Source organism: Acidovorax sp. ACV02, from assembly GCF_014851475.1.
Classification (GTDB): Bacteria; Pseudomonadota; Gammaproteobacteria; order Burkholderiales; family Burkholderiaceae_C; genus Acidovorax; species Acidovorax delafieldii.
The window spans coordinates 1-57,671 of sequence record NZ_JACUZU010000004.1 but is presented as its reverse complement, the minus strand read 5'-3'; the positions used below and the strand labels follow the sequence as shown (position 1 = coordinate 57,671).

The following is a 57,671-nucleotide window of genomic DNA, read 5'->3' as shown; positions in this document are numbered from 1 at the left end:
GCCCTGCCCACGGTGGGCAGCGTGCTGGTCAAGGGATCGCGATTCATGAAGATGGAACAGGTGGTCGAGGCGATCAGCGCCGCCGCACTGCCCCCAGAACAACAACAAAAGCCGATCAATCCACGGGAGGGACACCATGGCGCAACGCATTGATATTGCCCCTACGGTGTCAGCCCATGCCGGAGGTGCCACATGCTGCTGATGCTGTCGCAATGGCTGCAGGGCCTGTCGCCCGAGTTCGGCTTCTTTCGGGTGTTCCAGTACCTCACGTTCCGTGCGGTGATGGCCGCCATGACGGCGCTGCTCATCGGGCTGGTGGCCGGCCCCAAGGTGATTCGCATCCTCACCTCGCTCAAGATCGGCCAGCCCATCCGCGGCTATGCGATGCAGTCGCACCTGTCCAAGAGCGGCACGCCCACCATGGGCGGTGTGTTGATCCTGTTGTCGATCGCCATTTCCACCCTGCTGTGGTTTGACCTGTCTAACCGCTTTGTGTGGATCGTGCTCATCGTCACGCTGGGTTTTGGCGCCATCGGCTGGGTGGACGACTGGCGCAAGGTGGTCAACAAGGACCCCGAGGGCATGCGTTCGCGCGAGAAGTACTTCTGGCAGTCGGTGATCGGCCTCATGGCCGCGCTGTACCTGGTGTTCAGCATTTCTGAAAGCTCCAACGCCAAAGTGTGGGAACTGTTCGTGGGCTGGGTGCAGTCGGGCTTTTCGCTGGACCTGCCCCCCAAGGCGGGGCTGCAGTTGCCCTTCTTCAAGGAAGTGAGCTACCCGCTGGGCGTGCTCGGCTTCGTGATCCTCACCTATCTCGTCATCGTGGGCTCCAGCAATGCGGTGAACCTGACCGACGGTCTGGACGGCCTGGCCATCATGCCCGTTGTGATGGTGGGCTCGGCGCTGGGCGTGTTTGCTTATGTCACCGGCAGCTCGGTGTATTCCAAGTACCTGTTCTTCCCACACATTCCGGGTTCGGGCGAGTTGCTGATCTTCTGCGCTGCCATGGCGGGCGCGGGCCTGGCTTTCCTCTGGTTCAACGCGCACCCCGCCCAGGTTTTCATGGGCGACGTGGGGGCACTGGCGCTGGGCGGAGCCCTGGGCACCATCGCCATCATCGTGCGCCAGGAGATCGTGCTGGCCATCATGGGCGGCATCTTTGTGGTCGAGGCCCTGTCTGTGATGCTGCAGGTCACCTGGTTCAAGTTCACCAAGAAGCGCTATGGCGAAGGCCGCCGCCTGCTCAAGATGGCGCCTCTGCACCACCACTTTGAAAAGAGCGGCTGGAAAGAAACGCAGGTGGTCGTGCGCTTCTGGATCATCACCATGCTGCTGTGCCTGATTGGCCTGTCCACGCTGAAACTGCGATGAACCCGAACGATCCTCTTGTCCCTGACCCCCTCGGCACGTCCGAGGCCATGCCCCCGTTGGCAGGGGCTGGGGTGGATGCTGCCGGTGCTCCAGAGGTCGACCCTGACAGGCAGGATGCTGCTCCCGCGGTGCCCGATGTGAATCCAGGGCAGGACACTGCGGCATCGGGCAGCGAAGTGCCAGACGGCATGCCTCCCGCAGAGGTCACTGAGGCGGCCCCAGGTGCGCCGGCAGGAAAGAGCACCAGCACTGCCTGGAACCCCGAGGCCGTGCCTGCTGTCTCCGCCGCGAAGGCCGCAGCGGATTTTGTGGCGCAGATCTTTGCCGAGGTGGCGGCTCCTGAGTCGGTAGCCGCTGACAGTGCGGGCGCCGCAGACACCGCAGAGGTCGACGAGCCTGCGACGCCGGACGTGCCTGCAGGCCCGGCGCGCGAGGGCGTTGCGAACCTGCTGCAAGGCCAGCACATCCTGATCCTGGGCCTGGGCGCCTCGGGCATGGCGATGGCACGCTGGTGCGTGCGTTGCGGCGCGCAAGTCACTGTGGCCGACACGCGCGCTGCCCCGCCGCAACTGCCCGCGTTGCAGCAAGAGCTGCCCCAGGTCCGTTTTGTGTCGGGCGCATTCGATACCAGCCTGGTGCAAGGGCAGAACCTGCATGCGGTCTATCGTTCGCCAGGGTTGAGCCCCGAGGCAGTTGCTCCTGTTTTCGAAGCGGCTCGTGCAAACAACATCGGCGCTGGCGGTGAGCTGAGTCTTTATGCCATGGCCCTGGCAGCGCTGCGCGAATCGCACGCGTATGCCCCCGCCGTGCTGGCTATCACCGGGACCAACGGCAAGACCACCGTGACCTCGCTCACCGGACAGTTGGTGGAGCGCTCTGGCAAACGCGTGGCCGTGGCCGGCAACATCGGTCCGACCCTGCTCGACACACTGGCAGAACACCTGGATGCAGACACCTTGCCCGACGTGTGGGTGCTGGAACTGTCGAGCTTTCAGCTCTATGGCGTGAATGGGGGTGAAGAGGGCTTCGAGCCCACGGCCGCCACGGTGCTCAACATCACGCAGGACCACCTGGACTGGCACGGCAGCATCGAGGCTTACGCTGCGGCCAAGGCGCGCATCTTTGGCCAGACGGGCTTGATGATCCTGAACCGCGAAGACGCTGTGGTGATGGCCATGCTGCCGCCACCCGTCAAGGTCAAGCTGCAAAAGCCGCAGGTGCGCGCGCACCTCACTTTTGGTGGCGACATGCCCCGGCGTCCGGGTGACTTTGGCATTGAGGTGGTGAGCGGCATGCCCTGGCTGGTGCGCGCCATGGACGCGGACGAAACCCGCAAGCGTGGCCGCAACGAGGTCGAAGAGGACCTGCACATCCAGCGGCTCATGCCGGCGGATGCGCTGCGCATCCGGGGCCGCCACAACGCCACCAACGCATTGGCCGCGTTGGCGCTGGCCACGGCGGCGGGTTGCCCGCTGGCGCCCATGCTCTACGGCCTGCGCGAGTACCGGGGCGAGCCGCATCGTGTGGAGCCCGTGGCCATCATTCACGGCGTGGAATATTTTGACGACAGCAAGGGCACCAACGTGGGCGCCACGGCGGCTGCGCTGGTGGGGCTGGGCGCGGAGCGGCGTTTGGTGGTCATTCTGGGCGGAGAAGGCAAGGGGCAGGACTTTGCGCCCCTGGCAGCCCCCGTCGCACGTTATGCACGTGCGGTGGTGCTGATTGGCCGCGACGCACCGCTGATCCGCGCTGCGCTCCAGGACGCTGGCGTGCCGTTGCTCGATGCGGACACCTTGCCTGAGGCTGTTGCACTGGCCGCGCAGCGCGCCCATTCTGGCGATGCGGTGCTGATGTCGCCCGCCTGCGCCAGTTTCGACATGTTCAAGGACTACGAGCACCGCGCCCAGGTCTTTTGCGAGACCGTGCGGGCGATGGCTGACGATGCGGGCCAGTCGGCGGAGGGCATGCAATGACGGCACCCGCCAGCACCCTGTTGCAACGCGTGACCGGCTGGTTCGGTGGCCTGCCCGGCAAGGCGGCCGACGTGTTGCCCGTGCGCGTCGGCGGCACCGAGTACCGGCAGTCGTCCAGCACGCCCGCGAGCGTGCTGGGCTTTGACCAGGCCTTGCTCTGGGTGGTGGTGGCACTGCTGGCGTGGGGGTTGGTGATGGTGTATTCAGCGTCGATTGCCATGCCGGACAACCCGCGCTTTGCCAACTATGCGTCCACCCATTTCCTGACCCGCCACATGATGTACCTGGTGGTGGGGTTTGTGGCGGCGCTGCTGGCGTTCCAGGTGCCCATGGCGCTGTGGGAGCGGGTGGCGCCCTGGTTGTTCATCGTGGCCTTGCTCATGCTGGTGGCGGTCCTGATCCCCGGCGTGGGCAAGGTGGTCAATGGCGCGCGCCGCTGGCTGTCCATCGGCCCCGTGGGCTTCCAGCCCTCCGAGGTGGCCAAGTTTGCGGTGCTGATCTACGCCGCCGACTACATGGTGCGCAAGATGGAGGTGAAGGAGCGCTTCTTCCGCGCCGTGCTTCCCATGGGCGCTGCGGTGGCCATCGTCGGCGTGCTGCTGCTGGCCGAGCCCGACATGGGGGCCTTCATGGTGGTGGCCGTGATTGCCATGGGCATCCTGTTCCTCGGCGGTGTGAACGCCCGCATGTTCTTCCTGATCGCAGGGGTGCTGGTGGGTGCCTTTGCGTTGATGATCGCCAGTTCGCCCTGGCGCCGCGAGCGCGTGTTTGCGTACCTGGATCCCTTCAGCGAACAGCATGCACTCGGCAAGGGCTACCAGCTATCGCACTCGTTGATCGCCATCGGGCGCGGCGAGGTGTTTGGCGTGGGGCTGGGGGGCAGTGTGGAGAAGCTGCACTGGCTGCCCGAGGCGCACACCGACTTCCTGATGGCCGTGATCGGCGAAGAGTTTGGCCTGGTGGGCGTGGTTGCGCTCATCGTGCTGTTCCTGTGGATGACCCGCCGCATCATGCACATCGGCCGACAGGCCATTGCGCTGGACCGCGTGTTCGCGGGGTTGGTGGCGCAGGGCGTGGCGATCTGGATCGGTTTTCAGGCCTTCATCAACATGGGCGTGAATTTGGGCGCGCTGCCGACCAAGGGGCTCACGCTGCCACTGATGAGTTTTGGCGGGTCGGCGATTTTGATGAATCTGGTGGCGCTGGCGGTGGTGCTGCGGGTCGATTACGAGAACAAGCTCCTCATGCGGGGAGGTCGCGTATGAGCACGCAGAAGACCGCCCTCATCATGGCGGGTGGAACCGGCGGCCACATCTTCCCCGGCTTGGCCGTGGCCGAGGAACTGCGCGTACGCGGCTGGCGTGTGCACTGGCTGGGCGCGCCCGGCAGCATGGAGTCGCGCATCGTGCCGCAGCACGGCTTTGCGCTGGAACTCATCGATTTTTCGGGCGTGCGCGGCAAGGGACTCGTCACGCTGGCCCTGTTGCCGCTGCGCCTGCTGCGTGCGTTCTGGCAGGCGCTGCAGGTCGTGCGCCGTGTGAAGCCCGACGTGGTGGTGGGCCTGGGTGGCTACATCACCTTTCCGGGCGGGATGATGGGCGTGCTCGCGGGCAAGCCCCTGGTGCTGCATGAGCAGAATTCGGTGGCGGGCATGGCGAACAAGGTCCTGGCAGGTGTGGCCGACCGGGTGTTCACGGCCTTCCCCAACGTGTTCAAACAGGGGCAGTGGGTGGGCAACCCGCTGCGCACTGCCTTCACGCAGCAGCCCGGCCCCTCGGAGCGGTTTGCGGGCCGCAGTGGCCCGCTGCGCCTGCTGGTGGTGGGCGGCAGCCTGGGCGCACGTGCGCTCAACGAGATCGTGCCCCAGGCCATCGCGCTGATGCCTGCCGACCAGCGTCCCACCGTGGTCCACCAAAGCGGTGCGGCGCAGATCGATGCGCTGCGCGCCAATTACGCCGCCGCCGGGGTCGAGGCAGAGCTGACGCCTTTCATCGACGACACCGCCAGCGCGTTTGCAGCGGCCGACATCATCGTTTGCCGGGCGGGGGCGAGCACCGTCACCGAGATCGCGGCCGTGGGCGCCGCGTCCATCTTTGTCCCCTTCCCGTCGGCCGTGGACGACCACCAGACCACCAACGCGCAGTTCCTCGTGAACGCAGGAGGCGGCTGGCTGGTGCAGCAGCGCGACCTGACGCCGCAAGGGCTGTCTGAAATGCTATTGAAATTAGAGCGTCCCACACTTGTGGATGTGGCGCTCAAGGCCAAAAACATGCAAAAAATCAACGCCACCCGCGAGGTGGTGACTGCCTGCGAGGAGTTGGCCCAACCATGAAACATGCGATCCGCCACATCCATTTCGTAGGCCTGGGCGGCGCCGGCATGAGTGGCATTGCCGAAGTGCTGTTCAACCTGGGTTACCGCATCTCGGGCTCGGACCTGGCCGACAGTGCCACGCTGCGCCGCCTGGCAGACCTCGGCATCAAGACCTGTCTCGGCCACGCGGCAGCGCACATCGATGGTGCCGATGCGGTGGTCACGTCCACAGCCGTCACTTCGGACAACCCTGAAGTGCTGGCCGCACGCGAAAAGAAGATCCCCGTGGTGCCGCGCGCACTGATGCTGGCCGAGCTGATGCGCCTGAAGCAGGGCATTGCCATCGCGGGCACGCACGGAAAGACCACCACCACCAGCCTCGTGACCAGCGTGCTGGCCGAGGCGGGGCTGGATCCGACGTTCGTCATCGGCGGCAGGCTCAACAGCGCGGGCGCCAATGCCAAGCTGGGCAGCGGCGACTACATCGTGGTCGAGGCCGATGAGTCCGACGCGTCGTTCCTGAACCTGCTGCCCGTGATGGCGGTGGTGACCAACATCGACGCCGACCACATGGAGACCTATGGCCACGACTTCGGTCGGCTCAAGGGCGCGTTTGTCGATTTCCTGCACCGCATGCCGTTCTACGGCACGGCCATCCTGTGTGTGGACAGTCCCGCCGTGCGCGACATCCTGCAGAGCGTGACCTGCCCTATCACCAGCTACGGCTTCTCGGAAGACGCGCAGGTGCGCGCCATCAACGTGCGCGCCGAGGCGGGTCAGATGCGCTTCACCGTGCAGCGGCGCAACGGCGTCACGCTGCCCGACATGGAAATCGTGCTCAACCTCGCGGGCGAGCACAACGTGCTCAACGCGCTGTCGGCCATTGCCGTGGCGGTGGAGCTGAACATCCCCGACGACGCCGTGCAGCGCGCGCTGGCGGGCTTCAAGGGCGTGGGCCGGCGCTTCCAGCGCTATGGCGATCTGCCCGCGAAGGACGGCGGCACCTTCACCGTCATCGACGACTACGGCCACCACCCTGTGGAGATGGCTGCCACGCTGGCGGCCGCACGCGGCGCGTTCCCCGGGCGGCGCCTGGTGCTGGCCTTCCAGCCGCACCGCTACACCCGCACGCGCGATTGCTTTGAAGATTTCGTCAAGGTGATCGGACATGCCGATGCGGTGCTGCTCACCGAGGTGTATGCCGCAGGCGAGGCGCCGGTCGTGGCCGCCGATGGACGCTCGCTGGCCCGTGCCCTGCGTGTGGCAGGGCGCGTGGAGCCGGTGTTTGTGGACAACGTGGCCGATCTGCCCCAGGCCATTGCCGACAACGCACGCGCGGGCGACGTGGTGATGTGCATGGGAGCCGGCTCCATTGGCGCAGTGCCCGGCAAGGTGGTTGAGATGCTACAAAATAATGAGCTGAAAGCGCATGGAGGGAGCGCACTATGACCCTTCCTGAATCGAATATCGATGTGAAGTCGCTGGGCAAGGTCGCCGTCCTGATGGGCGGGGACTCGGCCGAGCGCGAGGTGTCGCTGATGTCGGGCAGCGGCGTGCTGCAGGCGCTGCGCTCGCGTGGGGTGGATGCCCATGCGTTTGACCCCGCACAGAACGCGCTGGGTGATTTGAAGCGCGACGGCTATGCGCGCTGCTTCATCGCGCTGCACGGCCGACATGGCGAAGACGGCACGGTGCAGGGCGCGCTGGAGCTGCTGCGCATCCCCTACACCGGCCCCGGCGTGATGGCCTCGGCCATCGCCATGGACAAGGTCATGACCAAGCGGGTATGGCTGGCCGAGGGCCTGCCCACGCCCCGCTATGTGTGGCTGGCTCCGGACCGGCAGCAGCGCGAGGTGGTGCGCACCGTGCCCGACGAGCTGGGCCTGCCGCTCATCGTCAAGCCGCCGCGCGAAGGCTCGTCCATCGGCGTTACCAAGGTGCGCGGCTATTCGGACATGCAGGAGGCCGTGCAGCTGTCTGCCCAGTACGACCCCGATGTGTTGTGCGAAGAGTTCATCGAAGGCGAAGAAGTGACCTGCCCCGTGCTGGGCCAGGGCGCCAGTGCCCGTGCGCTGCCAGTGATCCGCATCGTGGCGCCCGATGGCGCCTACGACTACCAGAACAAGTACTTCACCGACGACGTGAAGTACCAGTGCCCAAGCGGCCTGCCCGATGCCGAAGAGCGCGAGATCCAGCGCATCGTGCTGGAGGCTTACCGCACCCTGGGCTGCCGGGGCTGGGGCCGTGCCGACCTGATGATCCGCGCGAGCGACCGCAAGCCCTTCCTGCTGGAGATGAATACATCCCCCGGCATGACGGGGCATTCGCTGGTGCCCATGTCGGCCCGCGCCTCTGGCATCAGCTACGAAGAGCTGTGCCTGCGCATCCTCGCCGATGCGGCCCTCGACACGCCCGCAAAGCCAAAGGCCGCCTGATGACCCAGACGCTGCCCGCACCCCTGGACGTCAAGCTCATGAACCTGACCGCGTCGGTCCTGTTCGTGGGCTGCGCCCTGGCCGTGCTGGCGGCGGGGGTGGGGTGGGTGCTGCGCTACCCCGGCTTTGCCATCGCACGCATCGTGGTGCAGGGTGAGCTGGTGCACAACAACGCGGTGACCCTGCGGGCCAACGTGGCGCCACATCTGGTGGGCAACTTCTTCACCGTGGACCTGCGTGCCGCCCGCGAGGCCTTCGAACAGGTGCCCTGGGTACGCCGCGCGCAAGTGCGTCGGGTGTACCCCGGCAGCTTGCGTGTGGAGCTGCAGGAGCATGACGCGGTGGCGTACTGGGGGCCGGACACCGGCTCAGCGCTGGTCAACAGCCAGGGCGAAGTCTTCGAGGCCAATGTGGGCGATGTGGAGCAGGAGGGCCTGCCGCGCCTGCAGGGGCCTACAGGCAGCTCGGCCGAGGTGCTGCAGATGTATGGACTGCTGGAGCCCGTGTTCAAACCTCTGGGCCTGGACGTGGAAGAGCTGCAGCTGACCGGGCGAGGCGGCTGGCGCGCGACCCTCGACAGCGAGGCCGTGGTGGAGCTGGGAGGCGGTACGCCGCAGGAAGTGGTGCAGCGCACGCAGCGTTTTGTACGCACCCTGACCCAGGTGGCCGCGCAGTATGGCCGCCGCGTGGACGCGCTGGAGTCTGCGGACCTGCGCCACGCTGGGGGCTACGCTCTGCGCCTGCGGGGTGTGACCACAGTGACTGCAGACGCAACCGGCGCGACGGCCGTGCGCAAGAGGTAATGGCATGAGGCAAGACAGAGCAAAACGCAGCACTCTGCGGGCCCCGAGAGGGCGGTGCGAGGGGTTGGTGGGACAGCGGGACAGAACCGAGAAGGGCAGAGACTGATATGGCAAGAGAATACAAAGACGTCGTCGTGGGGCTGGACATTGGCACCGCCAAGGTCATGGCTGTGGTGGCCGAGGTTCTGCCCAATGGCGAGCTCAAGCTCGCAGGCTTGGGCGTGGCCCCAAGCAATGGTCTCAAGCGTGGGGTGGTGGTCAACATCGATGCCACCGTGCAGAGCATCCAGCAGGCGCTGAAAGAGGCCGAGCTGATGGCGGACTGCAAGATCCAGCGCGTCTACACCGGCATCACGGGCAGCCACATTCGCGGTCTCAACTCCAGCGGCATGGTGGCGGTGAAGGACAAGGAAGTCACTTCGGCCGACGTGGCCCGCGTGGTGGAGACGGCCAAGGCCATCAACATCAGCAGCGACCAGCGCCTGTTGCTGGTGGAGCCGCAGGAATTCGTGATCGACGGGCAGGATGTGAAGGAGCCCATCGGCATGAGCGGCATCCGCCTGGAGGCCAAGATCCACATCGTGACCGGCGCGCAGAGCGCGGCCGAGAACATCATCAAGTGTGTGCGCCGCTGCGGCCTGGAAGTGGAGCAGCTCATGCTCAATCCGCTGGCCAGCAGCCAGGCGGTGCTGACCGACGACGAGCGCGAGCTGGGCGTGGTGGTGGTGGACATCGGCGCGGGCACGACCGATGTCGCCATCTTCACTGGCGGCGCGATCCGCCACACCGCGGTGATTCCGATTGCGGGCGACCTCATCACCAGCGACATCGCCATGGCACTGCGCACGCCGACCAAGGACGCAGAGGACATCAAGGTGGAAAGCGGCTACGCCAAGCAACTGTTGGCCGACCCCGAGGCGCAGGTGGAAGTGCCCGGCCTGGGCGACCGCAGCCCGCGCATGCTGAGCAAGCAGGCGCTGGCCGGTGTGATCGAGCCGCGTGTCGAAGAAATCTTCTCGCTCGTGCAGCAGGTGGTGCGCGAGTCGGGCTACGAAGAAGTGCTGTCGTCGGGCATCGTGCTCACGGGCGGCAGCTCGGTCATGCCGGGAATGATCGAACTGGGCGAGGACATCTTCCTCAAGCCCGTGCGGCGCGGCATACCGAAGTATTCCAGCGCCCTGGCTGACATGGTGGCCCAGCCCCGTGCAGCCACCGTGATGGGGCTGCTTGAAGAAGCGCGCCTGGCACGTCTGCGCGGCTTCAAGGTGGCTCAGAAGAGTGGGTCCATGAAGACCGCATTCGGGCGCTTCAAAGATTTCATCGTGGGGAATTTCTGACCATGAAATACCCCCTGTGGCTAGCGCGTGGAAGCCCTCACCAGATACCGCGCGAGCGATGGCGATGTACAGGACCGCCACGCACTACAAGAAAAATGATCCCATCTCTCAATTGGCAATTGCATACGAATTTAGAACCAGGAGCTCCAAGATGACCATCGAAATGATCGAAGCCGAAGAATTCAACCAGGGCACCCAGATCAAGGTGATCGGTGTGGGCGGTGGCGGCAGCAATGCCGTCGAGCACATGATTGCCCGCAGCGTGCAGGGCGTGGAGTTTGTCAGCGCCAACACCGATGCACAGGCGCTCACGCGCAGCTCGGCGCACCGCGTCATCCAGCTGGGCAACAGTGGGCTGGGTGCTGGGGGCAAGCCCGAGAAGGCCCGCGATGCGGCCGAGGCGGCGGTGGCCGATATCCGTGAAGCCATCTCTGGCGCCCACATGCTGTTCATCACGGCGGGCATGGGCGGCGGCACGGGCACGGGCGCTGCGCCCGTGATCGCGCGCGTGGCCAAGGAGATGGGCATCCTGACGGTGGGCGTGGTCACCAAGCCCTTCGACTGGGAAGGCGGTCGCCGCATGAAGAATGCAGACGATGGCCTGGCCGAACTGGAAGCCAACGTGGACTCGCTGATCGTGGTGCTCAACGAAAAGCTGCTGGACGTGCTGGGCGACGACATCACCCAGGACGAAGCCTTTGCCCACGCCAACGACGTGCTCAAGAACGCCGTGGGCGGCATCGCTGAAATCATCAACGAATACGGCCAGGTGAACGTGGACTTTGAAGACGTGCGCACCGTGATGGGCGAGCCCGGCAAAGCCATGATGGGCACGGCCACGGCCAGCGGCCCAGACCGCGCACGCATCGCAGCCGAGCAGGCCATCGCCTGCCCGCTGCTCGAAGGCATCGACCTGTCGGGCGCCAAGGGTGTGCTGGTGCTGGTCACGGCCAGCAAGGGCAGCCTCAAGCTGTCCGAGTCACGCCAGGCCATGAACACCATCAACGCCTACGCATCGACCGACGCGCACGTGATCTTCGGCGCTGCCTATGACGAAAGCCTGGGTGACGAGATCCGCGTGACCGTGGTGGCCACGGGTCTGTCGCGTGCCAATGCGCGCCGTCAGCCCATCTCGGTGGTGCAGGGTGGCCTGCGCACTGGTACGGATAACATGGCCTACCAGATGCCTGTCGCCGGTGTGGGTACGCTGGGTGGTGCCGTGGGCGTGCAAGGCGGCCACACGGGCAGTGCGCAGGCCGACTATGGCAGCATGTCGGTACCCAGCGTGTGGCGTACCAACCGCACGCAGGCCGCAGCCCGCGTGGATGCCCTGTCGTCCGGCGGTATGGATGACCTGGAAATCCCCGCCTTCCTGCGCAAGCAAGCGGACTGACAATCGCGCTGATCGCACCCTGCGGCCCCCTCCCGGGGGCTGCAAGACAAAAAGCCCTGCCGGCGCAAGCTGGCAGGGCTTTTTGTCTGGGCGAACGTCCGCAGGCTTTCAGGCCCGGGTCGCCCCAGGCCTCTCAGTGGTCAGAAAGATTCCCAGTCATCGTTATTGTCAGCCGCAGGCTTGGGGCTGCTTGCCTTGGGGGGCAATGCCGCCGCTGGCGCGGGTGAAGGCGCAGCAGCACGAGGGGCTGCTGGCGCCTTGGACAGGGCCGGGCGGGGGGCTGCCGCACGCACGGCAGGGGCCACGGCGGGGCGGGGCGCGGCTGCGGGGCGGTTGGCCGGGGCGGGAGCGGAGGTGCTACCGTTCACGCGGAACAGCGCCACCACCTGGGTGAGCTTCATGGCTTGCTCGCGCAGGCTGTCGGCGGCGGCCGTGGATTCTTCCACCAGCGCCGAGTTCTGCTGGGTCATCTGGTCCAGCTGGTTCATGGCCGTGTTGACCTGCGCGATGCCTTGGCTCTGCTCCGATGTGGCCGCACGGATCTCGCCAATGATGTCGGTCACGCGCTGCACGCTGGCCACGATCTCTGTCATGGTGGCGCCCGCATTGCCCACCAGGGCGGTGCCGGACTCGACCTTTTCGACCGACGCGCCGATCAGCGACTTGATCTCCTTGGCAGCCTCGGCGCTGCGCTGCGCCAGGCTGCGCACCTCGCCCGCCACGACTGCAAAGCCCCGGCCCTGTTCGCCTGCGCGGGCGGCCTCCACGGCGGCGTTGAGCGCCAGGATGTTGGTCTGGAACGCGATCCCGTCGATGACGCCGATGATGTCGCTGATCTTCTTGCTGCTGGCGTTGATGTCCTGCATGGTGGACACCACTTGCGACACCACCTCGCCCCCGCGTGCGGCCACTTCGGCGGCGGACGTGGCCATCTGGTTGGCGGTCTGCGCGGAGTCGGACGTCTGCTTCACGGTGCTGGTCAGCTCCTCCATGCTGCTGGCCGTGGTCTGCAGGTTGCTGGCCGTGTCTTCGGTGCGGTGGGCCAGGTCGTTGTTGCCCTGGGCGATCTCGCTGGACGCGGTGGCGATGCTGTCGGTGGCCGAGCGCACTTCGGTCACCAGCTTGCGCAGCGAGGTCACCATGTGGGCCAGGCCGTCGAGCATGGAGCCCGGTGGGGCGGCTGGGATCTGGGCGTCGAGGTTGCCTTCGGCCACCTCGGACATGATGGCAATGGCGTGGGTGGGTTCGCCTCCAATCTGGCGCAACACCGAGCGCGACACCAGCAGGCCGATCACCCCCACCGCCACAAACACCGCCACCACCAGAGCAAGGCTCGACCACAGGGCCTGGCGCAGCATGGCATCGACGTCGTCCGTATACAGCCCGGAGCCCACCATCCAGTTCCAGCCGTCCACTTTGACGATGTACTGCAGCTTGGGCACGGGTGTCTGCTGGCCGGGGCGCGCGAACATGGTGGGCACAAAGGCCTTACCGTCCTTGCTGCTGCGCATGCCGTTGACCAGCAGGCCGATGATGTCCACGCCCGAACCATCCTTGACCTTGCCGAGCATGTCCTGCCCGTCCCACTCGGTCTTGAAGGGGTGCATCACGCCAACGCCCTCGGTGGTCCAGATATAGAAATATTCGGTCTTGCCCTCGGGTCCGCCGTAGCGTGCAATGCGCAGGGCATCTTTGGCAGCCTTCTGCGCGTCTTCCACCGACATGGCGCCGCTCGCGGCCTTGGCCTGGTAACCGACCACAATGCTGTGTGCGGACTGGACGGCGGTGGTCAGCAGGTCCTTGCGGGACTCGGTGATCAGTCGCCGCTCCTGGAGGAGTGACAGGATGGCCATGATCAGCAGCGCAGTGAGTGCGGTGCCGATCATGAGCATGACTTTCATCTTGAAACTGAGTTTGCTCATGGGAGTCTCCTGTGGGGCGGGTGTCGTGTGTTCATGTTGTGGTTGTTAAGGCCCTGTGTACCAAATTGTGCGGCGAACCATGGGGCCTGCACAGTAGGTGAAAACGCGGCGGTAGCTCTACGTACGCGTCGCTTTGAGGTGCGACAAGACCTCGGCACGTGCGGGGCGGTGCCGCAGAAACTAAAATGCGCAGATGCTCCAGCAACGCACCCTCAAGACCCTGACCCGCGCCGTAGGCGTGGGTCTGCACAGCGGCCAACGGGTCGAGTTGACCCTGCGGCCCGCGCAGCCGGACACAGGCATCGTGTTCCGGCGGGTGGATCTGCCGCAGCCGGTGGACATTCCCATCCGTGCCGAGGCGGTGACGGATACGAGGCTGGCGTCCACCATCGCAGTGGGCAATGCCAAGGTGCACACGGTGGAGCACCTGATGTCGGCCTGCGCGGGGCTGGGCATCGACAACCTGTACGTGGACATCACGGCCGAAGAGGTCCCCATCCTCGATGGGTCTTCGGCCTCGTTTGTGTTCCTGTTGCAAAGCGCCGGGGTGGAACTGCAGAACGCACCCAAGCGCTTTATCCGCGTCACCCGGCCCGTGGAGGTGCGCGAGGGTGAGGGGGCCAACGCCAAGTGGGCGCGCCTCACGCCGTACCACGGCTACAAGCTCAGCTTCGAAATCGACTTCGACCACCCGGCCGTGGACTCCACCGGCCAGCGTGTGGAGTTTGACCTGGGGCAAGGCAACTACAGCCGCGACATTGCCCGCGCCCGCACCTTCGGCTTCACCCGCGATGTGGAGATGATGCGCTCCAACGGCCTGGCGCTGGGCGGCGGGCTGGACAACGCCATCGTGATGGACGACTACAAGGTGCTCAACAGCGACGGGCTGCGCTACGACGACGAGTTCGTGAAGCACAAGATCCTGGATGCCATGGGCGACCTGTACCTCATTGGCAAGCCCCTGCTGGCGGCCTACAGTGCGTTCCGCTCGGGCCACGCCATGAACAACCTCTTGCTGCGCGAGCTGCTGGCCCAGCGTGATGCCTGGGAGGTGGTCACCTTCGAGGACGAGCGCCAGGCCCCCACCGGCTTCGCGCAACCTGCGCGCGCCTGGTAGGGCCCGCTTGCCATATGTTGATCTTTCGCTGGCTGGCCATGCTGCTGCTCCTGGCGGCGGCCGTGTCGTTCGCGTTTTACGTGGGCACCGGGCAGCCGCGCTACAAGCGCCTGGGGCTCGTCATCCTCAAGTGGACGGTGATTGCCGCTGTGTTCTTTTTTGCAGTGATCCTCATCGGCCGCCTGGCCTGATGTATCGGCTGATGCGCGGGCCCTGCGGGCCCGTTTTTTCCACTGCCCTATACTCGCGCCTGCTCCGGGGTGTGCTGATGCGCTGAGATGCAAGAGTCCTGAAGGAATTCAGGCCAGCTTGCGAACCCGACGAACTTGATCCGGTTCATACCGGCGGAAGAAGAGCCGACCTCCTTGTCCCCGTGCCCGCACTCCCTGTGGGCACGCCTTGCCTCAGGTGTTGCCATGCGCAGCCACCCTAGGGGCGCACAGGTCCATTCCGGAGCAGACCCACCGCCACCGGAACCAGGAGACCTGCCCATGAACGCCCCCGATCCCCACGCCCAGCTCGCTGCCCCCGAAAAGTTTGCCGAGCTGCTCGCCCGCACCCGCGAGCCCTTCCCCGCATCGCGCAAGGCCTACATCCCCGGCCAGTTGCACACCGACCTGCGCGTGCCCGTGCGTGACATCGCGCTCACCAACGGAGAGCTGGTCAGCGTGTACGACACCTCGGGTCCCTACACCGACCCGAACGCCGTGATCGATGTGCGCCAAGGCCTGGCCAGCGTGCGTGGCGGCTGGATCACCGGCCGTGGCGATGTGGAGCACTACGAAGGCCGCGCGCCCGTAGCGCTGGACGACGGACAAAAGAGCGAAGACGCCACCCGCCTGGCCCAGCTGCGTGCCGAAGCCGCCGCGCTGCAGCGCAAGCCCTTGCGCGCCAAGACGGGCGCCAACGTCACCCAGATGCACTACGCCAAGAAGGGCATCCTCACCCCCGAGATGGAATACGTCGCCATCCGCGAAAACGGCAAGCGCGAGTGGATGGCGCAGTACATGGCCGATGAAGCCCGTGAGAAGCGCCTGATGGGCAACCCCATGGGCGCCAGCATCCCGCGCGTCATCACGCCTGAATTCGTGCGCGACGAAGTGGCCCGGGGCCGCGCCATCATCCCCGCCAACATCAACCACTCCGAGGTGGAGCCGATGGCGATTGGTCGCAACTTCCTGGTCAAAATCAACGCCAACATCGGCAATTCGGCCGTCACTTCCAGCATCGAAGAAGAAGTCGAAAAGCTCGTCTGGGCGATCCGCTGGGGCGCCGACAACGTGATGGACCTGTCCACCGGCAAGAACATCCACACCACACGCGACTGGATCGTGCGCAACAGCCCTGTTCCCATCGGCACGGTGCCGATCTACCAGGCGCTCGAAAAAGTGGGTGGCGTGGCCGAGGACCTGACCTGGGCGATCTTCCGCGACACGCTGATCGAGCAGGCCGAGCAGGGCGTGGACTACTTCACCATCCACGCCGGTGTGCGTCTGGCCTACATCCACCTCACGGCCAACCGCCGTACGGGCATCGTCTCGCGCGGGGGCTCCATCATGGCCAAGTGGTGCATGGCGCACCACCGCGAAAGCTTTTTGTACGAGCACTTCGAGGACATCTGCGACATCATGAAGGCCTACGACGTGTCGTTCAGCCTGGGCGATGGCCTGCGCCCAGGCTGCGCATCGGATGCCAACGATGAAGCGCAATTTGCCGAGCTGCACACGCTGGGCGAGCTGACCCAGGTGGCCTGGAAGCACGACGTGCAGACCATGATCGAAGGCCCCGGCCATGTGCCCATGCACATGATCCAGGCCAACATGACCGAGCAGCTCAAGACCTGCCACGAAGCGCCGTTCTACACCCTGGGCCCGCTGACCATCGACATCGCCCCCGGCTACGACCACATCGCCAGCGCGATTGGTGCGGCCATGATCGGCTGGATGGGCACAGCCATGCTGTGCTACGTGACGCCCAAGGAGCACCTGGGACTGCCCGACCGCGACGACGTGAAGCAGGGGATCATTGCGTACAAGATCGCCGCCCACGCGGCCGATGTGGCCAAGGGCCACCCCGGCGCGCGCGCGCGCGACGACGCGCTGAGCCAGGCGCGCTTCGACTTCCGCTGGCAGGACCAGTTCAACCTGGGCCTGGACCCCGAAACGGCCAAGGAGTACCACGACGAGACCCTGCCCAAGGACTCGGCCAAGGTGGCGCATTTCTGCTCGATGTGTGGCCCCAAGTTCTGCTCGATGAAGATCACCCAGGAGGTGCGTGACTTCGCCGCCCAGAAGGGTGTGGCCGAGGCTGAAGCCCTGGCCCAGGGCATGCAGACCAAGGCGGCCGAGTTCCAGAAAGGCGGGGGCGAGCTGTACATCCCGCTCAAGCCCGTGTGACAGCAGCGCAATAAGCGCAGCTACTGGCCCCGAGGATTCCCTGAAACAGGGCCCCGGGGCCGTGCTTACCCTGTGCGATGGACCGCCTTGCCCGGCATATAGTCCCGCCCACCCCCGGCCCAGAAGGCGGGGGGTGTGTGTGGCACCAAATTTGCTATGCTGGACTGTCTGTTAAAAAATGTAAGGAAGAGCCATGAATGCTCTCGGCCGCTTCTCCATCCGCACGCGTCTCTACTTCGGAACCGTCTTTTCCCTGATCCTTCTGGTCGTCATTGGTGCCATGGGCTACGTGGCCCTGGACCGAACGCGCGGCACGCTGCAGGTGCTGTTTTCAGAACGCGTGCAGACGCTGACCGACATGTCCGAGCTGCGCACCACCCTGGGTGACCTGCGCCGGACCGAAAAAGACATCATCATCAACTTCAACAACTCGGTCGAGGTCTCGGCCCTGCGCGAGTCCTGGGCCAAAACCCTGACTTCCCTGCGCAAGCGTCTGGCCGATGTGCGGCAGGTGCAGTCGGGCGATGCCGAGTTTGTGGCCTCGATCGACAAATCGCTCGACGAGATCAAGCAGTACGAAACCGGCATCTCACCCATCTTCGAGAAGATCGAGGGCGCGCAGCTCGACGGCGCAGGGGGCGGCGCCTACGCCGACCGCCTGAAGGTCCACATGGAAGCCACCGACAAGCTGTTCTCCAGCCTGGCGGGTTCGGCTCGTGCGCAGATGGACGAGGCGCGCGCGGGTGTCGAATCGCGCACCTCCACCATGGCCGCACTGATTGGTGTGGGCCTGGTGCTGGCGCTGGCGGTGCTGATTCCGCTCACGTTCTTCAGCGTGCGCTCCATCACCAAGTCCCTCGGACAGGCCCAGGAGCTGGCCGAACGCATTGCCAGTGGCGATTTGTCGCGCGATGTGGCAGCCATGAACCAGGACGAAGTGGGCCAGCTGGTAGGCGCCATGGGCCGCATGCAGGACTCATTGCGTGACCTGGTGCGCCAGGTGCAGGACGCGGCGGGCAACATCTCCACCGCCAGCTCCGAGATCGCCAGCGGCAACCATGACCTGAGCCACCGCACCGAGCAGACAGCGGCCAACCTGGAAGAGACCGCCTCGTCGATGGAGGTGCTGACCAGCACGGTGCAGCAAAGCGCCCAGGCCTCGCGCCAGGCCAGCGACTTTGCCTCGTCCGCCGCCGAGGTGGCCGCACGCGGCGGCGCCGTGGTGTCGCAGGTGGTGACCACCATGGACCAGATCACCACCAGCTCGCGCAAGATCGCCGACATCACGGGTGTGATCGATTCGATTGCGTTCCAAACCAACATCCTGGCGCTCAACGCGGCGGTGGAAGCCGCCCGTGCCGGTGAGCAGGGCCGTGGCTTTGCGGTGGTGGCCAGCGAGGTGCGCAACCTGGCGCAGCGCAGCGCCGAAGCGGCCAAGGAGATCAAGGGCCTGATCGGTTCGTCGGTGGAGCGGGTTGAAGACGGCTCGCGCCTGGTGAGCCAGGCCGGCCAGACCATGACCGAGATTGTGAGCAGCGTGCGGCGCGTGTCCGACATCATTGCGGAGATCACCGCTTCGTCGGCCGAGCAGAGCGACAACATCGGCCAGATCAGCCAGTCTGTCACGCAGCTCGACCAGATGACCCAGCAGAACGCGGCTCTGGTGGAGGAGTCCACCGCAGCGTCCGAGTCGCTGCGCGAGCAGGCGCACCACCTCAATAGCGCGGTCAGCCAGTTCAAGCTGCAGGATGGCGCGACCGCATCCCCGGCGTTTAGCACCTCGGCACCCGCAACGCCCGCCGCACCTGCGATGGCCCAGGTGGGGCGCCGGCCCGCGCTGCAGATCCGGTAGTTTGAAGTGTTTTTGGCTGGTAGCGCTAGTGCTTCATGCGCTGGAAGCTATCAAAAACGTAGCAAATCAGTCCCGCGTCACCCGCAGCACTTCTTCGCGGCTGGTGATGCCGGCGGCAATCAGGCGTTCGCCATCGTCACGCATCAGCGCCATGCCACCCGCCAGCGCTGCGGTGCGGATGTCGGCCTCTGAGGCCTGGTTGTGGATCTGTGCCCGGATCGCGTCCGTGGTCACCAGCAACTCGAACACGCCCGTGCGGCCGGTGTAGCCCGTCTGGCCGCAGTGCTCGCAGCCGCTGCCGTGGCAGTGGCTGCAGAACTTGCGCACCAGGCGCTGGGCCAGCACGCCCAGCAGCGACGACGACAACAGGAAGGGCTCCACGCCCATGTCCGTCAGGCGCGTGACGGCGCTGGCAGCATCGTTGGTGTGCAGGGTGGCCAGCACCAGGTGACCCGTGAGCGAGGCCTGGATGGCAATCTGCGCGGTCTCGAAGTCGCGGATTTCGCCAATCATGATGATGTCCGGGTCCTGCCGCAGGATGGCGCGCAGGGCCTTGGCAAAGGTCAGCTCGATCTTGCTGTTGACCTGGGTCTGGCCCACGCCCGGAAGCTCGTATTCGATGGGGTCTTCCACCGTCATGATGTTGTTGCGCGTGGCGTCGAGCCGGCCCAGCGCCGCGTACAGCGTGGTCGTCTTGCCCGAGCCCGTGGGGCCGGTGACCAGGATGATGCCGTGCGGCTGGCCGATCAGACCCTCAAAGCGGCGCAGGGTGTCGCCCTGCATGCCCACGGCCTCCAGGCTGAGCTTGCTTTCACTCTTGTCCAGCAGGCGCAGCACGGCGCGTTCGCCGTGCGCGCTGGGCAGGGTGGAGACGCGCACGTCGATGGCGCGCGTGCCCAGGCGCAGGCTGATGCGGCCGTCCTGGGGCAGGCGTTTTTCGCTGATGTCCAGGTCGGCCATGATCTTCAGGCGCGAGATCAATGCGGCGTGCAGCGCGCGGTTGGGCTGCACCACTTCGCGCAGCGTGCCGTCCACACGAAAGCGCACGCTGCTGTGGCGCTCGTAGGGCTCGATGTGGATATCGCTCGCGCCGTCGCGCGCGGCCTGCGTGAGCAGGGCGTTGAGCATGCGGATGATGGGTGCGTCGCCGGCAGATTCCAGCAAGTCCTCGACGGCCGGCAGCTCCTGCATCATGCGCGAGAGGTCGGCGTCGCTCTCGACCTCGCTCACCACGGTGGCGGCGCTCGATTCGCTGTGCGAATAGGCCGCGCTGATGCGCTGGGCCAGGGCAGGCGCATCGAGCGCAAGCAGTTGCTGCACCGGGTGCTTGCGCAGCACTTCGGACAGCGCGCCCGCATCGGGGCTGGGGCCGTGCCACAGCACCAGCTGGTGGCCATCGTCCTCCAGCAGCAGCTGGGCGGTGCGGGCAAAGGCGTAGGGCAGGGGGTGGCGCATGCGTGGCGGCCCTTCAGCGTGGCGAGGTCTCTGCGGGCAGCGGCGCCAGCGGCTGTGCAGGCACGGTGGCTGCGCCGGGCTCTGTGCGTTGTGGCAGTGCGGGCAGGATGGGCGCGCCCGACACCGACTTCATCACCACGCTGGGCGCGGGCTGGGTGGTCTGCTGCAGCGCGCGGATGGCCTCGTAGCGGTCCATCATCAATGCGTCGCTGGTGGCGTTGTCACGCACCACAATGGGGCGCAAGAACACCATCAGGTTGGTCTTGTTGCGGGTGCGGTTCTCGCTGCGGAACAGGTTGCCCAGCACCGGGATGTCGCCCATCACCGGCACCTTGTCCTGGCCTTGCGAGTAGCTGTCTTCCAGCAGGCCGCCAATCACGATGATGCTGCCATCGTCCACCACCACGTTCGACTCGATGGAGCGCTTGCTGGTGGTGGGGCCGTTGGCGTTGCTCAGCGTGGCGGTGTCGATCTTGGAGACCTCCTGGTAGATCGCCATCTTCACCGTGCCGTTCTCGCTGATCTGCGGACGCACCTTGAGCATCAGGCCCACATCCTTGCGCTCCACCGTGGTGAACGGGTTCACCGTGCTGCTGCCGGTGCTGTTGGCGTACGAGCCGGTCACGAAGGGCACGTTGTTGCCGATGATGATGCGCGCCTCTTCGTTGTCCAGCGTCATCAGGTTGGGGGTGGAGAGCACGTTGGCATCGCCGCTGTTCTGCAGGAAGTTCGCCAGCGCGCCCAGGTAGTACTGGCCGTTAATGCGCGGTGCGAGCGCCAGGTTCAGGCCCTTGCCCAGCGAACTGGCCGCCGTCGCGATGGAGGTGGTGGAGCCCGAGGCCAGGGCGGCTGTCACGTTCAGGATGTTGGCACCGGCCGCGCCGGAGTTGGTGCCGATCACGCCCACGGTGCCATCGCCGTTTTTGCCCAGAATGCCCTGCCACTGGATGCCGAACTCGGCCACCTTGTTGGCAGAGACCTCGACGATCAGGCTCTCGACCAGCACCTGCGCGCGGCGGCCGTCGAGCTTGTCGATCACGTCGCGCAGCTGGCGGTACAGCGGCTCGGGCGCCGTGATGATGAGCGAGTTGGTGGTGGGGTCGGCCTGGATCTGACCGCCGGTGGAGGGCTGGTTGTTGTTGGTGCTGCTGGTGCCCATGGCGCTGGTGCTGGAGCCCAGGCCGCCGCCGGTGCTGCTGCTGCCGGACGAGCTGCCGTTGGTGGACAGCATGCCCCCGGTACTCAGCCCCGTGCTGGGTGCGGGCGCGCTGGCACCGCCACCGCTGCTGGCAGCACCGCCATTGTTGCCGCCCATGGCTGCCATGGCGGCGCGCAGGGTGGTGGCCAGCTTGGTGGCGTCGGCGTTCTTGAGGTAGACCACATGGATGTTGCCGCTGGCCGCGCTGCTGCCGGGCGCAGGCGCCTGGTCCAGCTGGGCCACCAGGGCGCGCACCTGGGCCACGCGGGCCGGGTTGGCGGCGCGCAGGATCAGCGAGTTGCTGCGCGGCTCGGCAATCAGGGTGGTCTTGAACGCGGTGTCGGCCTGGCCGGGCGCGGCCGCGGCTGCGGCGCCCCCGTTGGCGCTGCCGCCGTCGATCAGGCGCGACACCAGCGGTGCCAGGTCGCTGGCAATCGCGTTCTTGAGCGGAATCACCTCCACATCGCTGGCGTTGGACACATCCATGGCCGCCACGATGCGCGCCAGGCGCTGCAGGTTGTCGGCGTAGTCGGTGATCACCAGCGAGTTGTTGCCGGGGTTCACGTTGATGGTGTTGTTGGGGCTGATGAGCGGGCGCAACACCGGCACCAGATTGGCCGCGTTCTCGAAGTTGAGCTTGAAGATCTGCGTGACGATTTGTCCGCCGCCGGGCGCGCTGCCCGCGTTGCCCTGCACCACGCTCACGCTGCCGCCCTGCAGCTTGGCGTCTGCCTCGGGCACCACCTTGTACAGACCGGCCGCCTCCACCACCGTGAAGCCTTGCAGGCGCAGCGCGGCCAGGAACTGCTGGAACGCGGCGGCAGGCGTCACTGCGCGCTCGGTCACGAGGTTGAGCTGGCCTTTTACCCGTGGGTCCACCACCACGTTGCGGCCGGTGATGGTGGCCATGGTGCGGGCCACGGCCTCGATCTCGGCGTTGGCAAAGTTGAGCGTGACGGGTTCGCTGGGGCGCACGCTGCCGGTGCGGGTGTCCACCGCCGTCTGGGCGCCAATCTGGCCACTGGCGCAGGTAAGTATTGCGCTGGCTGCTATGGTTTTGAGAGTGAAGCGCAGGCGTGGAGCAAACAGGAAAGTCATAGATTCAACCCACGGTGATGATGGAGCGCGCGCCATTGCGCCGTCCGATGATGTTCAGAAGATTGGACAGTGCGGCCTCCCGCTCGGGGGTGGCGCTGGCCTCGCCCGCAAAGCGCAGGCGGTTGCCCACCCACTGGCCGCTGCCGCTCAGTTGCAGGGCCCCGTCGAGGGTGCTGAGGGCGAGCGTGGGCACCTCGCCGCCCTGCAGCACCAGCCGGTAGCTGCCCATGGGGCGCAGGGTGGACAGGCGCGAGGACATGGCCCGCGCATCCATCTGGGCCTCGCCCGACAGCACCATGCGGCCTGCAGCCCATTGCGCCGTCAGCGCGCGTGTCTGCAGTGCCAGCTGTCCCTGCGGCTGCAGGGTGTTCCAGGGGGTGCCCAGGCCCGCCAGCAAGGCCGCAGGCCACTGGCTCTGGCCGTCGGCCACAGTGATTTGCGGGCCGGCCCAGCGCAGGTGCACCTGGGCCCGCAGGGGCTCGGGCGTGCAGCAGCCTGCGTGCAGTTGGGCGCTTAGCCCGCCCCAGGTGGGGCGCAGCTGCCAGTCCACCCGGCCGGGCAGGGCGGCGCTGTCTTTGCTGGCCTGGCCACCAGTCAACACCAGTTGGGCCGATCCGGTCCACACCGTGCCCCTTGGCTGCAGCAACAGCACCTGCCCCTGGGTGGCGCTGGCCACGCCGCCGGCCAGCCAGTGCGCAGGCGCAAAGCCCACCACGGCGGGCAGCACGCCGGCCAGCGCACCGGCCCATGCCCAGCCCCACGCTGTGCGGGGGGCGGAGCGGGGGGCAGGGCGTGTCGGACGGAGGTTGCGGGCCACGGGGGGAATGTATTGTTCAGGTCAGTCCGCGGGTCAGCGGGCCGGGGCGGTGGGCAGGGCCAGCACCACGGTGCCATCCCAGCGGGGCATGGCCACGGGCGCGCTGCCCAGGGTGACGGGCGCATTGCCGGCGGGCGCAGCGGCAGCGCTGCGGGTCAGCCGCGCTTCCAGCGGCGTGGCGCGGGCATTGCTGCGGGCCTGGGCCAGCCACTGGGCCAGCGCGTCGGCCGATGCGCCTTTGAGCGTGACCGTGGCGCGGTCGCCCGCCACGTTGAGCTGTGCCGTGTTGCCCAGGCGCTGCGTGAGGGCGGTGCGCAGCGCACCCACGGCATCGCCGGGGCTGGTGGCGGGTGTGGCCTGCAGCTGCTGGGCCTCGGCCTGCAGGCTTTGCATGCGCTGCAGCTGGGCGTCGAGTGCGGCGTGCCGCGCGGGCGCGGCGCGCAAGGTGCCGAGTGCGGGGGCGACGGCCACCCACCACAGCAGGGCCAGCGCCACCACCGTGGCGGCGGCCAGCACCAGGTTCTGCTCGCGGGGCGCCAGGGCTTTCCAGCGGTCCTGGAGGGCGGAGGATCGGGTCATGGGCTCACCTCGGTGCGCAGCAACAGGCTGCCATCGTCCACGCGGGCACGGTACCCGGCGGCTTGCAGGCGGCCAGACACCACAGATTCTTCATCGGGCGCCAGGGTCACGCCACGCAGGCGCAGCTCTCCGGGGGTGTATTCGATGCTGCTGGGCAGGCGGCCATCGGGCAAGGCCGCACCGGCCGCTGCCAGCAGGGGCTCCAAGTCGCGCGCCGAGACACTGCCGGCGGCCTGCCGCAGCTGGGCGAGTTCGCGCTCCATCTGCACCGGCGCATCGACCACCACCTGCACTTTGGGAAAGGTCTGGGTCAGGGTGTTGCGTACGCTGGCCTGCTTGGCAGTCAGCGCCTGCCGTTCTTGCCAGGCCCAGGCATTGAGCCCCACCAGGTGCGCCACCACCAGCATGCCCGCGCCCCAGCGGGCTGCACGCCACTGCGGGGCATACAGCGCCGCGCTCAGCGCGCTGCCCACTTTGCGCAGCGCGCGGGTGCTGCTGGTGCTGGACAGGTCGAACTGCGCCAGGTCCCAGTCGCCGCGGGCGGCATCGAGCGCGCGCTGGCTGGTGGTGTGCAGGGCGATGCGTTGGCCTTGCTGGCCCAGGGTGCGTTCGGCCAGTGCAGCCACGGCGGGCTCGGCGCGGACCATGAGAGCCTGGTCTTCACCGGTGTCGGCGGCTTGCAAGTCGGCGCGTGCCAGGGTCAGGGCCATAGGGGTCAGCGGCAGCACCGCCACGCCTTGGTCGGCGCCATGGCCGGTCAGCACCACGTAGGCCTCTTCGGGCGTGCCCAGGGCGCACAGCTCGGGCTGGCCGCTGCCCGTGGGGCCCGGCGCAAATTCGGGCACCACGCGGGCCACGCGGCGGCCTGCGGCCTCCAGCGCCTGCAGGTGTTCGCGCAGCCAGGCGCGGTCGCACACGGCCACCCACACCGGCTCGCCAGCCTGCGCACGACTTTGTGCGCCGGATTGCAGCGCAAAGTGCAGCTGGCTGGCATCGTCCAGCACGCGGTCTTCCAGCAGGCCTTCCAGCACGGATCGCAGCCGGGGCGTCTGCTGGCCGGCACCCAGCGGCACACCGGCCGGAATGGTGACGCGCTGCCACGACAGCGCCCGTGCGGGCACCACGGCCACGACCTCGACGCCGGGGCGGGTGGGCTCGGGCAGCAGGGCAGCGGGTGCGGTGGCGTGCTGGAGGGCGGAATGGCCGTCTGCCGTGAGCGTGTAGGCGTACTCGGAGGCGGGTCCCGGGCGGGCCGGCGGCAGGAAAAGGATCAGGGTGCTCATGGGCGGGTTTTGCGGGCCATTTTAGGGGGCGGGCGTGACGCAGCGGCGGTGCGGGTGGGTGCAGTGTGAGGGTTGTTACACCCTCAGCGCTGTGCCCCGGGCAGCAGTTGCGTGGTTTCCCGGTCGAAGGCGCCGCGTTCGCGCCACAGTGTGGTCACGTCGATGCCCTGTTTGCGCACCAAAGAGCGCTCGTCCACCATCGCATCGCCGAGCCGCAGGCGGCCCCGTACTTCAAAGTACGAAGAGGCCACGGCGTGGGCACTTTCGTTGATGTCGATGCTGGCGCCCACCAGGTCGCGCACGTCGCTGAGGGTGCGGAAGTGCCGCGCCTCGCGCGTCTGCACGATCTTCTGCGCCGTGGCGCTGTCCAGCCCGTCGATGGCGGCCATCAGCACGTTGATGTCGGCGGTGTTCAGGTTGACCGGGGTGCGCACAGGCAGCAGCGTCACATGCGGGGCGAGCGCCGCCACCGTGGCCGGGGTCAGGCCCAGCCACCCCAGCTGGGTCACGCTGGGCGGCAGCAGGGGGGCGGAACCGCTGTCGGCGCCCGAACCCGCTTGCGCCCGGCGCAGGCCGTCGATCAGGGTGCTCAGTTGTTGTCCGCGAAGGCCCAGGCGCTCGAACAATCGGGTGAACTGCCGCAGCGCCACGGCCTGCACCTGCCCGCCCTCCGCGAGGTTGGTGATGTTCAGGCGGCCCTGCAGGTCGGTGATCTGGCCCGACAGGAAGGCCTCGGTGGTGTCGGTGCTGGCGTCGTCCACCTGGGTCACGTTCTTGTCGGCCGCAAGGAAGGTGGACAGCCGGGCCTCCTGCAGAGGGATGGCCCAGGGCTCGGCCAAGTGGTCGGCCCCGCCGGAGCGCCCATCCTCGCGCAGGATGAGCCGCGACCAGTCGAGCGCACCGACCAAAATCCAGGTGGACTGCACGTGGCCGCGCTCGGCCGTCTCGACCTCCACCGCGCGCCACTGCTGCCACATCGCGGCCGCCGCAAAGGTGGCGACCAGCGTGACGGTGAGCATGGCGGCGAGCAGCGCCGCACCGCGCGCCCTGTGCCTGTGCAATGGGCGCTGCCACAGCGAGTGCCACCGTGGAGCTGGCTTTGCCAGGCCACGGGTGGCGTCCCCCTGGGGGGATGCGGCGCAGCCGCTCAGGGGGGTACTCACGATCTGCCTCCGCCCAGCACGGGGTTGACCCAGTCGCGCGTCAGCTGGCCTGCCAGCGCCTGGCCCGGGGGCAGGGTGATCTGCAGGCGGATGCCGTCCGGAATGGCCGAGGTGCTGTCGCCCGACGGGGTGCCCGTGCTCGACTGCGGGTTGGACCACGCGCCGCCCCGGTAGTAGAAGATCTGCCAGCTGTCGAGCGGCAGCAGCGTCACCTCGTAGCGCCGCTCGGCGTCGCCCGGCGTACGCGCCCACTGGGCGGCCTGCTCCCAGGCCTGCCGCCAGTCGGCGCGGGTGCGCACTGGCGGCGACTGCCAGCGCAGCCACTGGCCCACGCCCTGGTTGTTGTTGCGGCGGGTCCAGGCCACCACCAGCGCACCCTCGTCGGGCACGGCGCTGCTGCGGCGGGTGAGGCGCAGCACCTGGCCGTCCCAGTCCAGCGGCGTGGTGTTGGCAACGGGCATCAGGGCGTCCAGGTCCGTACCCCACTGCCCCAGCGCAGCCTGCAGCACCAGCATCTCGTCTGCCCGCTGGCGCGTGGACTCCTGCGCCCGCACCATGCCATCGAGCCCGCGCCAGCTCAGGATGGCGATCAACGCCATGACGCTGATCGCGACCAGCAACTCGATGAGTGTGAAGCCGCGCGGGACCTTCAAAAATGGCGCGACGCGAGGCCAGCGCACCCGTGGAACTGGCTCAGCCAGGCCACCGGGTGCGTCCCCCTCCCGGGGGGAAGGCGCGAAGCGACTCAGGGGGGGCATTAATACCTTCCAATGATGGTGGAGAGGCGCAGGATGGAGTTGTCCCCGTCCAGCACCTGCGCATCGATGCGCCGAAAACTCGGGTTGGGTGTGGGCCGCACGATGGTCACCACCTGCAGCTGGCGCCCGGCCTGCTCGCAGGTCAGGTTGCTGTCACCCACACTGGGCATCTGGCGCGAGAGCCGGGCCTTGACCAGCTCGTTCTCCGCGCACAGCTGCGCGAGCACGATGTCGGACTGCCGCAGGGCGTTGCGCGTGAGCGCCGTCGTGGCCTGCAGTCCCGCCATGAGGGCAATGGCCACGATGGCCAGCGCCACCAGCACTTCCACCAGCGTGAAACCCCGGTGGCCGATGAGAGGGCGGCGCATCCTCACTGCACCGCATCCACGGAAAACGGGCGCACGCCGTCGGTGGCAATGCGCAGGGTGCGGTCGGGGGAGGACTGGTGGGTGATCAGCACCTGCTGCGGGCCGATCAGGGGCTCGGGGCCCAGTAGCAGCACTGCCGGCCCGCGCACCACGGTGCCAGGGTCCAGCCACTGGTTGGGCAGGGCGGCCTGCGCGCTGCGCGGCAGCCCCTCAAAACGGAAGCCCCCCGGCAGCGCGCGCCAGCGCACGGGGATGCCCCCTGCGCGGGACTGTGCACGCGCGGATTCGAGCAGCGCCGCCAGCCGTGCGGCTTCCCGCTCCAGCTGCGTCTGTCCGCCATCGCGCATCGCCAGCCCCACGCCCGCCGTGGCCAGCGCCATGATGCTGATGACCACCAGCAGCTCCAGGAGGGTGAATCCGCGCGAGCGGTTCATGAAGCTGCGCGATGGGCGGTCGCAACGGTCACGGCGTATCCACCAGGCGCACGGCCGCAGCGCCGGGCCGCCCCAAGCAAGGCCCGGCCCCATGCACCAGCGAAGCGCGGGGCGAGCCTGCTGTGGGGAGCAGGGAGTGACACGCCAGTGCACGACCGTGGGGACCACATCTCTTTACTGCCAGCTGCCAATATCGGCGTCCTTGCCTTCGCCGCCCGACTGGCCATCGGCGCCAAACGACATCACGTCGATCTCGCCTTTGATGCCGGGGTTGAGGTATTGGTAAGGGCGGCCCCAAGGGTCGTTGGGCAGCTTCTCCAGGTACAGCTTCCAGTTGCCCGGTACGGGGCCCGCAGTGGGCTTGATGACCAGCGACTGCAGGCCTTGCTCGGCCGTGGGGTAGCGCTGGTTGTCCAGGCGGTAGAGCTTGAGCGCCTGCATGATGTTGGTGATGTCGGTGCGGGCGGCCGTCACGCGGGCATCGTCGGCACGTTCGAGCACGTTGGGCACGATCAGCGCGGCCAGCACGCCGATGATCACCAGAACCACCATCAGCTCGATGAGGGTGAAACCACGGGCCACGGACTTGGCAACGCGGCGGGGGGCGGAACGCACGAGGAGGGAGAAAGAAGTGTTCACTGCTGGCGGTCTCTCGGATGGTCGAATCGCGTGAATCATAATCCCCGCATGGTGACCAATACGTACAGCAAATGGGGCGTCCGCCTGGGGACTCTGGTGCTCTGGGCAGCAGCCGGCGCCAGTGTGGTCTATTGGGGGCTGCGCCTATCGGCGCCTTCGTCCGCGTCCTCCGCCCCGGCAGTGGCGCCCGCCCCAGTGGCCATGGACGCGCAGGCGCTGGCGCGTTTGCTGGGTGCTGCGCCTGCAGCCTCTGGCGTGGCAGCGCCGGTGGCACCCACCGCGAGCCGGTTCACTCTGATCGGGGTGCTGTCGGGGCGCAGCAGCGGCGGCGGTGCGGCACTGATTGCCGTGGACGGCAAGCCCGCCAAGCCCTTCCGCGTGGGCGCTGCGGTGGACGAAGGCCTGGTGTTGCAGGCCCTGGGCCCCCGCCAGGCGCAACTGGGGACCAGCATGGGCGGACCCGCTACGGTGACGCTGGACATGCCGCTTAAGAACTAGGCACCTGCTGGCCTACAGCTTCAGGCCAGTTCCCTGATTTCCCATTCCCCCCAGCCCGGCGCCGCCACCGGCCAATCCTCTGAGCGGGGCAGGGCGCTCTCACCCCGCTCCTGCAACCAGGCCACGCAGCGGGCCACTCCGGCGTGGGTGATCCACACCACCTCATTCACGCCCTGTTCAGTGCGCCACGCCTGGGCGGTCTGCAGGGCTGCCGCCACGCGGTGCAGCATGTGGGCCAGGCTTTCGCCCCCGCCGGGTGCGTGGGTGGCGAACCCGGCCACCCAGGTGTCGATGGCACTTTTGCCGATGGCGTCCCAGGGCTGCCCTTCCCAGCGGCCGAAGTCCATCTCGCGCAGCCGGGCGTCGGGAGTGAAGGTCAAATCCGGTCTGAGCGCTTGTAATTCATGCGCCAGCAGCTCACATCTTTGTAGCGTGGAATACGCCACGCACGCAGCGCGCCCCCCCGGGGGCAGGGCCGTTGCCAAGCGCTCTGCCGCAGCGCGGGTGGCCTGCGCGTCGGCCGGCACGTCCCACGCGCCGTAGCAAGTGCCCGGAGGAACCAGCGGGGCTGCATGGCGCACCAGCCACAGGCGGCTGCTGGTGGCGGCAGGGGGGGGCGTCATAGCCATCGCAGTGCGATGGCCGCGCCCAGGTAGAACCCGATCTCGCTCACCTGCTGCGTGGCGCCCAGGCAGTCGCCGGTGAAGCCTTGCAGCCGTCGGGCGAACCAGCGCGCCATCCAGCCCGCGCAGAGCGCGCTGAGAGCAATGGGTGCTACCAAAAAGAGAGCTGTCTGGGCATATCCGACTAGCGCAAGGGGCGGAAAACACCATAAAAGTGCCGCAACCAGTGCGTGGCCGGAGATCTGGTCGGCCAGCGGCTTGCTTTTGGACCGCGCCGTATCACCCACATGCGGCAAGCTGCGCACGATGAGCAGGGGCCAAAAGCGCGACAACACATGCGCGCCGACCAGGGCCGCCAGTGCCACCGGCAGGCTGTGCGCCCCCAGCAGCGCCAACAGGCTGAGCTTGGCCAGCAACGCCAGCACCAGCGCCATGGCCCCGAAGGCGCCGATGCGCGAGTCCTTCATGATGTCCAGCGCGCGTTCGCGGTCGTAGCTGCCGCCCAGGCCGTCGGCGACGTCGGCCAGGCCGTCTTCATGGAAACCACCGGTCATCAGCACCGTGGCGACGGTGCAGAACACGGCGGCCACGGCCGGGGCCAGCGGGTTGGGCGCCAGCGCCCAGTGCAGCGCGGCGTACACGGCCGTGGACAGCAGCGCCGCCAGCCAGCCGATGCCCGGAAAGTGCGCCGCGCTGGCCCGCAGCATGGCCGGGCTGTAGCCCACCCAGTTCGCCAGCCGCCCAGTGACGGGGATGCGGGTGAAGAACTGCACGGCCAGCAGGTAGTGGCGCAGGGCTTGCATGGTGTGCAGTTGTTGCTTGATGCTTCTTTTTTGATAGCTGCTAGGGCATATTCAACTAGCGCTTGCAGCCATTTTGGGCATTATTTGGACCGCAAGAACAGGCGGTAGGCCGGGTTCAGCGTTTCTTCCACATACGGGTAGCCCAGCGTGGCCAGGAAGGCGTCGAAGGCCGCCTTGTCTTCGGGCGGCACTTGCATGCCCACCAGGATGCGGCCATAGTCCGCGCCCTGGTTGCGGTAGTGGAACAGGCTGATGTTCCAGGTTGGCTGCATCAGACTCAAAAATTTGAGCAGCGCACCGGGCCGCTCGGGGAAGGTGAAGCGCATCAGGCGCTCGTCCTGCGCCAGCGCCGAGTGCCCGCCCACCAGGTGGCGCAGGTGTTCCTTGGCCAGCTCGTCGTGCGTCAGGTCCAGCGCCTCGAAACCGTGGCGGTTGAAGTTCTTGGCGATCTTTTCCGATTCGCCTTTGCCGTTGGTGGTCAGACCCACGAACACATGGGCGCGGGCGGCGTCGCTGATGCGGTAGTTGAATTCGGTCACGTTGCGCGGGCCGCCGGGCAGGCCGCCGACCACCTCGCAGAAGCGGCGGAAGCTGCCGCGCTCTTCCGGAATGGTGACAGCGAGCAGCGCCTCGCGCTCTTCACCCACCTCGGCCCGCTCGGCCACGAAGCGCAGCCGGTCGAAGTTCATGTTGGCGCCGCACAGGATGGCCGCGTAGGTCTCGCCCTTGGTCTTGCGCTGGGCCACGTACTGCTTGATGGCAGCGACAGCCAGTGCCCCGGCGGGCTCGACGATGCTGCGCGTGTCCACAAAGATATCCTTGATGGCGGCGCAGACGGCGTCGGTATCGACGGTGATGTAGTCATCCACCAGGCCCTGTGCCACGCGGAAGGTTTCCTCGCCCACCAGCTTCACGGCCGTGCCGTCGGAGAACAGGCCCACATCGGCCAACGTCACGCGCTCATGGGCCTGCACCGACTGGATCATGGCGTCCGAGTCGTTCATCTGCACCCCGATCACCTTGATCTCGGGGCGCACGGCCTTGATGTAGTTGGCCACACCCGAGATGAGTCCGCCGCCGCCAATGGCTACGAACACGGCATCGAGCTGGTTGCTGCCCAGGCTTTGCAGCTGGCGCAGGATCTCCATGGCGATGGTGCCCTGGCCGGCAATCACGTCCGGGTCGTCGAACGGGTGCACGAAGGTCAGGCCCTGTTCCTTTTCCAGCTGGACGGAATGGCCGTAGGCGTCGGAATAGCTCTCGCCAAACAGCACGACCTCGCCACCAAGCGTCTTCACGGCATCAATCTTGAGCTGCGGCGTGGTGGTGGGCATCACGATCACGGCGCGCGTGCCCAGTCGGTGGGCGCTCATGGCCACGCCCTGGGCGTGGTTGCCGGCCGAGGCGCAGATCACGCCGCGCTGCAGCTGCTCGGGCGTGAGGTGCGCCATCTTGTTGTAAGCGCCCCGCAACTTGAAGCTGAACACGGGCTGCTGGTCTTCGCGCTTCAGGAGTACCTTGTTGTGCAGGCGGCGGCTGAGGTTCTTGGCGGGCTCCAGCGCCGACTCCACCGCCACGTCGTACACGCGGGCAGTCAGGATTTTCTTGAGGTAGTCGGCGGGGGTGAGGTGCTGGGTCATGGCAGGTGCAGGAGGAGAGCCCCACCGGCGCAGGGCAGCGGGCGGGGGCCCACATCATAGGGCGTCGCCCTGGCGAGAGGCCGAGGCATCAGGGACGGCAACCTGCCGTGGGACGGTGCGAGCGGGCAAAAAAAAGCCCCGGGCCGTGAGGCCTGGGGCTAATCCATCCTTTGAGGAGATGGAGGAGACAATCGGTGCGAGGCAAGTGTCGGGTTCCGGGCTTCTTGCCGCCTGCCGGTTCCTTTCTGTTCGAAAGCGGCAGCGCATGGGCGAAGTTTAGCGCGAGTCTTGTTGCGATGCAGCAAAATTCGCATCGAATTCTTTTCGTTTCGGTTTTCCGTGCGAAAAAAACCACGTGTCACACAGGAGAAACACAAATGGAATGCACAGTCAGTTGGACCGGGGGGGCGGGAACCCGTTCTGGCATGGGTTTTGTGGCCGAAACCGGCAGCGGCCATGTTTTGACCATGGACGGTGCCCCCGATGCCGCCAACCCCGCCAACGGCGGCCGGAACTTGGCGCCCCGGCCCATGGAGACCGTGCTGGCGGGCACGGGCGGGTGCACCGCCTATGACGTGGTGCTGATCCTCAAGCGCGGCCGCCATGACGTGCGCGGCTGCAGCGTCAAGTTGACGACGGAACGTGCGCAGACCGACCCGAAGGTGTTCACCAAGATCCACATGCACTTCACCGTCACGGGCAAGGGCATTCCCCCGGCCGCCGTGGAGCGTGCGATTGCCATGAGCCATGACAAGTACTGCTCGGCCAGCATCATGCTGGGCAAGACAGCCGAAATCACCACCGGCTTCGAAGTGCTGGAGGCCTGAGGGGGCGGCGTGTAGTGATCTGGACTGCCAAGCTGAGCGGGTTGCGGCGCGTATGTTTTGGTGCGCCTGCTGCCTGCGTGAGCCAGCTTGGGGTTCAAAGATAGTGCGCCGTGGTGGTCATGACCTTGGCGGCGCCCTTCATGGCCAAGCGCACCGGGGCGGGCAATTCCAGCGCTCCGGCGGCGCGCGCCTGGTCTGCGTGCCGCTCCTCGTCCTGCTTCATCCGCGCGACCACGGCCCTTGACGCCTGGTCTTGCTCGGGAAGCCTGTCGAGGTGGCTTTGCAGATGCGCGGCCACCTGGGTTTCCGTCTCCACCACAAAACCCAGGTTGGCCCGGTCGCTGACCTTGGCAGCCACCAGCCCAAGCGCAAAAGCCCCTGCGAACCACAGAGGGTTGAGCAGGCTGGGGCGTGCGCCCAGTGCGTCCAGGCGCTGTTGTGTCCATGCCAAATGGTCGGTCTCTTCGCGCGCCGCTGCCTGCAGGTGGTCCCGCAGGGCGGGGTCACGGGTGACGGCCGCCTGCGCACTGTAGAGTGCCTGGGCGCACACTTCCCCCACATGGTTCACGCGCATCAGGGCTCCCGCCAGCTTTTTCTGCGCAGGATCCAGCGACGCCTCGGGCACACCGTGTGCCGGTGTCTGTTCGGAAGCGCGGGGTTGGGCAAACAGTGTGCGCAGCGCGTTGTCTGCGGCAGTCAAAAAAGCGTCCATGGAAAGCTCTCGAATGGCAATGGCGTTGAAACACAAATTGCACTTGGATACAAAAAACCGCAAGGCAAGGCACAGGAGTTGCATGCAGCAATTGTGATTTTGCCCGTGCGCACTGAAATGTTGCAACACTGCAACGAATTTCCCCTTTCGGGGCGATTGTGGGTGAATTCCTTTGCGAAACCCGGCCGGGTCTGGTGCAATAAGAGCAACTTCCCCACCAGGAGGTTGGCCCGGGAAACCGGCGGGACTGTGCAGGTGCTTTCACCATAGACCCCCCGTACCGGAGCCCGATGTTTAACCTTGGAGTAACTCGCAATGAAAAAATCCCTGATTGCCCTGGCTGTGCTGGCTGCTTCCGGCGCTGCAATGGCTCAATCTTCCGTGACCCTGTTCGGCGTGGTTGACGCAACCTACGCTTACGGTTCCGGCAGCGTCTCTAACAAGTCGCAACTGACGAACTCCGGCTACAACAGCAGCCGTCTGGGTTTCCGCGGCGTTGAAGACCTGGGTGGCGGCATGTCCGCTTCGTTCTGGCTCGAAGCTGGTCTGAACAACGACAACGGCACCGGCGGCGTTACCAACACCAACAACCAAGCAGCTACCAGCACTGGCGGCGGCCTGACTTTCAACCGTCGCTCGACGGTTAGCCTGAACGGCGGCTTCGGTGAAGTGCGTCTGGGCCGTGACTACACCCCCCAATTCTGGAACCTGACCGTGTTCGATCCGTTCGGCACGAACGGCGTGGGCACCACCCAAACCCTGAACTCCAGCCTGGGCGGCCCTACCACCATCCGCGCGTCGAACTCCATCGGCTACTTCCTGCCTGGCAACCTGGGTGGTTTCTACGGCCAAGCCCAGTACTACATGGGTGAGAACAACAGCAACGCTGCCAACAAGAAGGACGGCAACGGCCTGGCACTGCGCGCTGGTTACGCTAACGGCCCCATCAACGCCGCTATCGCTTTCTCTGAAACCAAGTTCCTGACCGGCAACATCAAGGCCGTGAACCTGGGCGGTCAATACGATCTGGGCGTGGCCAAGATCATGGCTCACTACAACCAAGACAAGATCAGCGGCGGCAACGACGGCAAGGGCTTCCTGATCGGTGGTCTGGTGCCCGTGGGCGCTGGCGAAGTTCGTCTGTCCTACTCCACCTACAAGATCGACACCGTTGGTGCTGATCCCCGTACGAACAAGCTGGCTCTGGGCTACGTGCACAACCTGTCGAAGCGCACGGCTCTGTACGCAACGTACGCTCACGTGAACAACAAGAACGGCGCTGCTCAAGCTCTGAACGGTGCTGTGACTGGCGTGAACGACAACTCCAACGGCTACGATTTCGGTATCCGCCACAGCTTCTAATATCGTCAGCTGGCTTTGGCCAGTTGTTGATATACAAGCTCAAAAGCCGCCCTCGGGCGGCTTTTTTCATTTCTCGGGTTGCTTGTTTGTTTTGTCCCTGAGAGAGCCTTTGTCGGTGTGTTTGGGTTGATTCCAATTGACTCCCTGGTTGGTGTTCCAAGGAGGAACGCTCATGCGGAGCTTTGGCTGTGTTTTGCGGCCGATTGCCTCCATGCGCCCGGTGTTCCCGTAGCGACTAGGGGCTCAAGAACCGCGGTTAGGAGGCCCAACGTCGGTACATCGGCCCAAAATTTATTGAAAAGGTGCCGAGGCGATATCGCCCTCGTGAGCAACCGCATGAGTGCCAATGGGTACTCGCGAAAGCAAAGTTTTAGCTGGCACCAACCTTGCATGACGAAAGCGTTGCCAGAGCAGTTATAGGCCCTTCATGGCATCGGGGATTCAGGGATTTCCCGTTGGCTATAGAGCAACCTTTACTGCATAGTAAAACTTTTAATGAAGAGGGTTCCATGAAACTCAACCACAGTCTTTTGTCGGTGGCTGCTGCTGCCGCGCTGCTGTTTGCGCCGTCATTGCAGGCCAAGCCCTTCAAATGGGCCAGTCAGGGGGAAATCGCGACCTGGGACATTCACTCCCAAAACAATGCACTGCAAAACGGTCTTCATGCCAACGTGTATGAAAGCCTGGTGTACTACAACAGCAAGACGTTCGATGTGGAGCCCGTGCTGGCGACGGCCTGGAAGGAGATCAGCCCCACGCAGGTGCGCTTCACGCTGCGTCAGGGCGTGAAGTTCCATGATGGTTCGCCGCTGACCACCGACGATGCGGTGTACTCCATCCAGCGGGCCATGGCCAAAACGTCCAACTTCACCCCATACGTACAGGGCATCAGCAAAGTGGTGAAGGTGGATGCGCAGAACTTTGACGTCATTCTGTCCTCGCCCAATCCGGTTCTGCTGCGTCAGATGACCGAGTTGCGCATCATGAGCAAGGCTTGGGCGGAAAAGAACAAGTCGGTAGAGCCCAAAGACATCAAGGGCACCGACGAAAACTTTGCCCACCGCAACGCCATGGGCACAGGCCCTTACACCCTGGAGTCGTGGCAGCCTGATGTGAAGATGGTGTTCAAGCGCAACCCCAACTGGTGGGGCAAGATGGACGGCAATGTGACCGAGATCGTCTACACACCCATCAAGTCCGCAGCCACACGCATTGCTGCGCTGTTGTCGGGTGAAGTGGATCTGGTGCTCGACCCGTCTCCTCAGGATCTGGGTCGCTTGCGCGCCAGCCCTGACTTGAAGGTGATTGATGGCGTGGAGAACCGCACAATTTTCCTCGGCATGGACCAGTTCCGGGAAGAGCTGCCGGGCTCGAACATCAAGGGCAAGAACCCGCTCAAGGATGTGCGGGTGCGCAAGGCGCTCTACCAGGCGATTGATGCAGAAACCATCTCGCGCAACATCATGCGCGGTCTGGGCAAGCCCACGGGCACCATCGTTGCGCCGCAAGTGGCTGGCTACACAGAGGCTGTTGGCAAGCGTTTCCCATACAGCGTTGATGCATCCAAGAAGCTGCTGGCCGAGGCGGGTTACCCCGATGGCTTTGAAGTGGATTTCGCCTGCCCCAATAACCGCTACATCAACGACGAAGCCATCTGCCAGGCCGTGACGGCCATGTGGGCGCGCGTGGGGGTGAAAGCCAAGCTGCGCACGCTGCCGCTGGTCAACTACTTCCCGATGATCCAGCGCTACGAAGCCAGCATCTACATGCTGGGCTGGGGGGTGCCGACATTCGACGCGCTGTACAGCCTGCAATCGCTGGTGCGCACCGTGGGCCAAGGTGGTGATGGCAACTACAACGTGGGTCGCTACAGCAACCAGCGCATGGACTACTTGGTGGACCGCATCAAGGCCGAAACCGATGCGCCCGTTCGCGCTCGCATGCTGACCGAGGCGCTGCAACTGTCCAACGACACCGTGTCCCATATTCCTCTGCATGACCAGGTGATCCCATGGGCCATGAAGAAGAACATCGAACTGGTGCACCGTGCTGATAACCGTGTGGACATGCGCACGGTCAAGGTGAACTGATTTATTCTTGACGCACTGAAAGCAAGGGCCGTGCGGCCCTTGCTTTCTTTGGTATATCTGACGATGTATTGACCCGCAGTGCCCCAGTCACCAAAAGTGGCGGCGGCACTTCCATCGAACACTCACTCGACTCTCTGATGCTTGCCTTTATTTTGCGCCGCCTGATACAGGCTGTGATTGTCATGGTCACGGTGGCCTTCATCTCCTTCATGCTGTTCCAGTACGTGGGAGACCCCGTGGTGTTCCTGCTGGGCCAGGACGCCACCCCCGAGCAGATCCGCGAGTTGCGCAGCGCCCTCGGCTTGGACAAATCCTTCTTTGTGCAGTTCTGGCACTTTCTGGTGAATGCAGCGCAGGGTGAGTTTGGACTGAGCCTGCGCCAGGGGGCCAAGGTGTCGCGCCTGATTGCCGAGCGCTTCCCGGCCACTCTCGAGTTAGCGCTGGTTGCAGCCCTCCTCGCGCTGGTCATTGGTGTACCGATGGGCGTGTATGCCGCCCTCAAGCGCGGCACCTTCACCAGCCAGCTGTTCATGACACTGTCCCTGCTGGGAGTGTCCCTGCCCACCTTCCTGATCGGCATCTTGTTGATTTTGGTGTTTGCCGTACACCTGGGCTGGTTCCCCAGCTTTGGTCGGGGTGAGGTCGTGCAGCTGGGCTGGTGGAGCACCGGCTTGCTCAAGGCCAAGGGCTGGCACCATATCACCCTGCCTGCGATCACGCTGGCCATCTTCCAGCTCACGCTGATCATGCGGCTGGTGCGGGCCGAAATGTTGGAGGTGCTGCGCACCGACTACATCAAGTTCGCCCGGGCTCGTGGCCTGTCCAATCGGGCCATCCATTTTGGCCACGCCCTCAAGAACACTCTCGTGCCCGTGCTGACCATCACAGGTCTGCAACTGGGTGGCCTGATCGCCTTTGCCATCATTACCGAGACGGTGTTCCAGTGGCCAGGCATGGGCCTGCTGTTCATCCAGGCTGTGACCTTCGCTGACATTCCCGTGATGGCCGCTTACCTGTGCCTGATTGCGTTGATCTTTGTGGTGATCAACCTGGTGGTGGACCTGCTGTACTTCGCGGTCGATCCTCGACTGCGCGTTGGCAAGGCAGGAGGCCACTGATGCAAGGCCCCCGTTTGAAAGCTGGTGGCCGCGCCTTCGCTCACATCGCGCAGTACCACCCTGAGTTGACGGCACTGCGGCGTGACCTGCATGCCCATCCGGAGCTGGGTTTCGAAGAGATCTACACCAGCAAACGCGTCAGGGAAGCGCTGAAGCTCTGCGGTGTGGATGAGATCCACGAAGGCATCGGGCGCACGGGTGTGGTGGGCGTCATTCGTGGGCGCAGCAGCGCCAGCGGTAGCATGGTGGGCTTGCGCGCCGACATGGATGCCCTGCCGCTGACCGAGCACAACGACTTCGCCTGGAAGTCCTGCAAGCAGGGCCTCATGCACGGCTGCGGCCATGACGGCCACACCGCCATGCTGATTGGCGCTGCGCGCTACCTGGCCGAAACCCGCAACTTCGATGGCACCGCCGTGCTGGTGTTCCAGCCGGGCGAAGAAGGCTTTGCCGGTGCCCGCGTGATGATGGAAGACGGGTTGTTTGACCGCTTCCCCGTGCAGTCCATCTTTGCCATGCACAACTGGCCCGCAATGAAACCCGGCACCGTGGGGATCAATGCCGGTCCGATGATGGCAGCCGCCGACCGCTTCACGGTCGAGATCACTGGGCGTGGCGGCCACGGCGCGCACGCCTACCAGACGGTGGACGTTGTGCTGGTCGCGGCCCACATCATCACCGCTGCGCAGAGCATCGTTTCGCGCAATGTGCGGCCCATCGACAGTGCGGTGGTCAGCCTGTGCGCGATGCAGGCAGGCGACCTGGGTGCCTTCAGCGTGCTGCCCGGCACGGCCACGCTAGTGGGCACCGTGCGCACCTTCGACCCGCTGGTGCAGGAGATGGTGGAAAAGCGCCTCAAGGAGTTGTGCAGCGCCATTGCGCTCGGCTTCGGTGCCACGGCCACTGTGCACTACGAACGCATCTACCCCGCCACCATCAACAGCGAAAGCGAAGCCATCTTTGCGGGCGATGTGGCCGAGTCGCTGCTGGGGGCCGACCACGTGGTGCGCGACCTGGAGCCCAGCATGGGCGCTGAAGACTTCTCTTTCATGCTGCAGAACAAGCCGGGGGCCTATCTGCGCATTGGCCAGGGCACAGGATCGAGCGGCAGCGCCTTGCACAACAGTCGGTATGACTTTAACGATGACATCCTGCCGCTGGGCGCTGCGCTGCACGCCAGCCTGATCGAGCAGGCCATGCCGCTGCCCGCGCTCTGATCAGGCGCGGGCGTCTGACTTCTACACGCACACACCGCTCACCCACCGGAAGTCTTCGTACCCTTCCATCCCACCCTTTCACTACCAGGAGATTTCCATGAAATTCCAGAAAAAAGTCGCTGTGACCGCTCTCTTCGCTGCGCTGGCTGCGACGAGTTTGGTAGCTCAGGCACAGACCGTTCGCATCGCCAACCAGGGCGATGCCCTGTCGATGGACCCGCACTCACTCAACGAGTCGCTGCAGCTGAGCGTGACCAGCAACGTTTACGAACCGCTGGTGGGCCGCAACAAGGACCTGAGCCTTGCGCCCGCATTGGCTACCAGCTGGAAGCAGATTGCCCCCACCGTGTGGCGCTTCGAACTGCGCAAGGGTGTGCAATTCCACGACGGCACGCCTTTCACAGCCGACGATGTTGTGTTCAGCTTCGCCCGCATGAAGGGCGATGGCTCTGACATGAAGGCCACCAACAGCGACATCAAGCAGGTGCGCAAGATCGACGACCACACGGTCGAGATCGACACCATGGCTCCCCAGCCCATCCTGCCAGACGTGATCACCACGTCCTACATCATGAGCAAGAAGTGGTGCGAGACCAATCAGGCCACAACCCCGGTAGACCGCCGCAAGGGCATCGAGAACGCGGCGTCGTTCCGCGCCAATGGCACCGGCCCCTTCCGCCTGCGTGAGCGCCAGCCCAATGTGCGCACGGTGTTCGTGCGCAATGGCGCCTACTGGGACAAGATCGAAGGCAACGCCACCGAAGTTGTGTTCACGCCCATCGGTAACGATGCCACGCGCGTGGCGGCCCTGCTGTCGGGCGAAGTGGACGTGATGGAGCCTGTGCCCGTGCAGGACATCGAGCGTATCAACGGCAGCGCCAATGCCCGCGCCATCACTGGCCCTGAGCTGCGCACCATCTTCCTGGGCATGGACCAGAAGCGCGACGAGCTGCTGTACTCCAACGTCAAGGGCAAGAACCCCTTCAAGGACAAGCGCGTGCGCCAGGCCTTCTACCAGGCCATCGACATCGAAGGCATCAAGAAGACTGTGATGCGAGGCGCCTCCAACCCCTCCGCGCTGATGGTGGGCCCCGGCATCAACGGCTTCCAGCCGGATGTCAAGCGCCTGCCCTATGACGTCGAAGCCGCCAAGAAGCTGATGGTTGAAGCCGGTTACCCCAACGGCTTTGAAGTCACCATGAACTGTCCCAACGATCGCTACGTGAACGACGGCCGCATCTGCCAGACGGTGGCTGCCAACCTGTCGCGCATCAACGTCAAGATCAACCTCGCGGCCGAGACCAAGGGTACGTACTTCCCCAAGGTGCTGCGCCGTGACACGAGCTTCTACATGCTGGGTTGGACCCCCACCACCTACGACTCGCACAACGCCCTGAATGCGCTGATGATCTGCCCCGACGACAAGACCGGAGCGGGCCAGTTCAACCTGGGTGCGTATTGCAACCCCAAGCTGGACGAACTGACCAAGAAGATCCTGGTCGAGACCGACAAGCCCAAGCGCGATGCCATGATCAAGGAAGCCTTCGATGTGCACACCGCCGACGTGGGGCACCTGCCATTGCACCAGCAGGCGCTGGCCTGGGGTGTGAGCAAGAAGGTCAAGCTGGTGCAGATGGCCGACAACTACATGCCTTTCAAGTGGATCACCGTGAGCAAGTAATCCGGCTTGTTCCCGCCTGATCGATACGACGACTACAACAACGACAACGCCACCGGCTGATTCAAGCCCGCAACAACACCCGCAGCTACCCGTTGCGCGTGTTGTTGCCTGTTGATTGGTTTCCCACAATGAAAACTACCCTTGCCCGCTGGTTCGACAGCGACGTTGGCTACAGCTTCCGCACATCGCCGGTCGCCATGCTGGCCGCCGCCATTGCGCTGATTTGCCTGTTCTGTTCGGTGTTCGCCGGATGGGTGGCGCCCCACAACCCGTTCGACCTCACCACGCTGGAGCTGAGCGACGCGCGGCTGCCCCCGGCGTGGAGCGAAATGGGCTCCATGAAATACCCCCTGGGCACCGATGACCAGGGCCGTGACATCCTGTCCGCGCTGATCTACGGTGCGCGCATCTCCCTCGTGGTCGGCATTGCCTCGGTGCTGCTCTCCGTGGTGGTGGGTGTGGCCTTCGGCCTGCTGGCCGGTTTCCGGGGCGGCTGGGTGGATGCTGTGCTCATGCGCCTGTGCGATGTGATGCTCTCCTTTCCTGCCATCCTGGTCGCGCTGCTGATTGCCGGCGTGGGTCGTGCGCTGTTTCCCAATGCGCACGAGTCGCTGGCGTTCGGGGTGCTGATCCTCTCCATCTCCCTCACCGGCTGGGTGCAATATGCCCGCACGGTGCGCGGCTCCACACTGGTGGAGCGCAACAAGGAATACGTGCAGGCGGCCCGTGTGACGGGGGTCCCACCGCTGCGCATCATGCGCAAGCATGTGCTGCCCAACGTGATGGGGCCCGTGCTGGTGCTGGCCACCATCCAGGTGGCCACGGCCATCATCACCGAAGCCACGCTGTCCTTCCTGGGTGTGGGCGCTCCGCCCACTTCGCCCTCGCTGGGCACGCTGATCCGCATCGGCAACGACTACTTGTTCTCGGGCGAATGGTGGATCACCGTGTTTCCTGGCGCCATGCTGGTGCTGATTGCGCTGTCGGTCAACCTGCTGGGTGACTGGCTGCGCGATGCCCTGAACCCGCGCCTGCGTTGAGTCACAACAAGAACAAGAAAAGCGATATCTCCATGAGCCTTCTCGAAGTCAAAAACCTCGTTGTCGAATTCCCGGGCCGCCGCGGTACCCTGCGCGCCCTGGACGACATTTCCTTCTCCATTGCTCCCGGCGAGATCCTGGGCGTGGTGGGGGAGTCCGGCGCCGGCAAGTCACTCACCGGCGCGGCCATCATCGGCCTGCTGGAGCCGCCGGGCCGTGTGGCCTCGGGCCAGATCCTGCTGGAGGGCCAGCGCATCGACAACCTCAGCAATGAGGAAATGCGGCATATCCGTGGTCGCCGCATTGGCGCGATCTTTCAGGACCCTCTGACCTCGCTGAACCCGCTGTATACGGTGGGCCGACAGCTCACTGAAACCATCCTGGCGCACCTGCCGGTCAACGCCGCCGAGGCCCGCCAGCGCGCCATCCAGTTGCTCAAAGACACCGGCATCCCGGCAGCTGAAGAGCGCATTGACCACTATCCGCACCAGTTTTCCGGCGGAATGCGCCAGCGCGTGGTGATCGCCCTGGCCCTGGCTGCCGAGCCCAAACTCATCGTGGCCGACGAGCCCACCACGGCGCTGGATGTGTCCATCCAGGCGCAGATCATCACGCTGCTCAAGAACATCTGCAAATCACGCGGTGCGGCCGTGATGCTGATCACCCACGACATGGGCGTGATTGCCGAAACCTGTGATCGCGTGGCCGTGCTGTACGCCGGCCGCGTGGCCGAGATCGGTCCGGTGCACGATGTGATCAATCAGCCATCGCACCCTTACACCAGCGGCCTCATGGCCTCCATCCCCGACATGACGATGGACCGTGAACGTTTGAACCAGATCGATGGCGCCATGCCGCGCCTGAACGCCATTCCCCGTGGCTGCGCCTACAACCCCCGCTGCCCCAAGACCTTTGACCGCTGCATGACCGACCGCCCCGACCTGATGGATGCAGGCGCTACACGCGCTGCTTGCTGGCTGCACGCTGGTGCCGCGACCCAAGCCGAGGTGACCGCATGAGTGCCACCGCAACGAAAAGCAAGGCCCTGGTCCAGGCGCATGACCTGGCCAAGACCTTTGACGTCTCCGCTCCCTGGCTTAACCGTGTGATCGAACGCAAGCCCCGCACCCTGTTGCATGCGGTGGATGGCGTGAGCTTCGAGATCGAGAAGGGCAAGACGCTGGCCCTGGTGGGCGAGTCCGGCTGCGGCAAGAGCACCGTGGCCCGCCTGCTGGTGGGGTTGTACGAGCCCACCCGCGGCGGCCTCACCTTCGACAACCAGGACGCGCACGCCGCTTTCAAGGGCAACGATGCCAAGGCCATGCGCCGCCGCATTCAGATGATCTTCCAGGACCCGTACGCCAGCCTGAATCCGCGCTGGCTGGTGGAGGACATCATCGGAGAGCCACTGAAAGAACACGGCCTCATCACCGACAAGGAACAGCTCAAGACCCGCGTGGGCGAGTTGCTCAAGTCCGTGGGGCTGTCGCCGCTGGACATGGTCAAGTACCCGCACCAGTTCTCGGGCGGGCAGCGCCAGCGCATCTCGATTGCACGCGCCCTGGCCACCGAACCCGAGTTCCTGGTCTGCGACGAGCCCACCAGCGCGCTTGATGTGTCGGTGCAGGCCCAGGTCCTCAACATCATGAAGGACCTGCAGCGCGAACGGCAGCTCACCTACCTGTTCATCAGCCACAACCTGGCCGTGGTGCGCCACGTGAGCGACCAGGTCGGCGTGATGTACCTGGGCCGACTGGTGGAGTTGGCCGACAAACACACGCTGTTCGACACACCGCGTCACCCCTACACGCGCATGTTGCTCGATGCCATCCCCAAGATGCACGACACCGGCAAGGCGCGCACACCGGTACAGGGCGAGGTACCCAACCCGCTGAACCCGCCGCCCGGTTGTGCGTTCAACCCCCGCTGCCCGCATGTGAACGACCGCTGCCGCACCGAGCGCCCCCAGCTCCTGAGCATTGGCGGCATTCGCATTGCGTGCCATGCGGTGGAGGAAGGGCGGATCTGATGCCAGCCGCCACGCGGGTGTGCTGACGCGCGGCGGAGGGACTCATCCGGCATTGCTACTGTCGCAGTAGTGATTGCTATCAATAAAATAGCTGCTAGCGCAATGAATACCTGCGCTTGCGGCTATTTTTGCTTGTAAACGCGCAGAAGATGCTCATCCTGGCTCCGCAGTCACTCCTTGGCCGGCTGCGGGCAGGGCACGCCCCAGCAGGTAGTCAATGCAGGTGCGCACCGCCCGGGTCTGGTGGCGGTTCGGCATGTAGAGCATGAACATCTGGGTGCCAAAAATGCTCAGCCGCCAGTCGTTGAGCGTGGTCAGCACTTCGCCGCTGGTCACGGCGTCCTGCACCACGTAATCCGGTACCAGCCCTACGCCCAGCCCTGCCAGGATGCCCTGGCGCAGAAACGGAAAGTGCTCCGAAATGAGGGTGGGCTCCAGCATGGCCTCCTGGCGCTGGTCACCCCGGTACCCGCGCAGGCGCAGCTGCTTGCCTACCACCCCTGCGGTGATCACCGGCGCGGCCTGCAGAGCTTCGAAGTCCTGGGGCAGCCCATGCGTCTCGGCGTACTCGCGCGATGCGCAGGCGATGTAACGCACGCTGCCCAGGTCGCGCGCCACAAGCGTGGGCGGGGGCTCGGGCATCACGCGGATGGCGATGTCCACCTCATCACGGATCAGGTCATCCACCCGGTTTTCAAAGCGCACATCCAGCACGATGCCGGGGTACAGCCGCTTGAAGTCGATCAGCCAGTCCGACATCACCATCTGCCCGTAGCCACTGGGCACGCTCAGGCCCACGCGGCCCTGCAGGCCTTGGCCCAGCGTGGCAATCGTCTCGCGCGCGGCCAGCATTTCGTTCTGAATGGCGCGGCCATGGGCGTACAGGCGCAGGCCCACCTCGGTGGGCTCCACCCGGCGTGTGGTACGGCGCACCAGCTGCACACCCACCGATTTTTCCAACTGGTGCAAGTGGTAGCTCACATTCGCACGCGTCATCTTCAGGTTGCGCGCGGCCTGGCTCAGGTTGCCGGCATCAAGGATGTCGACCAGCACGGTGAGGGAGGTGAGTTCCATAGGCGGGATAGGTGGGGCGGCGCCTGAACGCTCGTTTGCCGCAGTTTGTCAAAAGAAGTTTGACAGTCTGTCAATGGGCTATGTAATTGTCAAGATTACTTCGCGCATCAACAATCCCCCGGTCATCAACAGGCACAGCCATTGACCAGGAGACTTCCCCGTATGCACGCCGCCGCTGCCGCATCTTCCGTTGTTACCACCGCGCTGCATGGCGATGTTCTGGTCGTCACCATCGACAACCCGCCCGTCAATGCCCTGGGCGCCGCCGTGCGCCAGGGCCTGTTGGTGGCCATGCAGCAGGCGCAGGCCGACGCCGCCGTGGTCGCCGTGTTGCTGGTGGGCGCGGGCAAGGCCTTCATTGCCGGGGCGGACATCCGCGAATTCGGCAAGCCACCGGTAGCACCCATCCTGCCCGAGGTCTGCCGCGCCATCGAAAACCTGAACAAGCCCGTGGTGGCCGTGCTGCACGGCGCAGCCCTGGGCGGCGGGCTGGAGGTGGCTTTGTCGGCCCACTACCGGCTGGCCCTGCCAGTCGCCACGCTGGGCCTGCCCGAGGTGAACCTGGGCCTGCTGCCCGGCTCGGGCGGCACCCAGCGCGCCCCGCGCCTCATGGGCGCGCAGGCTGCGACCACCCTCATGCTCAGCGGCCAGCCCCTCAAGGCCCAGGCCGCGCTGCAAGCCGGCCTGGTTGACAAGCTGGTGGAAGGCGCCGACCCGCTGGCCGCAGGCCTGGCCTACGTGCGCGAACTGCTGGCTGCCAACGCCCCCGTGCGCCGCACGCGTGACCTGGCCATTGCCGAGCCGCAGGCTGCGCTGGCCTGGCTGGACGCACAGAAGGCCGAGACAGCCAAAAAGTCGCGCGGCCTGTTCTCTCCCCTCAAGATCATCGAATGCGTGCAGGCCGCGTTGCAACTGCCGTTTGACGAAGGCATGGCCCGCGAGCGTGCGCTGTTCATGGAGTGCCTGGACAGCCCGCAGCGCGCCGGTCTCATCCACGCCTTTTTTGCCGAACGCGAGGTCGTCAAGGTGCCCGAAGCACAGGCCGCACAGCCGCGCCCCGTGGCCAGCATTGCCGTCATCGGCGGCGGCACCATGGGCGCGGGCATTGCAGTGGCAGCCCTCGATGCCGGCTTGCCGGTGACCATGATCGAGCGCGACGCCGAGTCCATCGCCCGTGGCCGCGCCAATGTCGAGAAGGTCTACAACGCCCTGGTGGCCAAGGGCCGCATGACTGAAGCTGCCCAGGCCGCCGTGATGGCGCGCTACACCGGTAGCACCAGCTATGCCGACATCGCCAATGTGGATCTGGTGATCGAGGCCGTGTTTGAAGACATCGAGGTCAAGAAGGCCGTGTTCCGCGAGCTGGACCGCGTGTGCAAGCCCGGCGCCGTGCTGGCCACCAACACCTCCTACCTCGACATCGACGCCATTGCCGCTGCCACCGGCCGCCCGCAGGATGTGATCGGCCTGCACTTCTTCAGCCCCGCCAACATCATGAAGCTGCTGGAGATCGTGGTGCCCGCCAAGGTGGCACCCGACGTGGTGGCCACGGCTTTTGAGCTGGCCCGCAAGCTGAAAAAGGTGCCTGTGCGCGCGGGCGTGTGCGACGGCTTTATCGGCAACCGCATCCTGGCCGTATACAAGCAGGCCGCTGACTACCTGCTGGAAGACGGCGCAAGCCCCTACGAGATCGACGCTGCCGTGCGCGGCTTTGGTTTTGCCATGGGCCCGTTCCAGGTGACAGACCTGGCCGGTGGCGACATTGGCTGGGCCACGCGCAAGCGCCGCGCTGCCACGCGCGACCCCAAGGCCCGGTACGTGGAGATTGCCGACCGCATCTGCGAACGCGGCTGGTTTGGTCAGAAGACCGGGCGCGGGTTCTATCTGTACCCCGACGGTGCCCGCACCGGCCAGCCCGACCCTGAGGTGCTCGCCATTGTCGATGCCGAGCGCGCCAAGAAAGGCGTCACGCCCCACCGCTTCAGCGCCGACGAGATCATGCGCCGCTACATGGCCGCCATGGTCAACGAAGGCGCCAAAGTGGTGGCCGAAGGCATTGCCCTGCGCCCGCTGGATGTGGACGTGACCTTTGTCGCGGGCTACGGCTTTCCGCGCCACCGGGGCGGCCCGATGAAGTGGGCCGACATGACGGGGCTGGACAAGGTGCTGGCCGATATCCGCGAGTTCGCCCAGGAAGACCCGCTGTTCTGGCAGCCCGCGCCGCTGCTGGAAAAGCTGGTAGCCGAGGGGCGCAATTTCGACAGCCTGAACAAGGCTGCATAGCGCAGAGTCTGCCTGACCTGCATTGCACGCGAAGCGTTTTCAGTCAGTCCCACCGTATTCGAGTCATATTGGCCTCTAGCGCTTTATGCATAAGCGCAAAAAGCTATCAAATCAGGAGCAAATCATGCGTGAAGCCGTCATCGTTTCCACCGCCCGCACCCCATTGACCAAGTCGCACCGGGGCGAATTCAATGCCACACCCGGCCCGCAGCTGGCGGCCTTTTCCGTCAAGGCAGCGGTCGAGCGCTCGGGCATTGACCCCGAGCTGATCGAAGACCTGGTGATGGGCTGCGGCTACCCCGAGGGCATCACCGGCAAGAACATTGGCCGCCAGACCGCGCTGCGCGCGGGCCTGCCCCTTTCGGTGGCGGGCATGGTGGCCAGCCGCTTTTGCGCGTCGGGCCTGCAGTCGGTAGCAATTGCGGCGGGCCGCATCGTGGCCGAAGGCGTGCCCGCCATGGTGGCGGGCGGGGTGGAGAGCATCTCTGCCATCCGCGCAGGTAACCCGGCAGACATCGACCCCTGGCTGCAAGAGCACAAGCCCGACCTTTACATGGCCATGATCGACACCGCCGACATCGTGGCCCACCGCTACGGCATCAGCCGCGAAGACCAGGACCTGTTTTCGCTGCAAAGCCAGCAACGCACCGCCGCCGCACAGCAGGCCGGCGTGTTTGCCGACGAGATCGTGCCCTGCACCACGCGCATGATGGAAAAGAACAAGGAGACCGGCGAGGTCACCTATCGTGAAGTGACGGCCACGCACGACAACTGCAACCGTGCCAACACCACGCTCGAAGGCTTGGCCAAGCTGGAGCCGGTGAAGGGCCCCGGCCAGTTCATCACCGCAGGCAATGCCTCGCAACTGTCCGACGGCTCCAGCGCGTGCGTGCTCATGGAAGCGAAAGAAGCCGAGCGCCGTGGCCTGCAGCCGCTGGGTGCCTTCCGTGGCTTTGCGGTGGCGGGCTGCGAGCCCGACGAAATGGGCATTGGCCCCGTGTTTGCCGTGCCCAAGCTGCTGGCACGCCACGGCCTCACGGTGCAGGACATTGACCTGTGGGAGATGAACGAGGCCTTTGCTTCGCAGGCCCTGTACTGCCAGCGCCGCCTGGGCATTCCGTCCGAGCGGCTGAACGTGAACGGCGGGGCCATCGCCATTGGCCACCCCTTCGGCATGACGGGCGCACGCCTGGTGGGCCACCTGCTGCTCGAAGGCCGCCGCCGCAAGGCCAAGTACGGCGTGGTGACGATGTGCATTGCCGGTGGCATGGGCGCCGCAGGCCTTTTTGAAATCTTCTGACCCCGCGCGACACCACCGAACTCTGAACACTGCAAGCGACCCGATATGGACCTGAATTTCACCCCCGAAGAAGAAGCCTTCCGCGCCGAGGTGCAGGCTTTCTTGAAAGCCAAGCTGCCCGAACGCATTGCCACCAAGGTCAAGGCCGGGCAGCGCCTGTCCAAGGCGGACCAGGACGAGTGGCACGCCATCCTGAACGAGCGCGGCTGGCTGGCCAACCACTGGCCCCAGGAATACGGCGGCCCCGGCTGGGGTGCGGTCGAGAAGTTCATTTTCGACACCGAATGCGCCCTGGCCGGTGGCCCGCGCATCGTGCCCTTTGGCGTGAACATGCTGGGCCCGGTGCTCATCAAGTTTGGCAACGAGGCGCAGAAAAAATACTGGCTGCCGCGCATCCTGAGCGGCGAGGACTGGTGGTGCCAGGGCTACTCCGAACCCGGCGCGGGCTCGGACCTGGCCTCCGTGAAGACCACGGCGGTGCGCCAGGGCGACCACTACATCGTCAACGGCCAGAAGACCTGGACCACCCAGGGCCAGCACGCCAACATGATCTTCTGCCTGGTGCGCACCGATCGCGAAGCCAAGGCCCAGTCGGGCATCAGCTTCTTGCTGGTGGACATGCAATCGCCCGGCGTGGAGCTGCGCTCCATCCGCACGCTCGATGGCGACAAGGAGGTCAACGAAGTGTTCTTCACCGACGTGAAGGTGCCGGTAGAAAACCTGGTGGGCGAGGAGAACAAGGGCTGGACCTACGCCAAGTACCTGCTGACCTATGAGCGCACGGGCATTGCAGGCGTGGGCTTTTGCATTGCCGCACTGGCCAAGCTCAAGGTGGTGGCCGCCAAGGTGATGAAGAACGGCCAGCCGCTGGACCAGGACCCGCTGTTTGCCGCCCGCATGGCCCAGGTCGAGATTGATCTGGAGAACATGAAGACCACCAACCTGCGCGTGATTGCCGCCGTGGCCGGTGGCGGCGTGCCCGGGGCTGAAAGCTCCATGCTCAAGATTCGCGGCACCGAGATCCGGCAGGAGATCCTCTCGCTCATCCGCCGTGCTGTGGGCCCGTACGCGCTGCCGTTCATCGAAGCAGCGCAGTACGAAAGCTATGCCGATGAGCCGGTGGGCCCGAAAGAGGCCGCGACGGCAGCTGCCAACTACTTCAACTACCGCAAGCTGTCGATCTTTGGCGGCTCCAATGAAATCCAGAAGAACATCATCTCCAAGATGATTCTCGGCCTGTGAGGTTGCCGCGATGAACTTTGAACATACCGAAGACCGCCGCATGCTGGCGGACACCCTGAACCGTTTTGTGGCCGAGCAGTACGGGATCGAGACGCGCAACCATATTGCCTACGGCGACAACGGCATGGACCCGGCGCTGTGGGCCCGCTTTGCCGAGCTGGGCGCGATTGGCGCACTCTTCCCAGAAGCCGATGGCGGCTTCGGCGGCGCGGGCTTTGACGTGGCCGTGGTGTTTGAAGCCCTGGGCGGTGGCCTGGTGGTGGAACCGTTTGTGGCCGCTCTGGTGGTGGGCCGTGCGCTGGGCCTGGCGGGCAGTGCGGCGCAAAAGGAACACCTCGCCAGCATCATCGACGGCAGCACGGTGGCCACGCTGGCGCATGAGGAGCCCGGCGCGCACTATGCATTGAACCGTGTGACCATCCGCGCTGTGCGCCATGGCGACGGCTGGTTGCTCACCGGCCACAAGGCCGTGGTGCTGCATGGCGACCAGGCGCAGCTGCTGCTGGTCAGTGCCCGCACCTCGGGCGCTGTGGACGATGAAAACGGCATCTCGCTGTTCCTGGTGCACGCTGATGCGGCAGGCTTGAGCCGCCGTGGTATGGGCCGCATAGACGGTGGCCGCGTGGCCGAAGTCACGTTGCAAAACGTGCAAGTCGGCGCCGGCGCGCTGGTGGGCTCGGAAGGCCAAGGTTTTGCCACGCTAGAGCACGCCGTGGGCTGGGGCATTCTGGCCGTGTGTGCCGAGGCGCTGGGCGCCATGGACGTGGCCAAGAAACACACGCTGGAATATCTGCAGACCCGCAAGCAGTTTGGCGTGCCGATCGGCAGCTTCCAGGCACTGCAACACCGCATGGCCGACCTGCTGCTCGAAGTGGAGCAGGCGCGTTCGGCGGTCATCAACGCAGCCGCTGCCATGGAGAGTACCGACCGCGTCGAGCGCGAGCGTGCGCTGTCCGCCGCCAAGGTCACGATGGGCCGCATTGGCGCGCTAGTGGCGGAGGAAAGTATTCAGCTGCACGGCGGCATTGGCATGACGTGGGAGCTGCCCCTGTCCCACTACGCCAAGCGCCTCGTCATGGTGGACCACCAGTTTGGCGATGAAGACCACCACCTGGCGCGCTTTATCGCGCTTGGCCGGAGCTGAAGCCATGGAGCAGCCACAGCCTCTGCTGCAACGCCGCGAGGGCGCGGTGCTCGTGCTCTCCAACAACAACCCCGCTGCGCGCAATGCGCTGTCGCCCGCGTTTTACGCGGCGCTGACCGAGGCCTTGGCGCAGGCCGAGGCTGACCCCACCGTGGGTGCCATCGTGCTCACGGGCGAAGGCGGGCACTTTTGTGCGGGCGGTGACTTGCGCCAATTGGCCAAGCGACGTGAGCTGCCCATTGAAGAGCGCCGCGCCAAGCTCGAAGGCCTGCACGACCTGATCCGCACCGTGCGCGATTGCCGCAAGCCGGTGATTGCAGCGGTGGAGGGCGCAGCGGCCGGTGCGGGCCTGTCGCTGGCGCTTGCCTGTGACATGCTGGTGGCTGCGCGCAATGCCGTGTTCTCGGTGGCCTATGTGAAAGTGGGCCTCACGCCCGACGGCGGCGCCACGGCTTTCCTGGCCGAGTTCGTGTCGCGCCAGGTTCTGACCGAGCTGTGCCTCACCGGCGAACGCATCTCTGGCGAGCGACTGCATGCGCTGGGCCCGGTCAACCGACTGGCCGAACCGGGTGAGGCGCTGACGCAGGCATTGGCATTGGCCGCGCAGGTAGCCACCGGGCCGGACCTGGCCATGGGCCGCATCAAGGCGCTGTGCCGCAGTGCCTACGTCCAGCCACTGGACGACCAGCTGGAGTTGGAAGCACAGCTCATGGTGCAGTCGCAAGCCACCGAAGAATCCCGCGAAGGCATCGGTGCGTTTCTGGAAAAACGCCCGGCCGATTTCGCCCGCCTGCGCCAGGTCAATACCGCTGGCGCGGGTACACAAGACACTACGCAATGACCTCCACCACCCCCACACCCCCATTGCCCGAGGGCATGGACTTCCCGCTCGAAGGCGTGCGCGTGCTCGACCTCTCGCGTGTGTTTGCGGGCCCGCTGTGCGGCCAGGTACTGGCCGACTTTGGTGCCGACGTCATCAAGGTGGAACACCCCGGCCGGGGTGACGACACCCGCGACTGGGGCATGCGCATCGGCAAGACCGAGACCACCTATTACAACAGCATGAACCGCAACAAGCGGTCCATCACGGTGGATTTGCAGACGCCCGAAGGCGTGAGGATCATCCGCGACCTGCTGCCGCAGTGCGACGTGGTAGTCCAGAACTTCAAGACCGGCGGCGCCGAGAAGCTGGGCCTGGGCTACGAGCAGCTCAAGGCCATCAAGCCCGACCTCATCTACTGCTCGGTGGCGGGCTACGACAGCTCCGGCCCCGAGGCCAAGCGCCCCGGTTATGACCTGGTGATCCAGGGCGAGGCGGGTCTGATGGCCATCAACGGTGAGGCCAGCCAGCCCCCGCTGAAGTTCGGCGTGGCCGCGGTGGACATGATGACCGGCATGTATGCGGCGCAGGCCGTGCTGGCCGCGCTGTTCCGGCGGGAGCGCACGGGCAAGGGCCGCCACATCGAGATGGCGCTGTACGACTGTGGTCTGATGATCACCGGCTACTACGGCCTGGACGCCATGCTGCTGGGCCATGACCCTCAGCGCTACGGCAACGCCCACCCGTCCATCGTGCCCTATGGCATGTTCGAGGCACAGGACGGTCCGCTCATCATCGCCGTGGGCAACAACAGCCAGTTCGACAAGTTCTGCCGTCAGGTGGTGATGCGCCCGGACATCGTGGAAGACCCCCGTTTTGCCACCAATGTCGAGCGTGCCCGCAATCGACTGACCCTGCTGCCCGAGATGAAGGCGTTGATTGCCAGCTTCCCGCGTGATGTGCTGCTCGAACGCCTGACCGCTGCTGGCATCCCTTGCGGCCGCGTGGCCGGCCTGCATGAGGCGCTGACCAGCGAGCGTACGCGGCGTGGCGGCCTGCTGCAGGAAATGCCCCACCCCGTGGCGGGCACCACGCATGTGTTTGCGCCACCTTACCGGCTGGACGGCCAGCGCCTGCCCATCCGCAACGCACCGCCCACCCTGGGCGACGCCACGCGCGATGTGCTGCAGCAGCTGCTGCAACTGCCCGAGGCCGAGCTTCAGGCCCTGCGCGACAAGGGTGTGCTCACACTTCCCCCGCTTTAATAGCTATAAAAACGATAGCGGAATGCGCTTGCAGAAAAAGCGCTATCGACCTTTTCCTATTGCCATCCGGAGACAAACATGAACTTCTTCCGTATTCCCCGCCGCAGGGTCCTGCAGGGCCTGGCCGCCCTCATCAGCACCGGCCTGCTGGGCTCGGCCCTGGCCCAGGCGGGCAAGGATGCCTGGCCTGCCAAGCCTATCAAGCTGATCGTGCCGTACCCGGCCGGTGGCGCCACCGACATCACCGCCCGCGCGCTGGGCGAGAAGCTCTCGGCCCGTCTGGGCCAGCCTGTGCTGGTGGACAACCGCGGCGGAGCCGGCGGGGTGACCGGCACCGACCAGGCGCTCAAGTCGCCAGCCGACGGCTACACCCTGCTGGTGTCCCTGGGCACCACCATGCTCATCAACCAGTTCCTGTACGACCGCCTGCCGTACCAGCCGCAAAAGGACCAGGCCCTCATCACGCAGATCGCGCTGGCGCCGGTGGTGCTGCTGGTCAACCCGCAGCTGCCGGTCAACAACGCAGCGGAGCTGATGGCCTACATCGACCGCAACAAGGGCAAGATCGCCTACGGCTCATGGGGCATGGGTTCGTACGCCCACCTGGCGGGTGCATGGCTGTCCGACAAGCACAAGGCCGACATGAACCATGTGGCCTACAAGGGCGAGGCCCCCATGCTGCAGGACCTCGTGGGCGGGCAGTTCCAGATGGCGTTTGCCAGCCTGCAGTCGGCCCGGCCCTACATCGAATCGGGCCGCCTCAAGCCACTGGCCGTGACCGGCGCGCAGCGCATGGACGCGCTGCCCAAAGTGGCCACCATGGCCGAGCAGGGTATCAAGGACGAGGTCTTCCAGGTGACGGGCTGGGTGGGCATGAGCGCCTCCGCCAAGACGCCCCCTGAAGTGGTGGCCCGCCTGGGCACCGAGCTGCAGGCCATCATCGCGTTGCCCGAAGTGCGCGAACGCATTCAGCAGATGGGCTTCATCCCGGTGGGCAGCAGCCCCGAGCAGTTCAACGCCCAGTTCAAGAAGGACGCGCCTGTATGGGAGCGGGTCGTGAAAGTATCTGGCGCAAAGCTTGATTGAGGCGACGTTGAATAAGTCCTCGCGATGCGGCGGGCCCTGGATCGGGATGGGCTGCAAGGCGCAAAACGCAGCCATAGCCATCGCTATGGCGAGTATTTGCAACGCCGCAGACCGTCTTGAGCCAGGGATGCGCCGCGCGGGAGGACTTGTTCAGCGTTGCCTTAACCCCCTGAGCCGCTGCGCGGCTTCCCCCCGCTCTCGCATGGCTGCGCCATGCGGGCAGGGGGACGCAGCCAGCGCGGCGGGGCGGCCCTTGCGCGGCTGCTCTCGCTTCGGCCTCGCCAGTTTCGGATGGCGTGGGCCTACGCAGCGCTAAGGACCACTGAAAGACAAGACGTTTTCGCCATGAAAAAACCATCCCTTTTCCCCGCTGCGTTTTCGCGTCGCGTCGTTCTCTCCGCAGCTGCGGCTGTAGCGGCCATGGGCCTGCTGGGCACGGCCCTGGCACACGCCCAGGCCTGGCCTAACAAGATGATCAAGCTCGTGGTGCCCTTCCCGGCTGGTGGGCCCACCGATACGGCCTCGCGCATCGTCGGCCAGAAGCTGGCTGAGCGGCTGAAGCAGCCCGTGGTGGTGGAGAACCGCGCGGGCGCTTCGGGCTCGATTGCCGCGCAGCAGATCGCCAAGACCCCTGGTGACGGCTACACGCTCATGATGCTGGCTACGCCCACGCTGTTGGCTCCGCACCTTTACAAAAAGGCGGGCTACGACACCACCAAGGATTTCGTATCGGTGGCCACGGTGTATGACCTGCCCATCGTGGTGGTGGTCAACCCGGCGCAGATGCCCACCGTGACCGATCTGCAAAAGCTCATCACCCACGCCAAGGCGCGGCCGGGGCAGCTCAACTACACCTCCTCGGGCGTGGGCAGCTTTGGCCACCTGAGCATGGAGCTGCTCAAGCAGCTGGGTCAATTCGAGATGGAGCATGTGCCTTACAAGGGCGGTGTGCCCGCCATCACCGACACGCTGGGCGGCCAGGTGCCCATGATGTATGCCGACCTCGTGGCAGCGCTGCCCCATATTCAGACGGGCAAGCTGCGCGCCATTGCCGTGGGCTCGCCGCAGCGCGTGGGCGTAATCCCCAACGTGCCCACCATTGCCGAGCAGGGCTTCAAGGGCTTTGATGCCGTGTCGTGGGGCGGCCTGATGGCCCCTCTCGGTACGCCCAAGGATGTGGTTGATCGCATCAGCACCGAAGTCAAAGCCATCCTGGCCGACAAGGAAGTGCAGGACAAGCTGCTCAGCGCCGGCGCCATCGCCAACTACCAGGGCCCGGACCAGATGGCCAAGCGCGTGCGTGGCGATTACGCCAAGTGGGGCCAGGTGATCCGCGACAAGGGCATCGTCTTCGAGTAAGTTGGGCCATGACCAACGCAACTGCCTCTGCCCTCTTGCCCCCATTCCGCCGGGTCTCCGATCTGCTGCGTGACAACGCGCGGCAGCGCCCGCAGGCCAGCGCCCTGGCCGATGACGACTCCGCGTTGAAATGGGCCGCACTCGATGCCCTGGTGGACCGCGTGGCCGCATCGTTGCAGCAGGCGGGCCTGCACTCGGGCGATGTGGTTGCCGTGTGCGCCGCGTCGTCGGTGCGTTATGCCGCCGTGTACCTGGGCGCCCTGCGTGCGGGTGTGGTAGTGGCACCGCTGGCACCCTCCGTCACTGCCGAGGCCATGGCGTCCATGCTGGGCGATGCCCAGGCGCGCCTGCTGTTTGCCGATGCGCAGGGTAGGGCGGCGGTGCCGCCTGCAGTGATGAAAGGCGCCGGTGTGCTGCCCCTGGTGGCGCTGGACGATACCGGCGCGGGCACGCCGTGGAGCGCATGGCTCGCTCCCGAAGGCGCCGCACCGCAGCCGGTGGACGTGGGGCCCGAGCACCCGTTCAACATCATTTATTCCTCCGGCACCACCGGCAACCCCAAGGGCATCGTGCAATCGCACGGCATGCGCTGGGCGCATCTGGTGCGCGGCCTGGCGCAGGGCTACGGCCCGGACAGTGTCACGCTGCTGGCAACGCCGCTGTATTCCAACACCACGCTGGTGTCGTTCTTCCCCGGCCTGTGTTGGGGCGGCAGCGTGCGGCTGATGCCAAAATTCGATGCGTTGCGCTACTTACAGACCGCGCAGCAGATCCGCGCCACGCATTCCATGCTGGTGCCGGTGCAGTACCAGCGCATCATGGCGCTGCCGCAGTTCGGTGAGTTTGACCTGTCGTCCTTTCGCGCCAAGTTCTGCACCAGCGCGCCGTTTCGCGCCGAGCTCAAGGCCGACATCCTGGCGCGCTGGCCGGGCGCGCTGTACGAGTTTTACGGCATGACAGAAGGCGGCGGCACCTGCATCCTGGCGGCGCAAGAGCACCCCGACAAGCTGCACACCGTGGGCCAGCCCGCATCTACCAGCGACATCCGCCTGATCGACGAAGAGGGCCATGAGTTGCCGCCCGGTGCCACCGGCGAGGTGGTGGGCCACTCGCCCGGCATGATGACCGGCTACCACCGGCAGCCCGACAAGACGCGGGAGGCCGAGTGGTTTGATGCCACCGGCAAGCGCTTCATCCGCACAGGCGACGTGGGCCGGTTTGACGCGCAGGGCTTTCTGACCCTGCTGGACCGCCGCAAGGACATGGTCATCAGCGGCGGCTTCAATATCTACCCCAGCGACCTCGAAGCCGAGCTGCGCAAGCACCCCGCCGTGGAGGACGTGGCCGTGACCGGCGTACCCTCCGAACAGTGGGGCGAGACGCCGGTGGCCTTTGTGTGCCGCCGGCCGGGTGCCACCGAAGACGCCACCCAGATCATGGGCTGGTACAACGCCCGGGCGGGCAAGACGCAGCGGCTGGCTGCGTTGCATTTCATCGACGAGCTGCCGCGCAGCGCGATTGGCAAGGTGCTCAAGCGCGAGCTGCGCGACCTGCACCGCGCGCTGTCGCACTGATCGATTTCCTGTTTTTTCAGAAAGACCCAACCATGAAAATCCTCGTCCCCGTGAAGCGCGTGGTGGACTACAACGTGAAGGTCCGCGTGAAGTCGGACAACACGGGTGTGGACATCGCCAACGTGAAGATGAGCATGAACCCCTTTGACGAAATCGCCGTTGAAGAGGCCGTGCGCCTGA

General features: G+C 65.7%; 49 protein-coding genes, 1 pseudogene and 1 riboswitch (1 of these 51 running past the window's edge). Of the genes and pseudogenes, 34 read left to right on the top strand and 16 right to left on the bottom strand.

The window, feature by feature from the left end; translation table 11 throughout:
• The 10 genes from murF to ftsZ form a co-directional block, all read left to right on the top strand.
• On the top strand, nt 1-153 hold the 3' portion of the coding sequence (gene murF, locus IB236_RS10780) for a UDP-N-acetylmuramoyl-tripeptide--D-alanyl-D-alanine ligase (protein ID WP_192420675.1). It extends 1,326 nt beyond the left edge of the window; 153 of the gene's 1,479 nt are visible here — the last part of the coding sequence; its start codon lies beyond the left edge, outside the window; the stop codon is at nt 151-153.
• A gap of 39 nt (nt 154-192) precedes the next feature.
• Complete coding sequence (mraY, locus tag IB236_RS10775) at nt 193-1,371, top strand: phospho-N-acetylmuramoyl-pentapeptide-transferase (protein ID WP_015012552.1); 1,179 nt, start codon at nt 193-195, stop codon at nt 1,369-1,371.
• Nucleotides 1,368-3,344: a UDP-N-acetylmuramoyl-L-alanine--D-glutamate ligase gene (murD, locus tag IB236_RS10770; protein WP_370539910.1), complete on the top strand. Its 1,977-nt coding sequence runs from the start codon at nt 1,368-1,370 to the stop codon at nt 3,342-3,344. Before mraY ends, murD begins: the two co-directional genes overlap by 4 nt.
• Entirely contained in the window at nt 3,341-4,609 is a 1,269-nt protein-coding gene (ftsW, locus tag IB236_RS10765) for a putative lipid II flippase FtsW (protein ID WP_056059212.1), read from the top strand. The genes murD and ftsW overlap by 4 nt, the downstream gene beginning before the upstream one ends.
• Entirely contained in the window at nt 4,606-5,676 is a 1,071-nt protein-coding gene (gene murG, locus IB236_RS10760; RefSeq protein ID WP_192420673.1) for an undecaprenyldiphospho-muramoylpentapeptide beta-N-acetylglucosaminyltransferase, read from the top strand. The genes ftsW and murG overlap by 4 nt, the downstream gene beginning before the upstream one ends.
• On the top strand, nt 5,673-7,106 hold the full coding sequence (murC, locus tag IB236_RS10755; RefSeq protein ID WP_192420671.1) for a UDP-N-acetylmuramate--L-alanine ligase: 1,434 nt from the start codon (nt 5,673-5,675) through the stop codon (nt 7,104-7,106). Before murG ends, murC begins: the two co-directional genes overlap by 4 nt.
• Nucleotides 7,103-8,092 carry a D-alanine--D-alanine ligase gene (locus tag IB236_RS10750; protein WP_192420669.1) on the top strand — a complete coding sequence of 330 codons (990 nt, stop codon included), beginning with the start codon at nt 7,103-7,105 and terminating at the stop codon, nt 8,090-8,092. The genes murC and IB236_RS10750 overlap by 4 nt, the downstream gene beginning before the upstream one ends.
• Nucleotides 8,092-8,895, top strand: coding sequence for a cell division protein FtsQ/DivIB (locus IB236_RS10745; RefSeq protein ID WP_099731221.1), 804 nt, complete (start codon nt 8,092-8,094; stop codon nt 8,893-8,895). The genes IB236_RS10750 and IB236_RS10745 overlap by 1 nt, the downstream gene beginning before the upstream one ends.
• A gap of 107 nt (nt 8,896-9,002) precedes the next feature.
• Nucleotides 9,003-10,232: a cell division protein FtsA gene (ftsA, locus tag IB236_RS10740; protein WP_015012559.1), complete on the top strand. Its 1,230-nt coding sequence runs from the start codon at nt 9,003-9,005 to the stop codon at nt 10,230-10,232.
• Nucleotides 10,233-10,383: 151 nt separating this feature from the next.
• A complete protein-coding gene (gene ftsZ, locus IB236_RS10735) occupies nt 10,384-11,625 on the top strand; it encodes a cell division protein FtsZ (RefSeq protein ID WP_056059196.1) in 1,242 nt (413 codons plus the stop codon).
• Between the two features lie 140 nt (nt 11,626-11,765).
• Here the strand turns inward: ftsZ and IB236_RS10730 are convergent, their stop codons facing one another.
• Nucleotides 11,766-13,547, bottom strand: coding sequence for a methyl-accepting chemotaxis protein (locus tag IB236_RS10730; protein ID WP_192420667.1), 1,782 nt, complete (start codon nt 13,545-13,547; stop codon nt 11,766-11,768).
• A gap of 193 nt (nt 13,548-13,740) precedes the next feature.
• Here IB236_RS10730 and lpxC point away from each other — a divergent pair, with 193 nt between their 5' ends.
• From lpxC to IB236_RS10710, 4 genes are all read left to right on the top strand, one after another.
• Nucleotides 13,741-14,664, top strand: a complete 924-nt coding sequence (gene lpxC / locus IB236_RS10725) for a UDP-3-O-acyl-N-acetylglucosamine deacetylase (RefSeq protein WP_015012562.1) — start codon at nt 13,741-13,743, stop codon at nt 14,662-14,664.
• A 14-nt stretch (nt 14,665-14,678) separates the two neighbouring features.
• Nucleotides 14,679-14,855 (top strand): hypothetical protein, encoded by a 177-nt coding sequence (locus IB236_RS10720; RefSeq protein WP_192420665.1) that lies wholly within the window; start codon nt 14,679-14,681, stop codon nt 14,853-14,855.
• Between the two features lie 55 nt (nt 14,856-14,910).
• A riboswitch (TPP riboswitch) is annotated at nt 14,911-15,034 on the top strand.
• A gap of 121 nt (nt 15,035-15,155) precedes the next feature.
• Nucleotides 15,156-17,060, top strand: a complete 1,905-nt coding sequence (gene thiC / locus IB236_RS10715) for a phosphomethylpyrimidine synthase ThiC (RefSeq protein ID WP_225581097.1) — start codon at nt 15,156-15,158, stop codon at nt 17,058-17,060.
• Nucleotides 17,061-17,253: 193 nt separating this feature from the next.
• A complete protein-coding gene (locus IB236_RS10710; RefSeq protein ID WP_056059188.1) occupies nt 17,254-18,912 on the top strand; it encodes a methyl-accepting chemotaxis protein in 1,659 nt (552 codons plus the stop codon).
• A gap of 66 nt (nt 18,913-18,978) precedes the next feature.
• On the opposite strand, the gene IB236_RS10705 is transcribed toward IB236_RS10710, so the two are convergent.
• From IB236_RS10705 to gspG, 10 genes are all read right to left on the bottom strand, one after another.
• A complete protein-coding gene (locus IB236_RS10705) occupies nt 18,979-20,367 on the bottom strand; it encodes a GspE/PulE family protein (protein ID WP_121941984.1) in 1,389 nt (462 codons plus the stop codon).
• A gap of 13 nt (nt 20,368-20,380) precedes the next feature.
• A complete protein-coding gene (gene gspD, locus IB236_RS10700) occupies nt 20,381-22,663 on the bottom strand; it encodes a type II secretion system secretin GspD (RefSeq protein ID WP_056745257.1) in 2,283 nt (760 codons plus the stop codon).
• A 4-nt stretch (nt 22,664-22,667) separates the two neighbouring features.
• Entirely contained in the window at nt 22,668-23,480 is an 813-nt protein-coding gene (gspN, locus tag IB236_RS10695) for a type II secretion system protein N (RefSeq protein ID WP_192420663.1), read from the bottom strand.
• Between the two features lie 33 nt (nt 23,481-23,513).
• Nucleotides 23,514-24,059 carry a type II secretion system protein GspM gene (gene gspM / locus IB236_RS10690; RefSeq protein WP_056745254.1) on the bottom strand — a complete coding sequence of 182 codons (546 nt, stop codon included), beginning with the start codon at nt 24,057-24,059 and terminating at the stop codon, nt 23,514-23,516.
• Nucleotides 24,056-25,342, bottom strand: coding sequence for a type II secretion system protein GspL (gene gspL / locus IB236_RS10685; RefSeq protein ID WP_192420655.1), 1,287 nt, complete (start codon nt 25,340-25,342; stop codon nt 24,056-24,058). Before gspL ends, gspM begins: the two co-directional genes overlap by 4 nt.
• Before the next feature lie 83 nt (nt 25,343-25,425).
• Nucleotides 25,426-26,403 (bottom strand): type II secretion system minor pseudopilin GspK, encoded by a 978-nt coding sequence (gspK, locus tag IB236_RS10680; protein WP_192421033.1) that lies wholly within the window; start codon nt 26,401-26,403, stop codon nt 25,426-25,428.
• Nucleotides 26,404-26,501: 98 nt separating this feature from the next.
• Nucleotides 26,502-27,158 carry a type II secretion system protein J gene (locus IB236_RS10675; RefSeq protein ID WP_225581096.1) on the bottom strand — a complete coding sequence of 219 codons (657 nt, stop codon included), beginning with the start codon at nt 27,156-27,158 and terminating at the stop codon, nt 26,502-26,504.
• Nucleotides 27,159-27,262: 104 nt separating this feature from the next.
• Complete coding sequence (gspI, locus tag IB236_RS10670; RefSeq protein WP_056059169.1) at nt 27,263-27,631, bottom strand: type II secretion system minor pseudopilin GspI; 369 nt, start codon at nt 27,629-27,631, stop codon at nt 27,263-27,265.
• Between the two features lie 2 nt (nt 27,632-27,633).
• Nucleotides 27,634-28,065, bottom strand: a complete 432-nt coding sequence (locus tag IB236_RS10665) for a prepilin-type N-terminal cleavage/methylation domain-containing protein (RefSeq protein ID WP_056059165.1) — start codon at nt 28,063-28,065, stop codon at nt 27,634-27,636.
• Between the two features lie 174 nt (nt 28,066-28,239).
• A complete protein-coding gene (gspG, locus tag IB236_RS10660; RefSeq protein WP_099731210.1) occupies nt 28,240-28,680 on the bottom strand; it encodes a type II secretion system major pseudopilin GspG in 441 nt (146 codons plus the stop codon).
• Nucleotides 28,681-28,752: 72 nt separating this feature from the next.
• Here gspG and IB236_RS10655 point away from each other — a divergent pair, with 72 nt between their 5' ends.
• On the top strand, nt 28,753-29,202 hold the full coding sequence (locus IB236_RS10655; RefSeq protein ID WP_056059159.1) for a type II secretion system protein N: 450 nt from the start codon (nt 28,753-28,755) through the stop codon (nt 29,200-29,202).
• A 20-nt stretch (nt 29,203-29,222) separates the two neighbouring features.
• Here IB236_RS10655 and IB236_RS10650 read toward each other — a convergent pair whose 3' ends face one another.
• The 3 genes from IB236_RS10650 to ilvA form a co-directional block, all read right to left on the bottom strand.
• The gene (locus IB236_RS10650) at nt 29,223-29,825 is read right to left on the bottom strand and encodes a histidine phosphatase family protein (RefSeq protein ID WP_192420651.1); all 603 of its coding nucleotides are present in this window, start codon (nt 29,823-29,825) and stop codon (nt 29,223-29,225) included.
• Complete coding sequence (cobS, locus tag IB236_RS10645) at nt 29,822-30,628, bottom strand: adenosylcobinamide-GDP ribazoletransferase (RefSeq protein ID WP_192420649.1); 807 nt, start codon at nt 30,626-30,628, stop codon at nt 29,822-29,824. Before cobS ends, IB236_RS10650 begins: the two co-directional genes overlap by 4 nt.
• An 80-nt stretch (nt 30,629-30,708) precedes the next feature.
• Complete coding sequence (ilvA, locus tag IB236_RS10640) at nt 30,709-32,268, bottom strand: threonine ammonia-lyase, biosynthetic (RefSeq protein ID WP_015012579.1); 1,560 nt, start codon at nt 32,266-32,268, stop codon at nt 30,709-30,711.
• Nucleotides 32,269-32,645: 377 nt separating this feature from the next.
• On the opposite strand from ilvA, the gene IB236_RS10635 reads away from it, so the two are divergent.
• Entirely contained in the window at nt 32,646-33,095 is a 450-nt protein-coding gene (locus IB236_RS10635; RefSeq protein ID WP_192420647.1) for an OsmC family protein, read from the top strand.
• A gap of 94 nt (nt 33,096-33,189) precedes the next feature.
• Here the strand turns inward: IB236_RS10635 and coq7 are convergent, their stop codons facing one another.
• Nucleotides 33,190-33,807, bottom strand: coding sequence for a 2-polyprenyl-3-methyl-6-methoxy-1,4-benzoquinone monooxygenase (gene coq7 / locus IB236_RS10630; RefSeq protein WP_056646690.1), 618 nt, complete (start codon nt 33,805-33,807; stop codon nt 33,190-33,192).
• A 315-nt stretch (nt 33,808-34,122) separates the two neighbouring features.
• On the opposite strand from coq7, the gene IB236_RS10625 reads away from it, so the two are divergent.
• From IB236_RS10625 to IB236_RS10590, 8 genes are all read left to right on the top strand, one after another.
• Nucleotides 34,123-35,169: a porin gene (locus IB236_RS10625; protein WP_192420645.1), complete on the top strand. Its 1,047-nt coding sequence runs from the start codon at nt 34,123-34,125 to the stop codon at nt 35,167-35,169.
• A 509-nt stretch (nt 35,170-35,678) separates the two neighbouring features.
• Complete coding sequence (locus tag IB236_RS10620; protein WP_116748959.1) at nt 35,679-37,259, top strand: ABC transporter substrate-binding protein; 1,581 nt, start codon at nt 35,679-35,681, stop codon at nt 37,257-37,259.
• A 137-nt stretch (nt 37,260-37,396) separates the two neighbouring features.
• Nucleotides 37,397-38,377 carry an ABC transporter permease gene (locus IB236_RS10615; protein WP_015012584.1) on the top strand — a complete coding sequence of 327 codons (981 nt, stop codon included), beginning with the start codon at nt 37,397-37,399 and terminating at the stop codon, nt 38,375-38,377.
• The gene (locus IB236_RS10610; RefSeq protein WP_192420643.1) at nt 38,377-39,594 is read left to right on the top strand and encodes a M20 aminoacylase family protein; all 1,218 of its coding nucleotides are present in this window, start codon (nt 38,377-38,379) and stop codon (nt 39,592-39,594) included. The genes IB236_RS10615 and IB236_RS10610 overlap by 1 nt, the downstream gene beginning before the upstream one ends.
• Before the next feature lie 97 nt (nt 39,595-39,691).
• Nucleotides 39,692-41,275, top strand: coding sequence for an ABC transporter substrate-binding protein (locus tag IB236_RS10605; RefSeq protein WP_056059145.1), 1,584 nt, complete (start codon nt 39,692-39,694; stop codon nt 41,273-41,275).
• A gap of 128 nt (nt 41,276-41,403) precedes the next feature.
• The gene (locus tag IB236_RS10600) at nt 41,404-42,315 is read left to right on the top strand and encodes an ABC transporter permease (protein WP_056059141.1); all 912 of its coding nucleotides are present in this window, start codon (nt 41,404-41,406) and stop codon (nt 42,313-42,315) included.
• Between the two features lie 32 nt (nt 42,316-42,347).
• A complete protein-coding gene (locus tag IB236_RS10595) occupies nt 42,348-43,334 on the top strand; it encodes an ABC transporter ATP-binding protein (protein ID WP_108498609.1) in 987 nt (328 codons plus the stop codon).
• Complete coding sequence (locus tag IB236_RS10590; RefSeq protein ID WP_056059138.1) at nt 43,331-44,344, top strand: ABC transporter ATP-binding protein; 1,014 nt, start codon at nt 43,331-43,333, stop codon at nt 44,342-44,344. Before IB236_RS10595 ends, IB236_RS10590 begins: the two co-directional genes overlap by 4 nt.
• 153 nt (nt 44,345-44,497) lie before the next feature.
• On the opposite strand, the gene IB236_RS10585 is transcribed toward IB236_RS10590, so the two are convergent.
• A complete protein-coding gene (locus IB236_RS10585) occupies nt 44,498-45,418 on the bottom strand; it encodes a LysR family transcriptional regulator (protein ID WP_056059134.1) in 921 nt (306 codons plus the stop codon).
• Between the two features lie 162 nt (nt 45,419-45,580).
• Between IB236_RS10585 and IB236_RS10580 the strand changes: the two genes are divergently transcribed.
• The 10 genes and pseudogenes from IB236_RS10580 to IB236_RS10535 all read left to right on the top strand — a co-directional run.
• Entirely contained in the window at nt 45,581-47,701 is a 2,121-nt protein-coding gene (locus IB236_RS10580) for a 3-hydroxyacyl-CoA dehydrogenase NAD-binding domain-containing protein (protein ID WP_192420641.1), read from the top strand.
• Nucleotides 47,702-47,825: 124 nt separating this feature from the next.
• Nucleotides 47,826-49,001 carry an acetyl-CoA C-acyltransferase gene (locus IB236_RS10575; protein ID WP_192420639.1) on the top strand — a complete coding sequence of 392 codons (1,176 nt, stop codon included), beginning with the start codon at nt 47,826-47,828 and terminating at the stop codon, nt 48,999-49,001.
• Nucleotides 49,002-49,046: 45 nt separating this feature from the next.
• On the top strand, nt 49,047-50,243 hold the full coding sequence (locus IB236_RS10570) for an acyl-CoA dehydrogenase family protein (protein WP_192420637.1): 1,197 nt from the start codon (nt 49,047-49,049) through the stop codon (nt 50,241-50,243).
• A 10-nt stretch (nt 50,244-50,253) separates the two neighbouring features.
• Entirely contained in the window at nt 50,254-51,387 is a 1,134-nt protein-coding gene (locus IB236_RS10565) for an acyl-CoA dehydrogenase family protein (RefSeq protein ID WP_192420635.1), read from the top strand.
• A gap of 4 nt (nt 51,388-51,391) precedes the next feature.
• Nucleotides 51,392-52,228 (top strand): oxepin-CoA hydrolase, alternative type, encoded by an 837-nt coding sequence (locus IB236_RS10560; RefSeq protein ID WP_099732221.1) that lies wholly within the window; start codon nt 51,392-51,394, stop codon nt 52,226-52,228.
• Nucleotides 52,225-53,472, top strand: a complete 1,248-nt coding sequence (locus IB236_RS10555) for a CaiB/BaiF CoA-transferase family protein (protein ID WP_192420633.1) — start codon at nt 52,225-52,227, stop codon at nt 53,470-53,472. The genes IB236_RS10560 and IB236_RS10555 overlap by 4 nt, the downstream gene beginning before the upstream one ends.
• Nucleotides 53,473-53,550: 78 nt before the next feature.
• Nucleotides 53,551-54,558, top strand: a complete 1,008-nt coding sequence (locus IB236_RS10550; RefSeq protein WP_192420631.1) for a tripartite tricarboxylate transporter substrate binding protein — start codon at nt 53,551-53,553, stop codon at nt 54,556-54,558.
• Nucleotides 54,559-54,903: 345 nt separating this feature from the next.
• The gene (locus IB236_RS10545; RefSeq protein ID WP_192420629.1) at nt 54,904-55,917 is read left to right on the top strand and encodes a tripartite tricarboxylate transporter substrate binding protein; all 1,014 of its coding nucleotides are present in this window, start codon (nt 54,904-54,906) and stop codon (nt 55,915-55,917) included.
• 8 nt (nt 55,918-55,925) lie between these two features.
• Nucleotides 55,926-57,491 (top strand): class I adenylate-forming enzyme family protein, encoded by a 1,566-nt coding sequence (locus IB236_RS10540; protein ID WP_192420627.1) that lies wholly within the window; start codon nt 55,926-55,928, stop codon nt 57,489-57,491.
• 32 nt (nt 57,492-57,523) lie between these two features.
• Nucleotides 57,524-57,671 (top strand): annotated as a pseudogene (locus IB236_RS10535) (electron transfer flavoprotein subunit beta/FixA family protein); the annotation flags it as partial.

Coding starts and splice junctions, on each gene's coding strand:
- IB236_RS10750 (WP_192420669.1), top strand. CDS start 7,103: ATGACCCTTCCTGAATCGAATATCGATGTGAAGTCGCTGGGCAAGGTC.
- IB236_RS10570 (WP_192420637.1), top strand. CDS start 49,047: ATGGACCTGAATTTCACCCCCGAAGAAGAAGCCTTCCGCGCCGAGGTG.
- IB236_RS10745 (WP_099731221.1), top strand. CDS start 8,092: ATGACCCAGACGCTGCCCGCACCCCTGGACGTCAAGCTCATGAACCTG.
- IB236_RS10615 (WP_015012584.1), top strand. CDS start 37,397: ATGCTTGCCTTTATTTTGCGCCGCCTGATACAGGCTGTGATTGTCATG.
- ftsW (WP_056059212.1), top strand. CDS start 3,341: ATGACGGCACCCGCCAGCACCCTGTTGCAACGCGTGACCGGCTGGTTC.
- IB236_RS10560 (WP_099732221.1), top strand. CDS start 51,392: ATGGAGCAGCCACAGCCTCTGCTGCAACGCCGCGAGGGCGCGGTGCTC.
- IB236_RS10600 (WP_056059141.1), top strand. CDS start 41,404: ATGAAAACTACCCTTGCCCGCTGGTTCGACAGCGACGTTGGCTACAGC.
- IB236_RS10555 (WP_192420633.1), top strand. CDS start 52,225: ATGACCTCCACCACCCCCACACCCCCATTGCCCGAGGGCATGGACTTC.
- ilvA (WP_015012579.1), bottom strand. CDS start 32,268: ATGACCCAGCACCTCACCCCCGCCGACTACCTCAAGAAAATCCTGACT.
- IB236_RS10665 (WP_056059165.1), bottom strand. CDS start 28,065: ATGAACCGCTCGCGCGGATTCACCCTCCTGGAGCTGCTGGTGGTCATC.
- cobS (WP_192420649.1), bottom strand. CDS start 30,628: ATGCAAGCCCTGCGCCACTACCTGCTGGCCGTGCAGTTCTTCACCCGC.
- IB236_RS10610 (WP_192420643.1), top strand. CDS start 38,377: ATGCAAGGCCCCCGTTTGAAAGCTGGTGGCCGCGCCTTCGCTCACATC.
- thiC (WP_225581097.1), top strand. CDS start 15,156: ATGAACGCCCCCGATCCCCACGCCCAGCTCGCTGCCCCCGAAAAGTTT.
- IB236_RS10575 (WP_192420639.1), top strand. CDS start 47,826: ATGCGTGAAGCCGTCATCGTTTCCACCGCCCGCACCCCATTGACCAAG.
- ftsA (WP_015012559.1), top strand. CDS start 9,003: ATGGCAAGAGAATACAAAGACGTCGTCGTGGGGCTGGACATTGGCACC.
- lpxC (WP_015012562.1), top strand. CDS start 13,741: ATGCTCCAGCAACGCACCCTCAAGACCCTGACCCGCGCCGTAGGCGTG.
- IB236_RS10625 (WP_192420645.1), top strand. CDS start 34,123: ATGAAAAAATCCCTGATTGCCCTGGCTGTGCTGGCTGCTTCCGGCGCT.
- IB236_RS10565 (WP_192420635.1), top strand. CDS start 50,254: ATGAACTTTGAACATACCGAAGACCGCCGCATGCTGGCGGACACCCTG.
- murC (WP_192420671.1), top strand. CDS start 5,673: ATGAAACATGCGATCCGCCACATCCATTTCGTAGGCCTGGGCGGCGCC.
- IB236_RS10605 (WP_056059145.1), top strand. CDS start 39,692: ATGAAATTCCAGAAAAAAGTCGCTGTGACCGCTCTCTTCGCTGCGCTG.
- IB236_RS10705 (WP_121941984.1), bottom strand. CDS start 20,367: ATGCGCCACCCCCTGCCCTACGCCTTTGCCCGCACCGCCCAGCTGCTG.
- IB236_RS10590 (WP_056059138.1), top strand. CDS start 43,331: ATGAGTGCCACCGCAACGAAAAGCAAGGCCCTGGTCCAGGCGCATGAC.
- gspM (WP_056745254.1), bottom strand. CDS start 24,059: ATGACCCGATCCTCCGCCCTCCAGGACCGCTGGAAAGCCCTGGCGCCC.
- IB236_RS10650 (WP_192420651.1), bottom strand. CDS start 29,825: ATGACGCCCCCCCCTGCCGCCACCAGCAGCCGCCTGTGGCTGGTGCGC.
- murG (WP_192420673.1), top strand. CDS start 4,606: ATGAGCACGCAGAAGACCGCCCTCATCATGGCGGGTGGAACCGGCGGC.
- IB236_RS10595 (WP_108498609.1), top strand. CDS start 42,348: ATGAGCCTTCTCGAAGTCAAAAACCTCGTTGTCGAATTCCCGGGCCGC.
- IB236_RS10635 (WP_192420647.1), top strand. CDS start 32,646: ATGGAATGCACAGTCAGTTGGACCGGGGGGGCGGGAACCCGTTCTGGC.
- gspI (WP_056059169.1), bottom strand. CDS start 27,631: ATGCGCCGCCCTCTCATCGGCCACCGGGGTTTCACGCTGGTGGAAGTG.
- IB236_RS10720 (WP_192420665.1), top strand. CDS start 14,679: ATGTTGATCTTTCGCTGGCTGGCCATGCTGCTGCTCCTGGCGGCGGCC.
- IB236_RS10655 (WP_056059159.1), top strand. CDS start 28,753: ATGGTGACCAATACGTACAGCAAATGGGGCGTCCGCCTGGGGACTCTG.
- IB236_RS10580 (WP_192420641.1), top strand. CDS start 45,581: ATGCACGCCGCCGCTGCCGCATCTTCCGTTGTTACCACCGCGCTGCAT.
- gspD (WP_056745257.1), bottom strand. CDS start 22,663: ATGACTTTCCTGTTTGCTCCACGCCTGCGCTTCACTCTCAAAACCATA.
- gspL (WP_192420655.1), bottom strand. CDS start 25,342: ATGAGCACCCTGATCCTTTTCCTGCCGCCGGCCCGCCCGGGACCCGCC.
- coq7 (WP_056646690.1), bottom strand. CDS start 33,807: ATGGACGCTTTTTTGACTGCCGCAGACAACGCGCTGCGCACACTGTTT.
- murD (WP_370539910.1), top strand. CDS start 1,368: ATGAACCCGAACGATCCTCTTGTCCCTGACCCCCTCGGCACGTCCGAG.
- IB236_RS10540 (WP_192420627.1), top strand. CDS start 55,926: ATGACCAACGCAACTGCCTCTGCCCTCTTGCCCCCATTCCGCCGGGTC.
- ftsZ (WP_056059196.1), top strand. CDS start 10,384: ATGACCATCGAAATGATCGAAGCCGAAGAATTCAACCAGGGCACCCAG.
- IB236_RS10710 (WP_056059188.1), top strand. CDS start 17,254: ATGAATGCTCTCGGCCGCTTCTCCATCCGCACGCGTCTCTACTTCGGA.
- mraY (WP_015012552.1), top strand. CDS start 193: ATGCTGCTGATGCTGTCGCAATGGCTGCAGGGCCTGTCGCCCGAGTTC.
- IB236_RS10585 (WP_056059134.1), bottom strand. CDS start 45,418: ATGGAACTCACCTCCCTCACCGTGCTGGTCGACATCCTTGATGCCGGC.
- IB236_RS10545 (WP_192420629.1), top strand. CDS start 54,904: ATGAAAAAACCATCCCTTTTCCCCGCTGCGTTTTCGCGTCGCGTCGTT.
- IB236_RS10730 (WP_192420667.1), bottom strand. CDS start 13,547: ATGAGCAAACTCAGTTTCAAGATGAAAGTCATGCTCATGATCGGCACC.
- IB236_RS10620 (WP_116748959.1), top strand. CDS start 35,679: ATGAAACTCAACCACAGTCTTTTGTCGGTGGCTGCTGCTGCCGCGCTG.
- IB236_RS10550 (WP_192420631.1), top strand. CDS start 53,551: ATGAACTTCTTCCGTATTCCCCGCCGCAGGGTCCTGCAGGGCCTGGCC.